General features: G+C 59.6%; 62 protein-coding genes (2 of these 62 running past the window's edge). 22 read left to right on the top strand and 40 right to left on the bottom strand.

Features of this window, described 5'->3' with window-relative positions; all coding sequences use genetic code 11:
- From C1J05_RS01120 to C1J05_RS01105, 4 genes are all read right to left on the bottom strand, one after another.
- On the bottom strand, nucleotides 1-413 hold the 5' portion of the coding sequence (locus tag C1J05_RS01120) for a DUF3299 domain-containing protein (protein WP_114868648.1). The gene continues 88 nt to the left of window position 1, outside the view; the window shows 413 of its 501 coding nt (coding positions 1-413); it begins with the start codon at nucleotides 411-413; the stop codon falls past the left edge of the window.
- Between the two features lie 37 nt (nucleotides 414-450).
- Nucleotides 451-1,608, bottom strand: coding sequence for a hypothetical protein (locus tag C1J05_RS01115; protein ID WP_114868647.1), 1,158 nt, complete (start codon nucleotides 1,606-1,608; stop codon nucleotides 451-453).
- Between the two features lie 96 nt (nucleotides 1,609-1,704).
- Nucleotides 1,705-1,794: a hypothetical protein gene (locus tag C1J05_RS22045; RefSeq protein ID WP_441351680.1), complete on the bottom strand. Its 90-nt coding sequence runs from the start codon at nucleotides 1,792-1,794 to the stop codon at nucleotides 1,705-1,707.
- 175 nt (nucleotides 1,795-1,969) lie between these two features.
- Nucleotides 1,970-2,428, bottom strand: coding sequence for an Lrp/AsnC family transcriptional regulator (locus C1J05_RS01105; protein WP_114868645.1), 459 nt, complete (start codon nucleotides 2,426-2,428; stop codon nucleotides 1,970-1,972).
- Between the two features lie 142 nt (nucleotides 2,429-2,570).
- On the opposite strand from C1J05_RS01105, the gene ald reads away from it, so the two are divergent.
- Nucleotides 2,571-3,683 carry an alanine dehydrogenase gene (gene ald, locus C1J05_RS01100; protein ID WP_114868644.1) on the top strand — a complete coding sequence of 371 codons (1,113 nt, stop codon included), beginning with the start codon at nucleotides 2,571-2,573 and terminating at the stop codon, nucleotides 3,681-3,683.
- A gap of 84 nt (nucleotides 3,684-3,767) precedes the next feature.
- Here the strand turns inward: ald and C1J05_RS01095 are convergent, their stop codons facing one another.
- From C1J05_RS01095 to mscL, 4 genes are all read right to left on the bottom strand, one after another.
- Nucleotides 3,768-3,980: an alpha/beta fold hydrolase gene (locus C1J05_RS01095; protein WP_254684678.1), complete on the bottom strand. Its 213-nt coding sequence runs from the start codon at nucleotides 3,978-3,980 to the stop codon at nucleotides 3,768-3,770.
- A 22-nt stretch (nucleotides 3,981-4,002) separates the two neighbouring features.
- Nucleotides 4,003-4,158, bottom strand: a complete 156-nt coding sequence (locus C1J05_RS21215; protein WP_162797872.1) for a winged helix-turn-helix domain-containing protein — start codon at nucleotides 4,156-4,158, stop codon at nucleotides 4,003-4,005.
- A 527-nt stretch (nucleotides 4,159-4,685) separates the two neighbouring features.
- Entirely contained in the window at nucleotides 4,686-5,480 is a 795-nt protein-coding gene (locus C1J05_RS01085; RefSeq protein WP_441351698.1) for a mechanosensitive ion channel family protein, read from the bottom strand.
- Between the two features lie 196 nt (nucleotides 5,481-5,676).
- Entirely contained in the window at nucleotides 5,677-6,108 is a 432-nt protein-coding gene (mscL, locus tag C1J05_RS01080) for a large conductance mechanosensitive channel protein MscL (RefSeq protein WP_114868641.1), read from the bottom strand.
- Nucleotides 6,109-6,267: 159 nt separating this feature from the next.
- Here mscL and C1J05_RS01075 point away from each other — a divergent pair, with 159 nt between their 5' ends.
- Nucleotides 6,268-6,966, top strand: coding sequence for a glutathione S-transferase family protein (locus C1J05_RS01075; RefSeq protein WP_114868640.1), 699 nt, complete (start codon nucleotides 6,268-6,270; stop codon nucleotides 6,964-6,966).
- 36 nt (nucleotides 6,967-7,002) lie between these two features.
- On the opposite strand, the gene C1J05_RS01070 is transcribed toward C1J05_RS01075, so the two are convergent.
- From C1J05_RS01070 to C1J05_RS01060, 3 genes are all read right to left on the bottom strand, one after another.
- Nucleotides 7,003-7,452, bottom strand: a complete 450-nt coding sequence (locus C1J05_RS01070) for a YtoQ family protein (protein WP_114868639.1) — start codon at nucleotides 7,450-7,452, stop codon at nucleotides 7,003-7,005.
- A 44-nt stretch (nucleotides 7,453-7,496) separates the two neighbouring features.
- On the bottom strand, nucleotides 7,497-9,893 hold the full coding sequence (pheT, locus tag C1J05_RS01065) for a phenylalanine--tRNA ligase subunit beta (protein WP_114868638.1): 2,397 nt from the start codon (nucleotides 9,891-9,893) through the stop codon (nucleotides 7,497-7,499).
- Between the two features lie 75 nt (nucleotides 9,894-9,968).
- Nucleotides 9,969-10,898 (bottom strand): dimethylarginine dimethylaminohydrolase family protein, encoded by a 930-nt coding sequence (locus tag C1J05_RS01060; protein WP_114868637.1) that lies wholly within the window; start codon nucleotides 10,896-10,898, stop codon nucleotides 9,969-9,971.
- Between the two features lie 889 nt (nucleotides 10,899-11,787).
- On the opposite strand from C1J05_RS01060, the gene C1J05_RS01055 reads away from it, so the two are divergent.
- Nucleotides 11,788-12,747 (top strand): IS5 family transposase, encoded by a 960-nt coding sequence (locus C1J05_RS01055; RefSeq protein ID WP_114868636.1) that lies wholly within the window; start codon nucleotides 11,788-11,790, stop codon nucleotides 12,745-12,747.
- 96 nt (nucleotides 12,748-12,843) lie between these two features.
- Here C1J05_RS01055 and C1J05_RS01050 read toward each other — a convergent pair whose 3' ends face one another.
- Together C1J05_RS01050 and pheS are read right to left on the bottom strand one after the other, a co-directional pair.
- Nucleotides 12,844-13,041 (bottom strand): hypothetical protein, encoded by a 198-nt coding sequence (locus C1J05_RS01050; protein WP_114868635.1) that lies wholly within the window; start codon nucleotides 13,039-13,041, stop codon nucleotides 12,844-12,846.
- Nucleotides 13,038-14,111, bottom strand: a complete 1,074-nt coding sequence (pheS, locus tag C1J05_RS01045) for a phenylalanine--tRNA ligase subunit alpha (protein WP_114868634.1) — start codon at nucleotides 14,109-14,111, stop codon at nucleotides 13,038-13,040. Before pheS ends, C1J05_RS01050 begins: the two co-directional genes overlap by 4 nt.
- 126 nt (nucleotides 14,112-14,237) lie before the next feature.
- On the opposite strand from pheS, the gene C1J05_RS01040 reads away from it, so the two are divergent.
- Nucleotides 14,238-14,645, top strand: a complete 408-nt coding sequence (locus tag C1J05_RS01040; protein WP_114868633.1) for a GFA family protein — start codon at nucleotides 14,238-14,240, stop codon at nucleotides 14,643-14,645.
- A gap of 7 nt (nucleotides 14,646-14,652) precedes the next feature.
- Here the strand turns inward: C1J05_RS01040 and C1J05_RS01035 are convergent, their stop codons facing one another.
- The 5 genes from C1J05_RS01035 to pyk all read right to left on the bottom strand — a co-directional run bounded on the left by C1J05_RS01035 (nucleotide 14,653) and on the right by pyk (nucleotide 18,217).
- Entirely contained in the window at nucleotides 14,653-15,654 is a 1,002-nt protein-coding gene (locus C1J05_RS01035) for an NAD(P)H-dependent flavin oxidoreductase (protein ID WP_114872039.1), read from the bottom strand.
- A gap of 143 nt (nucleotides 15,655-15,797) precedes the next feature.
- Nucleotides 15,798-16,163 carry a 50S ribosomal protein L20 gene (gene rplT, locus C1J05_RS01030; RefSeq protein WP_114868632.1) on the bottom strand — a complete coding sequence of 122 codons (366 nt, stop codon included), beginning with the start codon at nucleotides 16,161-16,163 and terminating at the stop codon, nucleotides 15,798-15,800.
- Between the two features lie 12 nt (nucleotides 16,164-16,175).
- Nucleotides 16,176-16,376, bottom strand: a complete 201-nt coding sequence (gene rpmI / locus C1J05_RS01025; protein WP_114868631.1) for a 50S ribosomal protein L35 — start codon at nucleotides 16,374-16,376, stop codon at nucleotides 16,176-16,178.
- A 140-nt stretch (nucleotides 16,377-16,516) separates the two neighbouring features.
- Entirely contained in the window at nucleotides 16,517-16,741 is a 225-nt protein-coding gene (locus C1J05_RS01020; RefSeq protein WP_114868630.1) for a hypothetical protein, read from the bottom strand.
- Nucleotides 16,742-16,771: 30 nt separating this feature from the next.
- Nucleotides 16,772-18,217 carry a pyruvate kinase gene (gene pyk / locus C1J05_RS01015; protein WP_114872038.1) on the bottom strand — a complete coding sequence of 482 codons (1,446 nt, stop codon included), beginning with the start codon at nucleotides 18,215-18,217 and terminating at the stop codon, nucleotides 16,772-16,774.
- Between the two features lie 108 nt (nucleotides 18,218-18,325).
- Between pyk and C1J05_RS01010 the strand changes: the two genes are divergently transcribed.
- Together C1J05_RS01010 and C1J05_RS01005 are read left to right on the top strand one after the other, a co-directional pair.
- The gene (locus C1J05_RS01010; protein ID WP_114868629.1) at nucleotides 18,326-19,063 is read left to right on the top strand and encodes an N-formylglutamate amidohydrolase; all 738 of its coding nucleotides are present in this window, start codon (nucleotides 18,326-18,328) and stop codon (nucleotides 19,061-19,063) included.
- A 22-nt stretch (nucleotides 19,064-19,085) separates the two neighbouring features.
- A complete protein-coding gene (locus C1J05_RS01005) occupies nucleotides 19,086-19,397 on the top strand; it encodes a DUF1244 domain-containing protein (RefSeq protein ID WP_114872037.1) in 312 nt (103 codons plus the stop codon).
- Here the strand turns inward: C1J05_RS01005 and C1J05_RS01000 are convergent, their stop codons facing one another.
- From C1J05_RS01000 to dgcN, 5 genes are all read right to left on the bottom strand, one after another.
- Nucleotides 19,398-21,464 carry a sterol desaturase family protein gene (locus C1J05_RS01000; protein ID WP_114868628.1) on the bottom strand — a complete coding sequence of 689 codons (2,067 nt, stop codon included), beginning with the start codon at nucleotides 21,462-21,464 and terminating at the stop codon, nucleotides 19,398-19,400.
- Nucleotides 21,465-21,654: 190 nt separating this feature from the next.
- On the bottom strand, nucleotides 21,655-22,068 hold the full coding sequence (locus C1J05_RS00995; RefSeq protein ID WP_114868627.1) for a RidA family protein: 414 nt from the start codon (nucleotides 22,066-22,068) through the stop codon (nucleotides 21,655-21,657).
- 102 nt (nucleotides 22,069-22,170) lie between these two features.
- The gene (locus C1J05_RS00990) at nucleotides 22,171-23,028 is read right to left on the bottom strand and encodes a D-amino-acid transaminase (RefSeq protein WP_114872036.1); all 858 of its coding nucleotides are present in this window, start codon (nucleotides 23,026-23,028) and stop codon (nucleotides 22,171-22,173) included.
- Between the two features lie 13 nt (nucleotides 23,029-23,041).
- Nucleotides 23,042-24,007 (bottom strand): N-acetyl-D-Glu racemase DgcA, encoded by a 966-nt coding sequence (gene dgcA, locus C1J05_RS00985; RefSeq protein ID WP_114868626.1) that lies wholly within the window; start codon nucleotides 24,005-24,007, stop codon nucleotides 23,042-23,044.
- A 64-nt stretch (nucleotides 24,008-24,071) separates the two neighbouring features.
- Nucleotides 24,072-25,073, bottom strand: coding sequence for an N-acetyltransferase DgcN (dgcN, locus tag C1J05_RS00980; RefSeq protein ID WP_114868625.1), 1,002 nt, complete (start codon nucleotides 25,071-25,073; stop codon nucleotides 24,072-24,074).
- 303 nt (nucleotides 25,074-25,376) lie between these two features.
- On the opposite strand from dgcN, the gene C1J05_RS00975 reads away from it, so the two are divergent.
- From C1J05_RS00975 to C1J05_RS00950, 6 genes are all read left to right on the top strand, one after another.
- Nucleotides 25,377-26,333, top strand: coding sequence for an L-malyl-CoA/beta-methylmalyl-CoA lyase (locus C1J05_RS00975; protein WP_114868624.1), 957 nt, complete (start codon nucleotides 25,377-25,379; stop codon nucleotides 26,331-26,333).
- Entirely contained in the window at nucleotides 26,330-26,950 is a 621-nt protein-coding gene (locus C1J05_RS00970; protein ID WP_114868623.1) for a hypothetical protein, read from the top strand. Before C1J05_RS00975 ends, C1J05_RS00970 begins: the two co-directional genes overlap by 4 nt.
- Before the next feature lie 50 nt (nucleotides 26,951-27,000).
- Nucleotides 27,001-27,315 carry an ArsR/SmtB family transcription factor gene (locus tag C1J05_RS00965; protein ID WP_114868622.1) on the top strand — a complete coding sequence of 105 codons (315 nt, stop codon included), beginning with the start codon at nucleotides 27,001-27,003 and terminating at the stop codon, nucleotides 27,313-27,315.
- A 54-nt stretch (nucleotides 27,316-27,369) separates the two neighbouring features.
- Nucleotides 27,370-28,422 (top strand): permease, encoded by a 1,053-nt coding sequence (locus C1J05_RS00960; RefSeq protein ID WP_114868621.1) that lies wholly within the window; start codon nucleotides 27,370-27,372, stop codon nucleotides 28,420-28,422.
- Nucleotides 28,423-28,555: 133 nt separating this feature from the next.
- On the top strand, nucleotides 28,556-29,575 hold the full coding sequence (locus C1J05_RS00955) for an AraC family transcriptional regulator (RefSeq protein WP_114872035.1): 1,020 nt from the start codon (nucleotides 28,556-28,558) through the stop codon (nucleotides 29,573-29,575).
- 193 nt (nucleotides 29,576-29,768) lie between these two features.
- Nucleotides 29,769-30,974, top strand: coding sequence for an acyl-CoA dehydrogenase family protein (locus tag C1J05_RS00950; protein WP_114872034.1), 1,206 nt, complete (start codon nucleotides 29,769-29,771; stop codon nucleotides 30,972-30,974).
- A gap of 126 nt (nucleotides 30,975-31,100) precedes the next feature.
- Here C1J05_RS00950 and C1J05_RS00945 read toward each other — a convergent pair whose 3' ends face one another.
- From C1J05_RS00945 to C1J05_RS21630, 4 genes are all read right to left on the bottom strand, one after another.
- Nucleotides 31,101-31,943: a PhzF family phenazine biosynthesis protein gene (locus C1J05_RS00945; protein ID WP_114868620.1), complete on the bottom strand. Its 843-nt coding sequence runs from the start codon at nucleotides 31,941-31,943 to the stop codon at nucleotides 31,101-31,103.
- Nucleotides 31,944-32,036: 93 nt separating this feature from the next.
- Nucleotides 32,037-32,999 (bottom strand): alpha/beta fold hydrolase, encoded by a 963-nt coding sequence (locus tag C1J05_RS00940; RefSeq protein WP_254684677.1) that lies wholly within the window; start codon nucleotides 32,997-32,999, stop codon nucleotides 32,037-32,039.
- A gap of 28 nt (nucleotides 33,000-33,027) precedes the next feature.
- Nucleotides 33,028-33,660: a pyridoxamine 5'-phosphate oxidase family protein gene (locus C1J05_RS00935; RefSeq protein ID WP_114868619.1), complete on the bottom strand. Its 633-nt coding sequence runs from the start codon at nucleotides 33,658-33,660 to the stop codon at nucleotides 33,028-33,030.
- A 56-nt stretch (nucleotides 33,661-33,716) separates the two neighbouring features.
- Nucleotides 33,717-33,878 (bottom strand): hypothetical protein, encoded by a 162-nt coding sequence (locus tag C1J05_RS21630; protein WP_205389025.1) that lies wholly within the window; start codon nucleotides 33,876-33,878, stop codon nucleotides 33,717-33,719.
- 208 nt (nucleotides 33,879-34,086) lie between these two features.
- On the opposite strand from C1J05_RS21630, the gene C1J05_RS00930 reads away from it, so the two are divergent.
- The 3 genes from C1J05_RS00930 to C1J05_RS00920 all read left to right on the top strand — a co-directional run bounded on the left by C1J05_RS00930 (nucleotide 34,087) and on the right by C1J05_RS00920 (nucleotide 36,226).
- Complete coding sequence (locus tag C1J05_RS00930; RefSeq protein WP_114868618.1) at nucleotides 34,087-34,644, top strand: TetR/AcrR family transcriptional regulator; 558 nt, start codon at nucleotides 34,087-34,089, stop codon at nucleotides 34,642-34,644.
- 144 nt (nucleotides 34,645-34,788) lie between these two features.
- Nucleotides 34,789-35,664: a hypothetical protein gene (locus C1J05_RS00925; protein WP_114868617.1), complete on the top strand. Its 876-nt coding sequence runs from the start codon at nucleotides 34,789-34,791 to the stop codon at nucleotides 35,662-35,664.
- A gap of 175 nt (nucleotides 35,665-35,839) precedes the next feature.
- Nucleotides 35,840-36,226 carry an ectoine synthase gene (locus tag C1J05_RS00920; RefSeq protein ID WP_114868616.1) on the top strand — a complete coding sequence of 129 codons (387 nt, stop codon included), beginning with the start codon at nucleotides 35,840-35,842 and terminating at the stop codon, nucleotides 36,224-36,226.
- 109 nt (nucleotides 36,227-36,335) lie between these two features.
- Here C1J05_RS00920 and C1J05_RS00915 read toward each other — a convergent pair whose 3' ends face one another.
- From C1J05_RS00915 to C1J05_RS00905, 3 genes are all read right to left on the bottom strand, one after another.
- A complete protein-coding gene (locus tag C1J05_RS00915; protein WP_114868615.1) occupies nucleotides 36,336-38,243 on the bottom strand; it encodes an acyltransferase family protein in 1,908 nt (635 codons plus the stop codon).
- A 218-nt stretch (nucleotides 38,244-38,461) separates the two neighbouring features.
- Nucleotides 38,462-39,664 carry a hydantoinase/carbamoylase family amidase gene (locus tag C1J05_RS00910; RefSeq protein ID WP_114868614.1) on the bottom strand — a complete coding sequence of 401 codons (1,203 nt, stop codon included), beginning with the start codon at nucleotides 39,662-39,664 and terminating at the stop codon, nucleotides 38,462-38,464.
- Nucleotides 39,661-39,948, bottom strand: coding sequence for a hypothetical protein (locus C1J05_RS00905; RefSeq protein ID WP_114868613.1), 288 nt, complete (start codon nucleotides 39,946-39,948; stop codon nucleotides 39,661-39,663). Before C1J05_RS00905 ends, C1J05_RS00910 begins: the two co-directional genes overlap by 4 nt.
- Nucleotides 39,949-40,109: 161 nt before the next feature.
- On the opposite strand from C1J05_RS00905, the gene C1J05_RS00900 reads away from it, so the two are divergent.
- Genes C1J05_RS00900 through C1J05_RS00890 form a run of 3 tightly spaced genes read left to right on the top strand, consistent with a single transcriptional unit; the run spans nucleotide 40,110 to nucleotide 42,468 of the window.
- Entirely contained in the window at nucleotides 40,110-40,763 is a 654-nt protein-coding gene (locus C1J05_RS00900; RefSeq protein ID WP_114868612.1) for a histidine phosphatase family protein, read from the top strand.
- A 15-nt stretch (nucleotides 40,764-40,778) separates the two neighbouring features.
- A complete protein-coding gene (locus C1J05_RS00895) occupies nucleotides 40,779-41,393 on the top strand; it encodes a glutathione S-transferase family protein (RefSeq protein WP_114872032.1) in 615 nt (204 codons plus the stop codon).
- A gap of 19 nt (nucleotides 41,394-41,412) precedes the next feature.
- Nucleotides 41,413-42,468 (top strand): saccharopine dehydrogenase, encoded by a 1,056-nt coding sequence (locus C1J05_RS00890; protein ID WP_114868611.1) that lies wholly within the window; start codon nucleotides 41,413-41,415, stop codon nucleotides 42,466-42,468.
- A gap of 5 nt (nucleotides 42,469-42,473) precedes the next feature.
- Here C1J05_RS00890 and C1J05_RS00885 read toward each other — a convergent pair whose 3' ends face one another.
- The 6 genes from C1J05_RS00885 to C1J05_RS00860 all read right to left on the bottom strand — a co-directional run bounded on the left by C1J05_RS00885 (nucleotide 42,474) and on the right by C1J05_RS00860 (nucleotide 47,468).
- The gene (locus C1J05_RS00885; protein ID WP_114868610.1) at nucleotides 42,474-42,791 is read right to left on the bottom strand and encodes a DUF3775 domain-containing protein; all 318 of its coding nucleotides are present in this window, start codon (nucleotides 42,789-42,791) and stop codon (nucleotides 42,474-42,476) included.
- A 66-nt stretch (nucleotides 42,792-42,857) separates the two neighbouring features.
- A complete protein-coding gene (locus tag C1J05_RS00880; RefSeq protein ID WP_114868609.1) occupies nucleotides 42,858-43,589 on the bottom strand; it encodes an SDR family NAD(P)-dependent oxidoreductase in 732 nt (243 codons plus the stop codon).
- A complete protein-coding gene (locus C1J05_RS00875) occupies nucleotides 43,586-44,149 on the bottom strand; it encodes a DUF3833 family protein (RefSeq protein WP_114868608.1) in 564 nt (187 codons plus the stop codon). The genes C1J05_RS00880 and C1J05_RS00875 overlap by 4 nt, the downstream gene beginning before the upstream one ends.
- Before the next feature lie 3 nt (nucleotides 44,150-44,152).
- Nucleotides 44,153-45,382, bottom strand: a complete 1,230-nt coding sequence (locus C1J05_RS00870) for an MFS transporter (RefSeq protein ID WP_114868607.1) — start codon at nucleotides 45,380-45,382, stop codon at nucleotides 44,153-44,155.
- A gap of 32 nt (nucleotides 45,383-45,414) precedes the next feature.
- A complete protein-coding gene (locus tag C1J05_RS00865; protein WP_441351697.1) occupies nucleotides 45,415-46,173 on the bottom strand; it encodes a DUF1365 domain-containing protein in 759 nt (252 codons plus the stop codon).
- Complete coding sequence (locus tag C1J05_RS00860; protein ID WP_114868605.1) at nucleotides 46,173-47,468, bottom strand: NAD(P)/FAD-dependent oxidoreductase; 1,296 nt, start codon at nucleotides 47,466-47,468, stop codon at nucleotides 46,173-46,175. Before C1J05_RS00860 ends, C1J05_RS00865 begins: the two co-directional genes overlap by 1 nt.
- Nucleotides 47,469-47,728: 260 nt before the next feature.
- On the opposite strand from C1J05_RS00860, the gene C1J05_RS00855 reads away from it, so the two are divergent.
- Both C1J05_RS00855 and C1J05_RS00850 read left to right on the top strand, forming a co-directional pair.
- Nucleotides 47,729-48,250: a sigma-70 family RNA polymerase sigma factor gene (locus tag C1J05_RS00855; RefSeq protein ID WP_205389232.1), complete on the top strand. Its 522-nt coding sequence runs from the start codon at nucleotides 47,729-47,731 to the stop codon at nucleotides 48,248-48,250.
- A gap of 7 nt (nucleotides 48,251-48,257) precedes the next feature.
- The gene (locus tag C1J05_RS00850; protein WP_114872030.1) at nucleotides 48,258-48,905 is read left to right on the top strand and encodes a ChrR family anti-sigma-E factor; all 648 of its coding nucleotides are present in this window, start codon (nucleotides 48,258-48,260) and stop codon (nucleotides 48,903-48,905) included.
- Nucleotides 48,906-48,918: 13 nt separating this feature from the next.
- On the opposite strand, the gene C1J05_RS00845 is transcribed toward C1J05_RS00850, so the two are convergent.
- On the bottom strand, nucleotides 48,919-49,581 hold the full coding sequence (locus C1J05_RS00845; RefSeq protein WP_114868604.1) for a helix-turn-helix transcriptional regulator: 663 nt from the start codon (nucleotides 49,579-49,581) through the stop codon (nucleotides 48,919-48,921).
- Between the two features lie 110 nt (nucleotides 49,582-49,691).
- Here C1J05_RS00845 and C1J05_RS00840 point away from each other — a divergent pair, with 110 nt between their 5' ends.
- Nucleotides 49,692-50,138: a hypothetical protein gene (locus C1J05_RS00840; protein WP_205389023.1), complete on the top strand. Its 447-nt coding sequence runs from the start codon at nucleotides 49,692-49,694 to the stop codon at nucleotides 50,136-50,138.
- Nucleotides 50,135-50,995: a DMT family transporter gene (locus tag C1J05_RS00835; RefSeq protein WP_114868603.1), complete on the top strand. Its 861-nt coding sequence runs from the start codon at nucleotides 50,135-50,137 to the stop codon at nucleotides 50,993-50,995. The genes C1J05_RS00840 and C1J05_RS00835 overlap by 4 nt, the downstream gene beginning before the upstream one ends.
- On the opposite strand, the gene C1J05_RS00830 is transcribed toward C1J05_RS00835, so the two are convergent.
- From C1J05_RS00830 to C1J05_RS00820, 3 genes are all read right to left on the bottom strand, one after another.
- On the bottom strand, nucleotides 50,996-52,234 hold the full coding sequence (locus C1J05_RS00830; protein WP_114868602.1) for a DNA recombination protein RmuC: 1,239 nt from the start codon (nucleotides 52,232-52,234) through the stop codon (nucleotides 50,996-50,998).
- Entirely contained in the window at nucleotides 52,231-54,054 is a 1,824-nt protein-coding gene (mutL, locus tag C1J05_RS00825; protein ID WP_114868601.1) for a DNA mismatch repair endonuclease MutL, read from the bottom strand. Before mutL ends, C1J05_RS00830 begins: the two co-directional genes overlap by 4 nt.
- Nucleotides 54,055-54,138: 84 nt before the next feature.
- Nucleotides 54,139-54,321 carry the 3' portion of a YgaP family membrane protein gene (locus C1J05_RS00820; RefSeq protein ID WP_114872028.1) on the bottom strand. The gene runs 30 nt beyond the window's last position, so the window shows 183 of its 213 coding nt (coding positions 31-213); its start codon lies beyond the right edge, outside the window; its stop codon occupies nucleotides 54,139-54,141.

Here is a 54,321-nt window from a genome sequence, read left to right as displayed (position 1 = left end):
GTCACATTGACCGCTTCGAAGAGGCCCGAGGACTCGTAAGGCCTGGATGTCGTCACCAGTACAAGCTGGTTTGCGGGCGGTGGCGGTACGTGGATACAGGCGCCGACGAATGGAACCAGAATAAAGGTTGTGACGGCGGTGCCTTGGAAATCGAGAGGAACGATGTATCCGGGAAGTCGGATGATCTTGCCATTCCAATCGGTCCGTAGGGCCGAAGATGCAGGTTGCTGGCTTATCAAGGGTGCGGCTTCGTGTTGAACGATACCGCGCAGTTCTGGTGGCAGCGGGCTTTCTCCTTTGGGAAGAAGGTCTTCCCATTCAAGATCAATAACCTCTGCCGCAAAAGACGCCCTCGGCAGGAAGATCACCGCTGACAGACCCAACAATAATTTGCGCCGGAGCAATGAACTCATCTGTGCAGCCTGCCCTGGTTCGTCACGTGACATGCACTTATCCGTCTGACCGAGAGTATGTCTTGACTGGCAAACTCGCTTCGCGGGCCTGAGCCAGATACACGGACACTGCCAGCAGACCCGTCAAATCCGACAACGACCGTTGGCTCACCAGCGGTTGAAGCGATTGCGCCTGAGACCAGTCGGAAACGGCTGCGAATTGCCGCGCGACGATCGCGCCGGCGTCGGGACGCAGCGCGATGAAATCACTGATCGCAATATCTATAGCCATTTGCACTTCGGGCTCTGCCAATCTGTTTATTGCGGCAAAGGCCATGATCACTTCTTCCAGCTTGTCGAGAGGTTGCCCGGGATCCGAGAGCAGACGCTCCGAAAGCTTCTCTACTCCGCGCGCCCCGTCCAGTTCTATCAGCGCAGCCGAGAATGCTCCGAGGTTGTTCGCCCAGTCCCAATCTTCGACGCGATCGATGAACGCGTTGATCTCGTTACGCGCCGCTTCGTCACCACTTAACCCGAGCAGCAGCACGCGAATTGACTGATACGGGTAGCCTTGCATGCTCCACAGCTCGTTGATCAAATCCTGCGACGGTATGCGAATATCCATTGTTCGCAGCATTTCGTACGGCATCTTGTCGAACTCGGAAATCACCAGAGCCCGTACAGCGGGATCGTTATTGTCCTGAAGGCCGTCCAAGAATTCCTGACGGGTTTCGTCGTATCCGACCTGCCACTGTTTTCTATTCGCAAAAGCGACGTCCATGATCGGCCGGAAAGTATCATCAACCTGACCGACGATCCGCCAACCGCTGCCTACAATGCCATCTTCGCTTCCCGAAACACGGGCGAATAGAACGCCGTCTTCCGGATTGAGTGCAAGTCGGCGTCTGACAGTACTGCTCACCAAGCCCGGAAGCGCAATTTCAGCGCCGGAACCAACCAGCACGCGCCGTACGTCGTACGCGAACGGGTTGTCGGCCATCGGTCGCGCGATAACCAGTTCGTCAGCCTCGACAATCCAGTCGATGGCGGATCGCTCTGGCTTGACCAGATCAAAACCGCATGCCTCCACAGGAGCGGTGGATATGGTCACCGCGACAGTCAAGACGGCCGCCAGCCGCGCAAGGGGACTGACTACATCTGTCACTGTGCCTCTGGCAAAACTCAGAGCTTTCTCGGAATCGGTGCTCGAAAACATTGAATTATCCTCGCTCGGATTACCGCTCAAGAATACCCGGAAGCGTTGTCCGGGTACAGCCAAACCGGCGCGCCTTTTGTTCTTGGACGCAGCAATTCAGCCCGGTGTATACCAGATCGGCGCAGTGTAAGCGCGTTTGACTATCGTCATGCGCGCCCCGTCCAGCGGCTCGACGCCAAAGCGCACCGCGTCGTAAACTGTCCATCTGGGTGTGAGAATCTCAAGTACGCGGGCGCAGTCGCACCATCAGGTGCTGTGGGCAGGTTGCCCGCGATCGGCACACCCTTGGCATAGCCGGTATTGGCCGGGGTCCGTTCTTCACCTGTGCCAAAACTCCCCCGCCTGCCCCAACACCAAGCCGTCACACCGGCAGGGCCGTTGTCTTGAACACGGTGCGCAGCGCGAACGAGCTTTGCATTTGCGCCACGCCGGGCAGGCGGGCCAGATACTGGCGGTGGATGCGGGCAAAATCTTCGGTGTTTTCGGCGACCACTTTCAGCAGGTAATCCGCACTGCCCGCCATCAGGTGACATTCCAGAACATCCGGTATCCGCGCCACCGCCTTTTCGAACGCATCCAGCACCTCATCGGCCTGGCCCATCAGGGTGATTTCCACAAATACGGTGGTCGGTACGTTCATCTTGCGCGCGTCCAGCAGCGCCACGTAATCCTTGATATAGCCATCGGTTTCCAGCCGCTGCACGCGGCGATGGCAGGCGGACGGGGACAGGTTCACCGTTTCCGACAGATCGGAATTGGACATCCGGCCCCGTTTCTGAAGGGCCGCCAGAATACGACGATCAGTTGCGTCAAGGCTCATCCGTGCAAAACTTTCGCGTCAAAGTGTCATTTCTTCGTATCTTATTCGAAAAATACCCTGCTTGACGAGGGCAGATATCACAGCAATTGCGTTATCGATGCCTCATTTTCGGGCAAATTGAAAACAACAGGAGACTCGCGCTATGAAAATCGGCTGCCCCAAAGAGATCAAACCACAGGAATTCCGCGTCGGAATGACCCCCAACGCCGCGCAAGAGGCCGTGAACCGTGGCCACAGCGTGATTGTCGAAACCAATGCCGGCATCGGTGCCGGTTTCGATGACGATGCATATCGCGCTGCCGGTGCCGAAATCATCGGAACCGCAGCCGAGGTGTTCGCCGCCGCCGACATGATCGTCAAGGTCAAGGAACCTCAGGCGGGCGAGCGCAAGATGCTGCGCGACGGCCAGTTGCTGTTCACCTATCTGCACCTTGCGCCCGATCCCGACCAGACGCACGATCTGCTGGCCTCGGGCTGTACCGCGATTGCTTATGAAACCGTGACCGATGCCGCTGGTGGCCTGCCACTGCTGGCGCCGATGTCCGAAGTTGCAGGCCGTCTGGCGCCACAGGTCGGGGCGTGGACCCTGCAAAAAGCCAATGGCGGCCGCGGTGTTCTGATGGGCGGCGTACCCGGCGTTGGCCCTGCGCGTGTGATGGTTATCGGTGGCGGTGTTGTCGGCACCCACGCGGCCCGCATTGCGGCCGGCATGGGCGCGGATGTGACCGTTCTTGACCGGTCCCTGCCGCGGATGCGTTATCTGGATGACGTTTTTGGCGGCCAGTTCAAAACCAGCTATGCCAGCGCGGGCAACACGATCGAACTGGCGCGTCAGGCCGACATGATCATCGGCGCGGTTCTGATCCCCGGTGCCGCTGCGCCGAAACTGATCAGCCGCGCACAATTGTCCGAACTGAAACCCGGTGCCGCCCTTGTGGACGTTGCCATCGATCAGGGCGGATGTTTCGAAACATCCAAGGCAACCACGCATCAGGATCCGATCTATGATGTGGACGGCATCATGCATTACTGCGTGGCCAACATGCCCGGCGCCGTTGCACGCACATCCACCATCGCACTGGGCAATGCCACCATGCCGTTCATGCTGGCACTGGCCGACAAGGGCTGGAAAAAGGCCTGCGCCGATGACCGCCATCTGCTGAACGGTCTGAACGTCCATGCCGGTCAGCTGACCTATGAGGCCGTCGGCGTTGCGCTGGGTCTGGATTTCGTAGACCCGCAATCGCTGGTCTGAACGGTCACAACACGTTGAAAATCGGGCGGCGCAGACCTGTTCTGCGCCGCCTTTTTCGTGGCCTTAACGCTGGCGGGTCCGCGATCAGGTCCCGCTCACATCCTTAAGAAACTGTGCTGCCGCCTGCACCATGCGCGACCAGCCGGCATCCTGTGGCAACGGTATGTGGTTGCGGCTGTCCAGTGTCAGGAAACGCGCATCGGGAATTTCGCTGGCCAGTATCCGCCCCTGTTCCATCGGCTGGATCGCATCGTCCAACGCATGCACCACCAGTGTCGGGGTCGTGACCGATGGCAATTCGGCGCGTATGTCGAAACGATCAACGATCCGGCGCAGTCGTGCGGCGTTGTCCGTTGCTGTCGGCCAGCAGATGCAGCAGATCAAACACCTGCGGCTCTACGTGAACGGGTTTGCCGTAGCGCACAAGCCTGTGCGTGTCCGTATCCAGCCGGCAGGTCGCGAAACGATAAATCATGCGCCATTGAATGACCCTCCGGCCCCGTCACACAAGCGTTTTTCGAAAAATGGCGGCGCAGCAGGTGAAATCACAAGACAATCTAAAGACCGTCTTCAACCGCCGCGGCGCTGAATCTGTCTAACTGGCCCTACCCCACAGAAGGATATGCCAGATGAAACACCCGGACACAGATACCGATGCTAAATGCCGCCCCGACGGTTAGATCGACACCGCGTATTACATGCAGATCGGCCGTCAGAAACGCGCGGAACAGGCGCAAGAGATGATCAGGGGCTTGGCACCAGGCCAAAAAAGCACGCAACCGTCACGATGGGCCTTTCGCGTGCTGCGCTTTCAGTAACACCGGAATGCGATGCCCTGCCCGGTGATACCGGCCGCGTCACAAGGCGCGCCCAGAGCGTCGCGCCCCGAAAACCGAAAAGCGCCGGTACCGGCAATTCTGCGGTCTTCGGGGCACCATCTGCCAAAATGAAAAAGGGGCGGCACCCTTGCAGTGCCGCCCCCCCTTCTTGCCAAAGGACCGTTCAACCCGCTTTCTGAATCTCGACGGAATGCGGATAGGGGATGGAAATCCCCTTGTCGTCAAACGCCTCTTTCACGGCTTTTGTCATGTCGAATTTCAGTGCCCAGTAATCATCGGCCTTGCACCAGATGCGTGTGGTGATGTCGACCGAACTGTCGCCCAGATTGGTGACATGCGCCCATGGCGCGGGATCGTCCAGCACACGTTCATCACCCTTGGCCATGTCCAGAATGATCTTGATCGCCGCATCCGCGCTGTCACCATAATCGATGCCGAACACCAAATCGACGCGCCGTGTATCATGCGCTGAATAGTTGGTGATCACGCTGCCCCACGCCTCGCCGTTGGGGATGATGATCTGTACGTTATCCGGCGTGACCAGTTCGGTTACAAAAAGGTTCAGGTCTTTGACCGTGCCCGACGTGCCGGCGATTTCAACATATTGGCCCAGTTTGTAAGGGCGAAAAAGCACCAGCATGAACCCCGCCGCCAGATGGCTGAGCGTGCCCTGCAAAGCCAGACCGACCGCAAGCGTACCGGCACCCAGAATGGCAACAAGGCTTGTCGCCTCGACCCCGAAAATGTTCAGAACCGCGATACCGACAATCAGCAGAACCAGCCATTTGGCCATGCTGGACAGAAAGTTGGCCAGTGTCGGATCCATTTGCGGCAAGGCGTTCAGACGGCGATTCACTACCGCGCTGATACGACCGGCGATCATCCAGCCGATAATCAGAACCACCAGCGCCTTAAGCGCATTCAGGGCAAGCGGGGCATATTGACCAAGGTATTCCATAATTTCAGACACGTATCCGATCTCCTGCGTAAAATATGACAAACAGCCGGCGGCACGTGCCCCCGCCGGCCATCTGATATTTCCGCACACCCCACAATGTCAATGCAACCGGCAATGGCCTTTCCTGCACCTTCAACTGCAAGGCACAAAAAAGCCCGCACAAGGCGGGCTTTTCCTTTGGTCCTGATACGCCATCTCAGGCCTTTTTCATCGCATCCCGAATTTCCAACAGAACGTCCAGTTCGCTTGGACCTGCAGGCGCTGCATCTGCGGCTTCTTCCTCTTTAGCGGCGGCATCCTTCACGCGGTTAACCATTTTCACCAGCATGAAGACAACCCATGCAATGATCAGGAAATTGATCACTGCCATGATGAAGGCACCATAGGCAAACACCGATGCGCCCGCCTCGCGCGCCGCTTCAAGCGAGGCCCCTTCCGGCACTTCTCCGCCCAACACGGCGTAATTGTTGGTAAAGTCCACACCACCCGACACCAGCCCGATAATCGGGTTGATAAGGTCGCCCACCAGCGATGCCACGATCGCGGTAAAGGCCGCCCCGATGATGATACCCACGGCCATGTCCATGACATTGCCCTTGGCAACAAAGTCCTTGAATTCCTGAATCATTGTCTATCCCTGTTGTCGGAACCTGAAGGGCTTTCCCAAGGTCCGGTTTCGCGCTCTGTTCATAATGACACAGCCGATAGCATATGCGCGCACACTCCCTAAGCTGTTTTTACGGGGAAAAGTACTTAGGTTGGCACCTCAATCACAAAGGATCATACCATGTCCCGCCTTGCCGGTTTTTCCATCTCGCAGAAATGGCCCGCCCAGAACCCCGACATTCTGCAGCTTTATTCCTTTCCCACCCCGAACGGTGTCAAAGTGTCGATCGCGCTCGAGGAAGTGGGCATCCCCTACGAGGCGCACAAGGTGACCCTGTCGGATGCCGACGTCAAAAGCCCTGAATTCCTGTCGCTGAACCCCAACAACAAGATCCCCGCCATCGTCGATCCGAACGGATCTGACGGTGTGGCGATCGGGTTGTTCGAAAGCGGCGCGATCCTGATTTATCTGGCGGAAAAATCTGGCAAGCTGATCGGCAAGACGGCGACCGACAAGGCGAAAATCATCCAGTGGCTGATGTTCCAGATGGGTGGTCTTGGCCCGATGTTCGGACAGCTTGGGTTTTTCTACAAATTCGCCGGCAGCGAAATCAAAGACCCTCGCCCGCGTGACCGATATATCGGCGAAGCCAAACGGCTGCTGTCGGTTCTGGAACAGAAAATGGATGGCAAGGACTGGATCGCGGGGGATTATTCCATCGCCGATATCGCCATCGCGCCGTGGCTGCGCTCGCTTGATTTTTATGGCGCGCGCGATGTTCTGGGCTGGGAAAACCACCCCAACCTCGTGGCCTATCTGGATCGATTTCTGGCCCGCCCCGCAGTTCAGACCGGGCTGGTCACGCCGCCGCGCGACTGATCGCGGTCAGGTCCGGGCGTTCAGGTTGCGCCCGGATCAGCCGGGCAATGCGCCCGTCAGTACATAGCGCAAAATCTCGACCACCTGCCGCGGTTCCTGCGCCACGGCCAGCGCCGCCGCGTCGACCTCTTTCAGCGCATGCGCGTGATCCGGCCCGTGCAGGATGATCAGCGATTTGCCCAACGCGGCGGCATATCCCGCATCAAAGGCCGCGTTCCACTGCTTGTACTGATCACCGAAACGCACCACCACAACATCGGCATCGGCAATTCCCTTGCGGGTGCGGATCGCGTTGACCATCGCGCCCTTGTGGTCATGCCAGTATTTGTCCGCCTCTGCCCCCAGTATCGCAACCCCGCAATCGTCGCTGGCGGCGTGATCGGTCACCGGGCTGTCAAAGGCCAGATCCAGACCCGCCGCCCCGTCAATGATCTGTTCGCGCCAGTCGGTGTGGATTTCTCCGGACAGGTAGACGTTCAATGTCATGACAGTTTCCTTTCTTTTTGCCTTAAATACGGATCTGCGCGCGGCTAGCCGCGCAGAACACCGCCCGTTGCCTTGGCGACCTTGTCCACGATCCTGGCGCTGACCGCTTCGATATCGGCCTCTTTCAATGTAGTCTCGGTCGGTTGCAGACGCACGGTAATGGCCAGCGATTTCTGGCCGTCGCCCAGCGACCCGCCAATGAATTCGTCAAACACGCGCACATCCTCGATCAGTGCCTTGTCGGCGCCGGCGGCAGCGTTCACCAGCACCGCCGCTTCGACATCGGCGGCCACCACAAAGGCGAAATCGCGTTCAACCGCCTGCAGATCGTGCATGTCCAGCGCGGGGCGCGTGGATTTGGTTTTCTTGGGCACCGGCACTTCGTGCGGCCACAGGGTAAACGCCATCGCAGCCCCTTTGATGCCCATCGCGGATACCACTTTGGGGTGCAGTTCGCCGAAAACACCCAGCACCTTTTTGGGGCCAAGACAGATCATGCCGTGCCGCCCCGGATGCCACCAGTCGGCGGCACCGCGCAGAATCTGCACCTTGGCCGGAGCGCCCATCGCCGCCAGCACCGCTTCGGCATCAGCCTTTACGTCAAACACATCCACCGGCCGCGACGTGCCATGCACGTCCTTTGGCCCGGTGCGCCCGACCAGCAGGCCCGACACCAGCAGATGTTGTTCGCCGGGTTCGGCCCCGTGAAAGGCGGGACCGACCTCGAACAGGGCCAGATCGGCGAAACCGCGCGCCTGATTGCGGGCTGCGGCCTGCAACAATCCGGGCAGCAGCGCGGGGCGCATGTGGCTCATCTCGCTTGATATCGGGTTTTCCAGCATCGTCGCATCCGTGCCGCCGCCAAACAGCGCGGCCGATGACTGATCAATGAACGAATAGCTGACGCATTCATTGTACCCCAGTGCCGCGCAGGTGCGCCGCGCTGCCTGTTCGCGACGCTGCATCGGCGACAGGACCGGTTTCGGGATGCCGCTGCTCAGCCGTGGCAGGGGCCGCCCTTCCAGCTTGGTCAGGGACGCGACACGCGCCACCTCTTCCACCAGATCGGCCTCGCCGTCCACATCGGGGCGCCAGCTGGGCACATGCGCCCAGTTGCCTTCCAGCCGGAAGCCCAGCGCCGTCAGCGTCTGGCGCTGTGTGCTTTCGGGAATATCCATGCCAACCAGCGATTGCACGCGCGCGGTATCCAGACGATAGGCGCGCGATGTGTCGGGCACGGCGCCCGCCACCACGACATCCGATGCTTCGCCGCCGCACAGGTCCAGCACCATCTGCGTTGCCATTTCCAGCCCCGGTTCGGTAAAGGCGGGATCAATCCCGCGTTCAAACCGGTAACGCGCGTCCGAATTGATCTTGAGCGCCCGACCGGTCAGCGCAATCTGCACATTGTTCCAATAGGCGCTTTCCAGAAACACATCGGAGGTTTCGGCGCTGACACCAGTCGCCGCACCGCCCATGACGCCGGCAATGCTTTCGGGGCCGGTATCATCGGAAATGACCATCATGCCGGGCTGGAACGTGTATTCCTTGTCATCCAGCGCCATCAGGGTTTCGCCCCCGGCCGCGCGGTGAATGCGCAATCCGCCGGTCATTTTGCCCACGTCGAACACGTGCAGAGGACGGTTCTGGTCATAGGTGAAAAAGTTGGTGATATCGACAAGTGCCGAAATCGGGCGCAGGCCAATGGCGCGCAGCAGATCCTGCAGCCAATCGGGCGACGGCCCGTTCCTGACGCCGCGGATCACCCGCCCGGTGAACAGCGGGCAGCCGTTCAAGGTGTCGTCGTCAATCCGGACAGACACAGGGCACGAAAACGCGCCATCCACAGGCTCGATCGCCTGCGGTTTCAGCGTGCCAAGGCCACGCGCCGCCAGATCGCGGGCAATGCCGCGCACGCCCAGCGCATCGGGGCGGTTGGGGGTTATCGCGATGTCGATCACCGGATCAACCTTGGACGGGAAATGATCGGCCAGCCAATCGGTAAAGCTCTGACCCACTTCGCCGCTTGGCAGTTCGATGATGCCGTCATGTTCTTCGGACAGTTCCAGCTCGCGCTCCGACGCCATCATGCCGTGGCTTTCGATACCGCGGATTTTGCCAACCCCGATGGTGGTATCGATGCCCGGCACGTAAACACCCGGTTTGGCGACCACAACGGTGATCCCCTCGCGCGCGTTCGGAGCACCGCAGATGATCTGCAATTCGCCCGCGTCAGTGTCGACCCGACACACCTGCAACCGGTCCGCTTCGGGGTGTTTTTCCGCGTGCAGCACCTTGCCGATGGTAAAATCACGCAGCTTGTCGGCGGGGTTGATCACCTCTTCCACCTCCAGCCCCAGATCGGTCAGGGCATAAAGGATGTCGTCAAGGCTGGCGGTGGTGTCCAGATGGGTTTTCAACCAGGAAAGGGTGAATTTCATGCGTCAGGGTCCTGCGGCAATTCAAAGTGTTCCCGCCGCATGTACCGGATATCCCCTGCGCGTGAAAGGGGGCGCCTACACCGGATCGCGGATCAGGCTTTGACACATGCAATGCACGCCACCGCCGCCCTGGGTGATCATCGACAGATCGGGGTCGAAAATCGTGAATCCGCGCGCCTTCAACGCCTGTTTCAGCGTTTTCGAGGCCGCAGGCAGCAACACGCGATCCTCGCCCAGCGCCACCACGTTACAGCCCAGCGCAACTGTTTCCTGAAACGGCACGGGAATAATCTCGATCTTTTTGGCGCGCAGCCAGTCCACAATCGCCGGATCGGTGCAATCAAGGCAGACAGCTGCCAGTTTCGGGGCCAGCATCACCACCATCAGATCGATATGCACATAAAACGGGTCGATGTCGGCCAGCATGACCTCCCAGCCTTCGGCCTCCATCCAGCCCTTGATCTGCACCGCCGCCTGTTCCTGGCTGCGGCCCTCGTCGCCTTCCCATCCGATCAGAACGCAGCCCGGTTCGATCACGTTGAAATCACCGCCCTCGAACGTACCGGCGGTGACGTAATCGTAGATCGGGATACCCAGTTTCTGATAGGTTTCGATGGCGCGGTAATTTTCGCCGCGCCGCCACCACTGCGCCATGTTGGTGATGATCGCGCCATAGGGCGTCATCACCGAACTGTCGCGCGCATAGACCTGATAGGGCAATTCGGGATCAGGCGTCAGGATGTGCACATCGACGCCCGCCGACTTGTAGGCCGAAACCATTTCTCGGTGCTGGGCGCGGGCTACATCCATATCAAACGGCACCCCCCGGCGCAGGGTCTTTTTCGATACAGAACTGGTCTGCAACCATCTGTAGTTTTCGATCGGGCCCAGCATGACAGAACGCAAGGTGCCATAATCAGAATTGGCCCCCCAGCTGTTCAGCGTTGCAGTTCCACCCCCCGGTTTGCGGGTGCGCAGCGAAAATTCGGTTCCTGCATCTTTCATCTTTGGCCCTTTCCCAGGTGGATCGGGGCAAGGCTGAACCTGCATGCCGCATCTGTCAAGAAAATGGGCGGTGGTGTTTGGTGTAGGGCAGGGTTAACCGCGTGGCCCTAAACCTTGCCGCGATCGATCCTTCGACAGGCAGACCAGCGCCTGTTGTCGTAGCCACAGGACAACAAGGCACCGGTGACGCGGGGCCGCTTTGGATATATCCGGGCACGGGGAAACCACCCCCGTTTACCTCGTCCACCCCGGCGGCGCCGCCTTTTACTGGCAGACGCGATCAGAGTTTGCAGAAGTGAAAGACATAGGCAGGGACCGCCCCAGTGAAATGCCGGAGGTGGAGGTTTGGTGTGAGGTACGAACTGGGAGTTTGTTCAGCATCTTCAGCTTAGAATTAGGGATAAGCAGAACTTTACAACGAAGGCTATTCCAAAGATCAGTAGGCACCACAGACCCCAAAACACCCAATTGGGGAGTTTTCTGACTGTCCAGAAAGGGACTTCAGTACCAAGACATTCAGCGCATTTTACGGAAGTAACCCATGCCGCCTTTTGGTTGATGTAAGCGCAGTCAATGACGACCAATTCCTTTGGTGCCATTTGAGGAATACTGATTAAGCAATTGCCCTTGGCCACTCTCAAGTATTTTTCGTTGCGCGGCTGAAAGACGGAAATATCGGTAGGGAAACTACTTAAAACAAACTCAACATTTGTGGCTGGTTTCTTACCTGTGTTTTGCAGAAAGTACTTCTCGATATAAATTTCCGTGCTGCTGTGCTTCTCGGGATCTTCCTCATTTGGAACAGTAATGTTGTTAAGGAATCTCTGAAGAACTTCCCCATTTTGGCTTGATTTGGTATGGTTTCTGCGGATGAGAGAGGAGCCCGCCGATGCCCAAACAGCCTGCCATTCCCGGCCTTGGTGATGCGGTGAAGAAGAAGGTGACGCGCCGCGAGAAGTTCCTGTCGGAGATGGATGCGGTGGTGCCTTGGGGTCGTCTGTTGGCGCTGATCGAGCCGCACTATCCGAAGGTTGGGTCAAAGGGTGGTCGGCCACCGATGCCACTGGAGACGATGCTGCGAGTGTATTTCCTTCAGAGCTGGTACGCGCTGAGCGATCCGATGGCCGAAGAGAGCCTGTATGACAGCGAGGCCATGCGCCGGTTTGCCGGTATCGAGCTTGGCGATGACCGCATCCCCGACGAAACAACGATCCTGAACTTCCGGCACCTGCTGGAGAAGCATCAGCTGACCGAGAAGCTGTTTGCCGAGGTGAATGCCTATCTTGCCGACAAGGGCGTCACGCTGCGCTCTGGCACGTTGGTGGATGCGACGATCATCGATGCGCCGTCCTCGACCAAGAATGAAGCCAAGGCCCGCGATCCCGAGATGTCATCCACCAAGAAGGGTAATGACTGGTACTTCGGCATGAAGGCCCATGTTGGCGTCGATGCAGACAGCGGCATCGTCCACAGCCTGGAGACCACCACTGCCAAGACCCACGATAGCCAGGTCTGGGACGAACTGCTGCACGGCAACGAAACATCCGTCTGGGCGGACAAGGGCTACGTGCATTCCGAACGAGAGGCGGCCTTCACCAAGGATGCAGGCCGGTTCTGGGGCGTGATGCGCAAGGCACCCAAAGGTGGCGAACTGGATCCGCTCGACGTGCAGATCAACCGGATCATCGCAAAGGTCCGGGCCAAGGTTGAGCACCCGTTCCGGATCCTGAAGCGCCAGTTCGGCCACGTGAAGACGCGCTACCGTGGGCTGGCCAAGAACCGGGCGCATCTGTTCACGCTCTTCGCCCTCGGCAACCTGTTCATGACCCGGAGAAAGCTGGCAGCATGAGGCAGAGTCTGCCCAAAAACGCCGAAACCGCCACTCAGGCGGCCGAAACAGCGGGAAAATCGCTGGAAATGGGACGTCTGACGCCCCAAACTACCTTCAAGCCGGCACGGCGGCGAAGCCGAAGGCGTTGATCAGACGTTCCTTAAGTGAATTGTTCGCGCGGCCATAAATCAATTTGACCTTTGCCCGAAACAAATAAAACAACAGAGCGCCAACCAAAGTGATGGCAAGACTAATAAGATCTTCCTGAACAAAAACTACAAATTGTTTGATCGCTTCCAGAATTTCACTCACCTACTCAACCCGCCATGCAGGTTCGGCTGATCCAGGCTTGCAAACCCGTAATGGCGCAGCCAACGCAGGTCTGAATCAAAGAATGCGCGCAGGTCGGGGATGCCGTATTTCAGCATCGCAATCCGGTCTATGCCCATGCCAAAGGCAAAGCCCTGCCATTCTTCCGGGTCGATGCCACCGGCGGCCAGCACCTTGGGGTGCACCATGCCGCTGCCCAGCACTTCCATCCAGCCATCGCCTTCGCCGATGCGCAATTGCCCGTCGACCCAGGAACACTGGATATCCACCTCGGCCGAGGGTTCGGTAAACGGAAAATGCGAGGCGCGGAACCGGGTCTTGATGCCTTCGATTTCGAAAAAAGAGCTGAAGAATTCCTCAAGCGTCCATTTCAGGTTGGCCATGCTGATGTTTTTATCAATCGCCAGCCCTTCAACCTGATGGAACATCGGCGTGTGGGTCTGGTCGTAATCGGCGCGGTAGACACCGCCGGGGCAAATGATGCGCAGCGGCGCGCCTTCGGCTTCCATCGTGCGGATCTGCACCGGGCTGGTGTGGGTGCGCAGCACATGCGGTGGGCGGTTGTCACCTTCTGCGCGGTGCATGTAAAACGTATCCATTTCGGCGCGTGCGGGGTGATGTGACGGGATATTCAGCGCGTCGAAATTATACCAGTCGGTGTCGATGCGCGGCCCTTCGGCCACGGAAAACCCCAGTTCCGCAAAGATCGCTGTCAGTTCTTCTGTGACCTGCGACACCGGATGGATGGTGCCTTGTGGGCGCGACCGCCCCGGCAATGTCACGTCCAGCCATTCGGTGCGCAACCGTTCGTTCAGCGCGGCATCGCCCAACGCGGCCTTTTTCGCGGCAAGCGCTGCGTTGATCTCGTCTTTCAGGGCGTTCAGCGCGGGGCCGGCCACCTGCCGTTCCTCGGGCGTCATCTTGCCCAGTTCGCGCATCTTCAGCGCGACCTCGCCCTTTTTGCCCACGGCACCGACGCGGATATCCTCAAGCGCGGATTCATCTGCGGCATTTGCGATCTGATCAAGGTATTTGCGCTTAAGATCGTCCATAACGGACCCCCCGGAAATTCATCCCCGCTCTGCTATCACAAGGGCGCGTGAAAGCAAGTGCGCGCTGGTCTTTGACGCGCCGGCGCGGCAAGCTCCACACACTGATGTGCGAAAAAGGAGAGTGACATGAAACTGACAGGTGGGTGTTACTGCGGCGCTCTGCGGTTCGAAGCCGAGGGGCAGCCAGGATTTTGGGGGCAGTGCCATTGCCGCCCTTGCCAGTATATTTCGGGCGGCGGGCCGAATTTTTTCATGATGATGCCCGCTGACGGGGTGCGTTACGTGCGCGGCACACCGCAAAGCTTTGCGCGCAGCGATCTGGAAAACCCCGTGACGCGCGAATTTTGCGGCACCTGCGGCACGCCGGTTCTGACGCGCATCGCAGGCTATGATCAGGTTGTTCTGAAGGCCGGGGCGCTGGATGATCCGGCCCGGTTTGGCACACCGCAGGCGGCGATCTATACCAAAGACCAGCAACCGTTCCATGTGATTGCGGCAGATGTGCCCAGCTTTGAAAACCTGCCCGACAGGTAGGCGGCACCTATCTGTCGGGCAGGACGGACAGGCCGGACTGAAGCGCTTGTTTGGCGTCGCGATAGATTTCCGCGACGATTTCTTTGGCGGGCATGACCTCGCGCACCAGAGACACGCCCTGACCGGACCACAATGACATATCGGCCACGTCGCCGGTCGTGCCGGGATGTGGGGTATAGCTTTGGTATCGCGTGACCGGCCTGCCGTCAGCGCGGTGGCCGATGATATCACCTTCGCCGGGGCGTTTGCCCGGTTGGGGGTTACCGGCGTCATGCCATTTTGCCGAGGTCGCGTTTGCAAGGGCCCGATGCGGCGCGTCGGGCCAGTCACCATCATACAGGTCTTGATACCATTCGGTCTGGCCCTCCGAGGCGTCCAGAATCTGTTTCCGGTAGGTATCGTGGATGGTGGCTTCGGTGCTGGCCAAAAAGCGGGTGCCGATCCAGACACCCGACGCCCCCAGCATCAGCGCGGCCGCCATACCGCGGCCATCCGCGATTCCACCAGCAGCGATCACTGGCACAGTCACTGCATCCACCACGGCGGGGACCAGCGCCATCGTCGCGACACTGCCCCAGACGTGACCGCCTGCCTCCCAGCCCTGGGCGACGATGATGTCGGCCCCGGCATCGGCCGCGATCCGTGCTTCGTGTGCGTTGCCAACGCTTGCCATGACACTCAGGCCACCGCGACGAGCCATGTCGATTGCGGCCGGGTCCATTCCCCAGAACAGCGACACTGCGGCCACATTTTCAGAAATACAGGCCTGCAACTGGTCTTTGAACGGGAAGGACAGATTCAGATTCACCGCAAAGTTCCGATCGGTCAGTTTGCGCACTTGCGCGATGCCGCTGCGAACCTGTTCCACGGGCATACCCCATAGCGGGATCACCCCGAGCCCCCCTGCATTGCAGACCGCCGCAACCAAATCCGGCCCGGCCGCCCCACCCATCGGTGCGGACAGAATGGGAATTTCGATATCAAACTGGTCACAAAGCACCGTTTTCATGGTGTTTCCCCCTTTGAACAACGTCAGGGTGGGCCATCGCCCAGATCCTAGTCAAATGGTTTCGGTTTTTTCCATCCCCCGCACAGCAAAAAGCCGCCCGAGCAGGGGGCGGCTTTTCTTTTACCAAAGGGGGCGTTTGACGCTTACGCGCTCAGCGCGCCTTTGGCTTGTTCTACGATCGCACCGAATGCGGCAGGCTCGTGTACGGCCAGATCGGCCAGAACCTTGCGGTCCACTTCGATACCGGCCAGCGACAGGCCGTTGATAAAGCGGCTGTATGTCAGCGCTTCGTCGTGGCTGCGCACCGCGGCGTTGATCCGCTGGATCCACAGGGCGCGGAAATTGCGCTTGCGGTTCTTGCGGTCGCGGGTGGCGTACTGGTTGGCCTTGTCCACGGCTTGCGCGGCCACCTTGAAGGTGTTCTTGCGACGACCGTAATAGCCTTTGGCTGCTTTGATTACTTTTTTGTGGCGGGCGTGTGTGACAACGCCGGATTTTACGCGAGACATATCATTCCCTCCTTAGCGTGCGTACGGCATCATCGACTTGATGATTTTCTCATCAGGGGCCGACAGTGTCGTTGTGCCGCGCGCGTTGCGCAGGAATTTGTTGCTGCGTTTGATCATGCCGTGGCGCTTGCCGGCCTGGCCCGTCAGAACGCGGCCCGTGGCCGTCACCTTGAACCGCTTCTTGCAGCTCGATTTCGTCTTCATCTTAGGCATTTCCGTCTCCTATCGTATTTGGGTCGGTTCACGCACGACTCGGCATGCCATATTGGCCGGACGCACGAACAGACGCGCCGTATAGGCGGCAATGCATCATAGGGCAAGAGGGAAAGGGCAATTTCTCGGCGCACAACCGGTCAGCGAAAGAATTGCGACGCTACGTTGACAAAGGCATCGGGGATTTCGGACATGCTGTAGCCGCTGGGCTTTTGATAGACGGCGTAAAAAATCAGGGCAAAAGATATCAGGATCGTCAGGGCAGACGCGCGCGGCGCGCGCCCGTCCGTGACGGCCGACATCATCGACGGGATTGAAAACCCCGCAATCACAAGCCCGATCACAAGCGCCAGATCCGGTTCCATCGCCCTGCCCCTTTTTTCTGTCGGCAAAGTTTACTCTGGATCGGTATTAAAAATCAAACGTTCGTCGCAGGGCGCAACCCGAAGGATATTGGTGCTTCCTGGCACGTTGAACGGTACGCCAGCTGTAACGACGATCTGATCTGTCGGTTCGGCAAACCCACCGGCACGGGCGGCGCGTGCTGCATTAACAACAGCCATCTTGAACCGCTCAAGCTCGCCGGTCATCACGCAGTTCGTGCCCCAGCTTAGCGCCAGACGACGCGCGGTCTGGCGCACCGATGTCATCGCGATGATCGGTACGCGCGGACGTTCGCGCGCGGTCAGCAATGCCGTTGTACCGCTTTGGGTAAAGCAGCAGATCGCCTTGATATTGGTCGTCTCGGCAATTTCGCGGGCAGCCGCCACGATCCCGTCAGCAACGCTGGCGCGGTTGGCGGTGCGCGATGCTTCGATGATCTGGGTATAGGTCGGATCGTCTTCGACCTCGACGGCGACGTTGTTCATTGTTGTCACCGCCTCCACCGGGTATTGCCCGGCGGCGGATTCCGCGGACAGCATGACGGCATCCGCCCCTTCGTAGATCGCTGTCGCCACATCGGACACTTCGGCGCGGGTCGGCATCGGACTTTCGATCATGCTTTCCAGCATCTGGGTGGCCACGATCACCGGCTTGGCGGCACTGCGGCAGCGGCGGACAAGCCGTTTCTGGATGGGCGGCACGTTCTGCACCGGCAGTTCCACACCCAGATCGCCACGCGCGACCATAATGCCGTCGCTGACAGCCAGAATATCATCGAACCGCTCAACTGCTGACGGTTTTTCGATTTTGGACAGGATCGCGGCACGGCCTTTGGCCAGCGCACGTGCATCAACAACATCTTCGGGGCGCTGGACGAACGACAGGGCAAGCCAGTCAATGCCCAGTTCGCAGACGAATTCCAGATCGGCGCGGTCCTTGGCCGACAGCGCCGCCAGCGGCAACACGACATCCGGCACGTTCACGCCCTTGCGGTCCGAGATGGTGCCGCCCGCAATCACCGTGCAATCGGCAAAATCGGTCCCGCAGGATTTGACCTGCAAGCGGATCTTGCCGTCATTCACCAAAAGACTGGCACCGGATTGCAGAACAGCAAAAATTTCCGGATGCGGCAGGCACACCCGGGTTGCATCTCCGTCTGCCTCGTTCAGATCCAGCCGGAACGCAGCGCCCTGTTCCAGTTCCTCTTCGCCATTGGCAAAGGTACCGACGCGCAGTTTGGGCCCCTGAAGATCGGCCAGAATCGCGATTGTGCTGTCCAGATCCTGTTCGACCTGACGGATAATCGCGTGTTTCTTGGCGATCTCTTCATGGCTGCCGTGGGACATGTTCAGGCGAAACACATCTGCGCCTGCCTCGTGCAGGGCCCGGATCATTTCATAATTGTCCGAGGCCGGGCCAAGTGTGGCAACAATCTTTACGTTCCGCAGTCGTCTCATCAGGTATTCCTTGTCGTCTTTGTTAACGCTAACCGCGCAACCTGTTATCACCCAATTCCATTCCGCGGGCAACTGGCCTAAACCTGCGGGAAAACAGGTGACAGCAATATGACGTATACCCCATTTTCCATCCATGGCGAAAACCGGCCCGGCCGCTGGCTGATCACGTGCGATCATGCGGCCAACACGATCCCAGCAGCCGTCAACGGTGGCACATTGGGGTTGTCGGATGCGGATATGAACCGCCACATCGCCTATGATGTGGGGGCGGCGGGGCTGACACTTGAACTGGCCAAAGCACTGAACAGTACCGCGATCCTGTCAAATTTTTCGCGGCTGGTGATTGATCCCAACCGCGGAGAGGACGACCCGACACTGGTGATGAAGCTGTATGACGGGACGATCATTTCCGGCAACCGCCATGTCGACGCATCCGAGATCGAGGCACGGCTTGATCTGTGTTACCGCCCCTATCACCGGGCGCTGGCCGAACTGGCGGCGCGCCCTGATACCGTTCTTCTGTCGATCCACAGCTTTACCCGCCAGCTTGAGGGGCGCCCGGTGCGGCCCTGGGAAATCGGCGTGCTGCATGCAGATGACCAGCGGCTTTCCAAACCGCTGATTGCCGCATTGGCCGAACAGGGCGGCCCGCCAGTCGGCGACAACGAACCTTACGGTGGCCACCTGCCCGGCGATGCGGTTGAACGCCACGCACTGCAACATGGCCGACCCAACGTGCTGATCGAATTGCGCAACGATCTGATCCGCACGGCGCAGGATCAGGCGAAATGGGCCACCCGACTGGCCCCCGTTCTTGAAGACGTGCTGGCCAGCACCAATTTATAGATAACAGGAAAAGGGGAATATGATGGACGACCAGACCGAAATCGAACTACAGGCCGCCGCCTTCCGCCGGTTGCAGAAACACCTGATGCAGGATCGCAACGATGTGCAGAACATCGACATGATGAACCTGACAGGGTTCTGCCGCAACTGCCTGTCGCGCTGGTATCAGGAGGCCGCCGCCGAACGCGGCATTGAAATGTCAAAAGACGAAGCACGCGAACATTACTACGGGATGAGCATGGATGAATGGAAATCCAGGCATCAGACCGAGGCCACCGACGACCAGCAGACAGCCTTTAAAAAGGCGTTTGCGGAAAACGTTGGCAAAGGCTGATCACGGCGTAGACGAGCGCGGGGCCACAAACGGGGCCCCCGCCATTTTCCACATCGGTTCCACCAGTGCGCGAAACCGTTTCAGCGGGCGTTCGAACAGGCTGGCAAATCCGAAACAAACCAGCAGTGTCAGCGTCAGCAGCCACAGATCATAGGCGGGCAGATTTTCCGGCAAAGTGGCGTCCAGCAGATGCAGCGTTGGATAGTGCATCACGTAGATGGAAAAGCTTGCTCCGGCGACCCAGCGGATGGCGCCTGTTGCGCGGCCTTCCGGGCGGGGAGCGCGACGGTCGGCGATGTTTTTGACACCTGCCAGATGCAAGGCAACACCCACTGCGATGACCGTGTTCCACAACACTTCGTCGGAATATGCCAGAACGGCATGATGGCTGTAAGGCGCAAACGCCTGCGCCGTTATTTCGCTCAGCGCCGCAGGCAGGCCTGCCAATTTCAGCACCACCAGCATGGCAATACCCAGGATCGCGCGCGCCCAGTCTTTGCCGGAATGTGTGGGCGCATCCGGTGACAGGCGCACCGTGTGCCAGACCAGAACCCCCATCAGCCATGCCGGCAGCAGCGCCAGTATCGGCACACCGACCAGCAGCGCCAGCAACACCCAGCGCAGCGCCCCCCTAAGGAACAACGCAACGCCGAAAAGCATGTAAAACCCGACTTCGTAACTCAGCGACCAGAGCGGGCCGTTTGTGCCCAGCCGTACCCGATCCCAGATCCCCTGCCATTCGCTGGTAAATGTCAGCCCGCGCAGCACCATTTCGGACAGGGAAACAGGGTTATAGAACGTCTCCGGATAGGCTTCGGGGTTTATCCGCGTGCCAATGGCATCAAAGATCAGCGTCAGTGCAAGCGCCGGGACCACGACCGACCACAGCCGCGTCATACGATTGAACGCAAACCGTTCCAGCGTGGCGTCGCGCGTGGCTGCATAAGCGATCACCACACCGGACAGCACGAAGAAAACGATCACCGCATCGCTGGCGACGTTCAGTTCGCGCAGCACAAAATAATCCCCGCGGGTGAATCGGATATGGGCCATGTGGCCGAAAAGCACGGTCAGCGCAGCCCCGGCGCGCAGGGCATCCAACCAGATGGAAAACCCCTGTGACATGACCGCCGGCGGCAATTTCGCACGCGCCCGCGCGCGCGCCGCGCGCTGTTTGTCAATCGCCTCCCAGCTTTCGCGAAACGGTTTCAACAGCGCCTCGCGCAGGGTGGTATAGGGCTGTGCGATCGGGTTGCCCTTACCGTCGGACACGCCATAGGTGATCTCCTCGACCTTTTCGGGCACATAAAGCGTGCCGAACATCCAGTCCCAGATCGCGAATATAGACCCGTAGTTCTTGTCGATGTGTTCCACCGCGACCGAATGGTGCACCTGATGTTGCGCCGGCGAAATAAAGATATGTTCCATCACCCGCCCGTAGCTCAGCCAGATATGGCTGTGGCGCAGGTTGGCCCCCAGCATATTAAACAGCACATACATCGCATTGGCGCCACCCAGCGTTACGATGTCGATCTGTCCGATCAGCGCAAACAGCATCACGCCCTGCACGATCCCGACGATGACTGTGATCAGCAGGTTGCGGATGACCGGTTCAATCGGATGGGTTCGGTGAACCGTCAGCGGGGTCAGCACATCGGCCGAATGATGCACCGCATGGAACGGCCAAAGCACCTTCCATTCATGGTGCAGCCGGTGCGCCCAGTATTTGCAGAAATCCGAGGCGACAACGATGATCAGTGTCGCCAGCAGGCTGCGCGTCCAACCTGTGGGCGGGGCCAAAAAGCCATCGGCGGACGGGCCGGAAAGCCATGACAGAACGTAAAACGCAACCGTTGCCGGAAAGAATACCTTGCTCATCAATCCGAAGAAGCCGATCGCGCGAAAGGTGAAAAACAGCTTTATGTCCAGCAGGTTTGACCGGTGCAGATACACCCGCGCCGGCAACAGAAAGCTTATGAAAGACCCCCGTCTGCCGCGGTACCACCACACGGCCAGCGCCAGAAACAGGGTACAGCCTAGATATAAGAGCGCGACGCGCTCGTTCATATTGAAAAAGGTTTGTAACTAATACTGGAAGTAACCGAGTAACGTATCCATGCGCGGCGCCTTTGTCTTGCGTGCGCATTCGATAGCGGCCCAATCTGGCAACAATGGGGCCGCTCAAGGGCAAAAGATGCGCCGCATGAACCAATCAGGTGCCAATCGGGTGACGGAGCAGGCGCGCTGGGGGGCCGGATCAGCCGGCCGGCCCCTGCCAGTTGCCAATCACCGCATCCACCTCAAGCTCGACCAGCCATTCGGGGTTCACAAACCGCGTGACGGCCATGATCGTATCCACGGGGCGGATGTCGCGAAAATAGGTCTTGCGCACATCAATGGCGGCTTTCCAGTCATCTATATCCGTCAGGATCACCCGCGTGCGCACCACATCATGCAAGCCCGAACCGGCCTGTTCCAGCGCGGCCTTGATCACCTCGATACACTGGCGGGTCTGGGCGGCCACGTCACCGACGCCCACGGTTTTTCCATCCGGTCCGACAGGGGCTGTGCCACCCACGGAGATATACGGCCCGACGCGCACTGCACGGCTGAACCCGACAATCGCCTCCATCGGGTTGCCGTTGGAAATCAGTTCCCGATCATATGTCATAATGCGCGCCTTTCTGTATGTCCTGTTGCATTTTCAGGGCAGGCTAGCACATCAGCCCGGTCGCGGCGCTCAAAAATCCTCAGACGGGCAGCGCAGAAAGTGTCAGACCGCCTTTTTCAGGCTTTCTTCCAGATAGATCTCGCGCAGGCGCCGCGCCACGCGACCTGGTGTGCCGTCGCCCAGCGCGATGCCGTCGATTTCGACAACCGGCATCACAAAGGCGCTGGCCGATGTGGTAAACGCTTCGTCCGCGGCGCGGGCCTCTTCGATGGTGAAATTGCGCTCTTCCACTTCCATCTGCGCCTCGCGGGCAAGGCGCAGCACGGCGGCGCGGGTGATGCCATGCAGAATGTCATTGCTCAGCGCGCGGGTGATGATCCTGTTACCCTTGACGATATAGGCGTTGTTCGATGTGCCTTCGGTCACGAACCCGTCCTCGATCATCCAGGCATCATCAGCGCCGGCCTTTTTCGCCATCATCTTGCCCATCGACGGGTACAGCAGCTGCACGGTCTTGATGTCGCGCCGCCCCCAGCGGATATCTTCGATGCTGATGATTTTCGCGCCTTTTTTCGCGGCCGGATTGTCAGCCAGCCCGGGCTTGTTCTGGGTGAACATCACGATGGTGGGTTCCGTATCTTCCGGCGGAAAAACGAAATCACGGTCGCCATCCGATCCACGGGTGATCTGCAGATAGATCAATCCTTCGTCGATGTCGTTCAGGCGGACCAGTTCGCGGTGAATGGCCAGCAGATCATCCTTGTCCACCGGCGCGCGCATGTCCAGTTCTTTCAGGGATCGCGCCAGCCTTACCGCGTGGCCCTCGAAATCGATCAGCTTGCCGCCCAGCACCGACGTGACCTCGTAAACCCCGTCCGCCATCAGAAAGCCGCGATCAAAGATTGAAACTGTGGCTTCGGTTTCGGGCAGGTAGTTTCCGTTTACGTAAACCGTACGCATTTCTGTGATCCTTTTATCCCCACAGGGCGGCATCGGGGGGATGCACGCCGTTTTCGTCGAATGTCAAAGCGTGTTCGCGGTCTTCGGCCAGAAGCAAAGGCCCGTCAAGATCGACCACCGCAGCGCCCTGAGCCACCAGAACGGCAGGGGCCATCGCAAGCGAACTGCCCACCATGCAGCCAACCATCACGCCATAGCCCTGCGCCAGCGCGGCGTCTTTCAGCGCCAGTGCCTCGGTCAGCCCGCCGGTCTTGTCCAGTTTGATGTTGACCACATCGTATTTGCCCTTCAGCGCGGCCAGACTGGCGCGGTCATGGCAACTTTCGTCAGCGCAGACCGGCACCGGACGCGCCATGCCGATCAGGGCATCATCCTCTCCGGCGGGCAGCGGTTGTTCCACCAGATCAACCCCCAGCCGCACCAGATGCGGCGCCAGATCGGTATAAACATCGGCCGACCAGCCCTCGTTTGCATCCACGATGATACGGGCCGCGGGCGCGCCTTTGCGCACCGCCTCAAGACGGGGCATGTCATCCGGCGTGCCCAGCTTGATCTTGAGCAACGGGCGATGCGCGTTTTTGGCAGCCTGCGCCTGCATCACCTCGGGCGTTTCCAGCGACAGGGTATAGGCTGTGATCTGTGGCCTGGGTGGTTCCAGCCCGGCCAGATCCCATACCCGTTTGCCCGCCTGTTTCGCCGCCAGATCCCACATTGCGCAATCCACCGCATTGCGCGCGGCCCCTGCGGGCAGCAGATCATACAGGCCCGCACGGTCAAACATCGCAGGCAGGCCCGCAATCTGGTCACTGACCGAGTCCAGCGTTTCACCGTAGCGGGCATAGGGCACACATTCGCCCCACCCCTTGTGACCGCCATCGGTCACGGTGACGGTCAGAACATGCGCTTCACTGCGCGATCCACGGCTGATGGTGAACACCTGCGCCAGCCTGAACACGTCGCGCGTGATTTCGATGTCCATCGGACCGTCCCTTCTTTTTGCCTCAAATACGGAAACTGCACCGCACCAGCGGCGCGTGCAATGTCTAAAGGGCCGCCAGCGCGTCGGCCAGACGATCGGCACTGTGGCGGAACGGATCGACCGTGGGCAGGCCCATACGGGCCTCGACCTCGGCCAGATAGGCCTGTGCTTCGTCTTCTGACATGTGTTGCGTGTTGACCGTGATGCCCACGACCTGGCAGTCGGGGTTGGCGACGCGGGCCAGCGGCAGGGCCATGTCGCGCAGCGCCTCGAGGCTGGGTGGCGTGTAACCGGGCAGACCGCGCATATGGCTGCGGGTTGGCTCATGGCTCAGGATCAGGGCGTCGGGCTGGCCGCCGTGGATCAGGGCCAGTGTCACGCCGGAATAGGAAACGTGGAACAGGCTGCCCTGACCTTCGATGATATCCCAGTGATCGGCGTCATTGTCGGGCGTCAGATACTCGATGGAACCGGCCATGAAATCGGCGATCACCGCATCCAGCGGCACGCCGTGACCGGTGATCAGGATACCCGTCTGGCCGGTGGCGCGGAACGTGCTTTTCATGCCTTTTGCGCGCATCGATGCGTCCAGCGCCAGCGCGGTATACATCTTGCCGACCGAACAATCGGTGCCCACCGCCAGAACTCGTTTGCCGCTGCGTTTTTCGCCATTGGCAATCGGATAGCCCACGGTGGGAACGCGCACATCGTGCAGGGTGCCGCCATGGGTTTGCGCGGCCGCCACCAGATCGCCTTCGTCGCGCAGCAGGTTGTGCAGCCCGCTGGCCAGATCATAGCCCATCTCCAGCGCTTCGATCAGCACCTTTTTCCACGCTGCACTGATCACGCCGCCACGGTTGGCCACCCCGATCACAAGGGTTTTGGCCCCTGCTTCCTGTGCCTGCTTCAAACCCATATCGGTCAGGCCCACATCGGCCCCGCAACCGGGCAGGCGCAACTGGCCGATTGCGTTTTCGGGGCGCCAGTCCTTGATGCCTTGCGCGACCTTGGCCGCCAGTTGATCGGGCGCGTCGCCCAGAAACAGAAGGTATGGTGTTTCGATCATGGTAAAGTGCCCCCGTCAGAAAGTGCAGATATCGCGCGCAGATTGCCCCAACACGGTAGAAAGGGTATTGCGAATTGTGTGCTCAGGGCAATCCGCACGCAGATTTTGGCTCGAATTTCGGAAAAATGCTGAATATTTTTGCACCTGTTGCAGGCAAGATGATGATTTCTTCGATCGCCCCACCGGTTCGGTGCGGGCCGCCACGACGTCGCAGGCGGGGTTATTCGCTTGCGCGACCTGCGCCGGTTGACTACGTCCAACGCGCAGAATTTCCGTTTCACCGACCCGAAAGGCCGCCCAGATATGAGTTTCCGTTTACAACCCGCCGCCCCCGCCCGTCCCAACCGCTGTCAGCTGTTCGGCCCCGGATCGCGCCCGGCCCTGTTCGAAAAAATGGCCGCCAGTGCAGCGGATGTGATCAACCTTGATCTGGAAGATTCCGTTGCCCCCACCGACAAGGACGCGGCACGCGCCAACGTGATTGCCGCCATTTCGGATGTGGACTGGGGCAATAAGTATCTAAGCGTTCGTATCAACGGTCTGGACAGCCCGTGGTGGTATCGCGACGTCGTGGACCTGCTGGAACAGGCCGGCGACCGGCTGGACCAGATCATGATCCCCAAGGTCGGATGCGCGGCGGATGTTTATGCGGTTGATGCGCTGGTGACGTCGATCGAAGCGGCCAAGGGCCGAAGCAAACCGATTTCGTTCGAAGTGATCATCGAAAGTGCTGCCGGCATCGCCCATGTCGAAGAAATTGCTGCCGCTAGTCCGCGGCTGCAGGCCATGTCTTTGGGCGCGGCGGATTTTGCCGCATCAATGGGGATGCAGACCACCGGCATCGGTGGCACGCAGGAAAACTATTACATGATCCGCGACGGGCAAAAGCACTGGTCCGATCCGTGGCACTGGGCACAGGCGGCGATTGTTGCGGCCTGCCGCACCCACGGATTGTTGCCGGTCGATGGCCCGTTCGGTGATTTTTCCGATGATGAAGGGTTTATCGCGCAGGCCCGCCGGTCGGCGACGCTGGGCATGGTCGGCAAATGGGCAATTCACCCCAAACAGATCGCGCTGGCCAACGATGTGTTCACACCGTCCCCCGAGGCTGTGGCCGAAGCGCGCGAGATTCTGGCGGCGATGGAAACGGCCAAGGCCAACGGCGAAGGCGCAACCGTCTACAAGGGACGTCTGGTTGATATCGCGTCGATCAAACAGGCCGAGGTGATTGTGCGCCAGTCGGAAATGATCGCGGGGTGATCACCCTTTTGCACACGGCGCAGGCCCATGCGGACACGTTTGATGCGCTGCGCGACCGGATCGCGCCGGATGCAAAGCTTGTGCATCTGGTGCGCCCCGGTTTTCTGGATCGCGCACAGGGCGGCATAGACACAGCGCTTGCGGGTGACATCGGCGCACTGGTTCGCGCGGCGGCGGGGCCGGTTTTGTGCACCTGCACGACAATTGGCGCGGTGGCGGGGGATGCGGGCGCGATCCGCATCGACGCACCGATGATGCAGGCGGCAGCGCAGACGGCGGCACAGACGGGCGGGCCGGTTCTGCTGGTCTATTGTCTGGACAGCAGCGCCGCACCTTCGGGCGATCTGCTGCAATCCGCGCTGGATGTCGCTGGCGTGATAGCCCCGTTTCAAACCCTGCATCTGGGCCGGTTCTGGGCCCTGTTTCAGGCGGGTGAACACGATGCGTTTCGCGCCGTGATCGCCGCCGCTGTGAAGGCATATGTGAAAGACCACCCAGATATCAGCGCTGTGGTTCTGGCGCAGGCATCCATGGCGGGCGCAGCCACCATGCTGGATGATCTGTCAATGCCGGTGTTTGCGTCACCCGAATTGGCCCTGCGCGCCGTGCTGGGCTGACGCGGGCGAAGATTGCTTGACAAAACTACATTTATAGTTTTATTGGAGTCATGATGAACATGGCTTCCACCGCGCTTTCGCTTGCCGCCCTCGGCCACGAGACCCGTCTGACAATCTTTCGGTTGCTGGTACGGGCCGGAAACGATGGCCTCAATATAGGCGAAATCGGCGATCACCTGGGCATGGCGGCCTCGACCCTTGCGTATCACCTCAAGACACTGGTCGATGCAGGGCTTGTGACGCAGGAACGTCAGGGACGTCAGATCATGAACCGGGTTGATTTTGATGTGATGCATCAGACCCTGTCCTTTCTGACTGCGGAATGCTGCACGGGCGTAACACTGACACAGGAAGATGCTGCATGAGTGAAGCGGGCGTTTTTCTTGGCTTTAAACAACTATATAATTAGGGATTTCGAAATGACCGAACTTGCTCTTGGCGTCAGATCATGGACGATTGATGCAGCAAACCGGATCTGGACCAAGGAAAAGGTCTGGCTTTTGTCGGCAGCTATTCTTGCGGCGCTGATGGTTCTGGCCCCGGCGCTGGGTGTGTCCACCGCACAGTTTGCCGCGCAGAACCTTGCGAATGTGGCGCCCTTCCTTGTTCTGTCTGTCGTGGTCGCGGCCTATGCCGGGGCGACGGGTGCAGACGGGCTGATTGCGCGCGCCTTTACCGGATCGCCGGCAGTGATGATCCTGTTGGCCGCGGCGGTGGGCGGGCTATCGCCGTTCTGTTCCTGTGGCGTCATTCCGTTGATCGCCGCGCTTCTGGCTATGGGTGTGCCCCTGTCGGCGGTGATGGCCTTCTGGCTGGCATCACCGGTCATGGATCCGTCCATGTTCGCGCTGACCACCGGGGTGCTGGGCCTTGAGTTTGCCGTTGCCAAGACGATCACAGCCATCAGTCTGGGCGTGTTTGGCGGGTTTGTCGTTCACACAGTTTCGCGCGCGGGCGGACTGGGCGATCCGTTGCGGGACGGTGTCGGCAATGGCGGGTGCGGCGGATCAAAAGTCCGCTCGGCGCAGCCGGTTGTCTGGGCGTTCTGGAGCGACGATGCGCGCGTCAGGAAATTCTGGCAGGAAGGCATCAAGACCACGTTGTTTCTGGCCAAATGGCTGACCCTCGCGTTCATTCTGGAAAGTCTGATGCTGGCCTGGGTGCCTGCCGATCTGGTGGCGCAGGCGTTGGGCGGCACCGGGATCGCTCCAATCGGGATCGCAACTCTTGTCGGCGTACCGGCCTATCTGAACGGGTATGCGGCCCTGCCGCTGGTCGGCGGCCTGATGGAGCAGGGCATGGCGCCCGGTGCAGGTCTGGCGTTTCTTGTTGCCGGCGGGGTCAGTTCCCTGCCAGCCGCCATAGCGGTCTGGGCGCTGGTCAAACGGCAGGTCTTTTTCCTCTATCTTGGCATCGCCCTGACAGGGTCTTTTGCCAGCGGCCTTTTGTTCCAGCTGTGGACCACGCTTTGAACCGGAATACGGCCTGATATTCGGCGGGGCAGTCCTGTGAAACGGACCTGCCCCACTGCTTGCGCGAACATGGCAGTTTCACGGACCAGCGCGCTTTGACAAGATCGCGCGCGGTGATAACCACATGCGCACCATGACCCCTGTTGCACCCAGCATCCTTTCAACGGTTTCCAGCACGTTTATCGACGACTGGCTGACGGCTTTACGGTCCTTGTACACGGATGCGCAGATGGCATCCCTTTTGCAGAAATCCGGCATGGTTGCAGATCAGAGCCAGCCCAACGGTCGGGTGACGCTGGATCAGATTGTGCGCCTCTACCAGTCGGCTGCTGTCGAAACCGGCGACGAGATGATGGGATTGTGGAGCCGACCGATCCGCCCGCGTGCGCTGCAACACCTGCTGACATCGGTGCGCGAGGCGACGTTGCTGTCATCGGCGCTGTACCGGTTTTCGACATTCTGGAACCTGCTACTGGACGATTACCAGTTCGAGTTGACCGATATGGACGACCGATTGGAACTGACGCTGAAACAGATTGGGCCTGCACCGGTTCAGCGGTTCGGGCACATGTTGATCCTGAAGCTGGCCCATGGTCTTTTGTCCTGGCTTGCGGGCTACGAGGTGCCGGTGAAAGCCGTCGCCTTTGCGTTCGAGCGGCCGGATTTTGCGCCGGACTATGCCATCATTTTCCCCTCACCTGTCCGGTATGGCGCAGCGGCGACATCAATCTCGTTTGATCCCGCACGATTTGGCCCGGTGCAGGCGCGCAGTGCGGCGGATCTGGATGAGTTTCTGAAGAACGCGCCCCGAGACTGGATCTTCACCAGTTCGCGCGAACACACGCAATCCCTGCGGGTGCGCACCTACCTGTCGCAGGCGGACTGGACCAATTGTACGCTGGCCGACGCGGCAAGGGCCATGCACCTGACGTCACGCACACTGATGCGCCGGCTGGATGCGGATGGCACATCCTTTCAGGCAATCAAAGACGGGTTGCGCCGTGACATCGCGATCCGCGATCTGCAAGCCGGGCGAAAAAGCATTGAGGAAATCGCGCAGGATGTCGGGTTTTCATCCGCAGCAAACTTTCACCGTGCGTTCCACCGGTGGACTGGCGGCACACCCAGATCGTACCGGCAGACACAAGGCTAGATCGCTTTATTTTGTCACTTTCGGACAATAATCTGTCAGCCTATGAGATTTCGCATTCGGCGTAGACTGACTAAAATCTTCTCATAATTTGAAATTCAACGCACTTTCCAATGAAACCGCGCGCCGCGACAGTAATCCTGCTGCCATGCGTTTCGGCAGTATTGGACAATGCACTTCGGATAAAGGGCACCCCATGACAACCAGACTGGACAGCATTCTACAGGCCGCACGCGAACATGCAGAGCAGGTGATCAAACCCAATATCGACCAGTGGAACGCCGCGAGAAAATGGCCCCGCGATGCATCGGACAAGGCCGGGGCCGCCGGTCTGACCGGGCTTTATGCCCCTGAGGAGTTCGGCGGTCAGGGCCTGCCGCTGTCGCAAGGCATTCAGGTGTACGAACAGCTGGGTCTGGGCGATGGCGCTTATGCCTTTGCGCTGTCGATGCATAATATCTGCACCTTTGCCGGCTGCGGCTATGGTACCGACGCGTTCAAGGAAAAATGGGCGCGTGATCTGACATCGGGGCGCAAGCTGGCCAATTTCGCGCTGACCGAACCGCAGTCGGGATCGGACCCGATGCAGATGTACACCCGCGCCACGATCAACGGCGATGGAACGTGGACCATCAGCGGATCGAAGGCGTGGGTCAGCCTTGCCACCGAGGCCGATGTTTATTTTACCGTGGTCAAGACCAGCAATGCGCCCGGACACAAGGATATGGCGATGATCGCCATTCCCGCCGATGCCGAGGGGCTGAGCTTTGGCCCGATGTATGACACGCCGTCTTACAACTTTCTGCCGATGTCCGAAATGTACATGAACAAGGTTGTTGTCAGCGAAGACAATATCATCCTGCCGGTCGGTCAGGGCCTGCAAGGATCGCTGATGGCGATTGATATCGCAAGGGTGTCGATCGCGTCAGGCTGTTGCGGGCTGATGCAGGCAGCGCTTGATACGGCGTTGTCGTATGCAAAGAACCGCAAGATGTTCGGGGGCAAGAACCTAGACCTTGACGGCATCCAGTGGATGCTGGGCGAAGTTGCGACCGATCTGGAAGTGTCACGCCTGCTCTATCGCAGGGCGGCAGAGGCACTGGGCACGCCCGAGGGGCCGCTGATGGCCGCCCACGCCAAACGGTTTGTGCCGGATGCCGCCGTGAAAGCCGCGAACACCTGCACGCAGGTCTTGGGCGGAATGGGCCTGTTGCAGCCTTATGGTCTGGACCGTTTGTCGCGCCTTGCGCAGATGTTGCGGATCGTGGACGGCACAACCGAGATCAGCCGCGTTGTGATCGGACGCGCATTGCAAAAACGCGCCGCCACATTGCCCGACCTGCCGGTGCCAAAGGGGTTTGGCGAAACCGACGCACCAAAGGCGCACCAAAACGCAGCCTGAGCCGGAAACGCCTGCCGCCGGCGGTCCTGCGCGCGCCCTTTGCAACAGAGCGCGCGCGGTTCAAATCACCCAACCGCATGCGACTTGGCGCTGTTTGCGGTGGGGTGGCCGGACAGGGGAATACCCTTAGGCGTCAATCAGGCGGGTGGTTCCCGAAACCCGGATACCCGCACCCGCCTGCGGGCCGATTTCAGCGTGCAAGAGCGAACGCGCGCCCATATCTTCGCCCTGAACAATGTCAATCGATCCCCCATGAGGCCACCCCAGATCGCGCAGATAGCCCGACAGGGCCGCTGCGGCGGCACCGGTCGCCGGATCTTCCAGAACGCCGCCGATGGCAAAGGCATTGCGGCTGTGAAACAGGCGGGGCGTTTCAGCCCAAAGCAGGCTGATCGTGGTCAGGCCATGCTGCGTCATCAAATCCGCCCCTTCTGCCAGATCATAGCGCATCCGCGACAGGGTCTGGCGGTCTTTCAAAAGCAGGATCAGGTGATCGTTTCCCGCATTGGCAAGACCGGCGGGAATGAAAGGATCAAGATCGCCGGGCGAGAGCGAGAATAGATCAAGCGCCTGTGTAACAAGCCGGGGGTCGGCCCTGCCACTTTTTGTCGGGGGCGACGTCAGGATGGCAGACATGCCGTCCTTGTCGCGCTTCGCCTCAACCGTGATCTGCCCTGTGCCGAGCGTTAAAGGAAAAACCCCGGCACCTATTTGATCGGCAAGGACATTTCCAAGGGCGATGGTTGCATGCCCGCAAAAGGCAACTTCGGCCGAGGGGGAAAAGTAGCGCACGTGCCAGCCGTCCCTGTTGGGCGCAGCGAATACGGTTTCGGAATAGCCAACTTCGGCGGCAATGCGCTGCATCTGTTCGGCATCCGGCATGGTGTCAGCAACGACAACTCCGGCGGGGTTTCCGCCCCTTGTCCCGTCCGAGAAAGCGGCAATGCGGTGGATATCTGGTTCAAACATAACGGGTCCTTTCGACGCGCCGGCCTGATCCGGCTTTTACATGAGGCGGGGATTGCCACGCCCGAAGCAGGACGGCGCGGCAATCCGGTCTGATCAGTCGTGGATACGGTCCAGAAAATCGGTCATCTCGTCCGCGATCACTTCGCCGTATTCCTCCAGCGCAAAGTGACCGGTATCCAGCAGGTGAAATTCCACATCGGTCAGGTCCTGCTTGTAGGGATGGGCGCCTTGTGCCGGAAAGATATGATCGTTCTGACCCCAGACAATCAATGCAGGCGGCTGGTGTTCCCGAAACAGCGCCTGCCATTTCGGATATTCGGAAACATTGGTACCGTAATCAAGAAACATCTCAAGCTGCACTTCCTGATTTCCCGGACGGTCCAATAGGTACTGCACGTGCCAGTAATTGTCGGGGTTGACCTTGGACACATCCCCGACACCGTGCGTGAACTGCCAGATCGTGGCATCAAGGGTCAGGAATGCGCGCAGGGCATCACCGTTTTCGGCGCTGGGTTCTGCCCAATAGGTTTTGATCGGATCCCAGAATTCGCGCAAACCTTCTTCGTAGGCATTTCCGTTCTGGATGATAAACCCGGTGACCCGCGCAGGATCTGCGGCGAACATCCGGTATCCCACCGGCGCGCCGTAATCCATCAGGTAGACCGCGTAATCTGTGACCCCCCTGGCTTCGATCAGCTTGGTAACCACATCGGCGGCATTTGCGAAACTGTAGTCATAGTCTTTCACGTCCGGCATATCAGAAGCACCAAAGCCAGGATAATCCGGCGCGATGACATGGTATTTCCCGGCCAATTCAGGGATCAGTTCGCGAAACATATGCGACGATGTCGGGAAACCGTGCAGCAACAGGACAGTCGGGTTCGATGGATCGCCCGCTTCGCGATAGGCGATGGTCAGCCCGTCGATTTCCATTGTGTTCATGCGAACCGCAAAGGGGCTTTCAGCTGCGGCTGCCAGATTTGGCAGGGTGACCGGCAAAAATGAAGCGCCGGCAAGAAACGCGGCAAGCGTGGTGTGGATCATCTGGTTTTTCATGGGTTCAATCCTTGTCATGGGCCGCGGTTCAGCGGCTTTTGGGCAGCGGGGACTCTGACCGCAGAACAGAGCGGCGCAGAGCACTGGTTTCGGCCCTGAGGGCCTCGTTTTCGCGGCGCAATGCCGCGATCTCGTCGCCTGCCTCTTCGCTTGTGAAGCGGCGGGGGATGTGTTGGGGGCAGTTCCAGTCAAACGCCTTGACGCTGATCTTAACCAGCCGTTCGGCGGGCGTGCCGGCGGGTGCGAGATCAAAGGCGTCTGCGTCCATGTTGGTGATTTCCGCCCGCCCCCAAATCTTGAGCCGCCGGGCGTTCGGGTAATCCATCAGGATCAGGGAAACACGATCGTTGTCAGACAGGTTTCCTGTCGAAATATACTGACGGTTCCCGCGCAGGTCCGCATAGGCAATCGTCTGGTCATCAAGAACCCTGACAAACCCCGCCGGTCCGCCGCGGAACTGGACATAAGGCCAGCCGGTCGAGGAAGCAGTGGCCTGATAAAAGCCGTCGCGCGCCTCGATAAAGGCGCGTTCGCCTTCGCCCAACCGGTCGCCGCCACTGCGTGTTTCGGACAGGAACCCGGCATAGCGACCAGATCCGTTCTGTTCCTGAGTGCGCAGGACGGATGGGGTGAACGCGATGTCTGCAAATGCAATAGCCATGGTTTATTCCTTCAAAGGTTCAGGTCTTTCAGACCCGGATGTTCGGTGGGGCGGGGTCAGCGCGCCTCCAGCAGGGCGATGTTGCCAAGGGTCATGTCAAAACCGGGATCGGGCGCACCGCCCAGCGCCAGTGCGGCAGAGGCCAGACTGAGGGCCATGGATGCGGCCAGAGCAAGGAAGGACAAGCGTGTCTTAAAATGTGGGGACAAGACGTTCATAGGTTTCTCCACTAAGGTTTACAGATCGGTTAATGTTTCATCAACATGTACTGGTCGGTTAATGTTTTCAAGGAAAAGCTTTTGATAACCGACATCACGCCTCCTTATACGCGGCGAAAACTCGGCCTAAACCATCGGTAAAACGTGATTCTTCTTGAGACTGTGAAGGGAAATGTTATGTACAGATCAGTAAGCCAAAGGTGCCTGAATGAGCCAAAGCAAACGCGCAGACCTGATTCGCGGAGCGTTGACCCTGTTTTACCGGAACGGGTTCAACGCAACCGGCATGGATCTGGTCGCGAAGGAAACCGGCGTGTCGAAAACGTCGATCTACAAACACTTTCGCACCAAGGAAGAACTGATCCTTGCGGTGCTGCGCCTGCGGGATGAAAACTTTCGAAACTGGTACTTCCGCCGCATGGAAGACCTTGCCGATACGCCCGAGGGCCAGTTGCTGGCCATGTTTGACGTTCTGGGCGAATGGTTTGTCGCTGACGGGTTTCAGGGCTGCATGTTCATCAAGGCCAGCGCCGAGTACCAGAACAAGGACGATGCCATCAACAAACAGTCATATGCCCACAAGGAACTTCTTGTCGATCATTTCGCGGCACTGGCAAAATCCGCTGGTCTGCCAAACCCGCGGGCAATCGCGCGCCAACTGCTGATACTCAAGGAAGGTGCGATCGTGATCGCCGCCATGTCCCATGATCCGGCCCCTGCCCAAGAAGCCAAAGAAATCGCCGCAAGGATCATCAAGGCGCATTGAGGCTGCACGCCGCGATACGCAAATGCCCATCACTCGCCCGTTTTCGTCGCGCATCGGCAACCCGTCCATCAGCCGGGACACGGAATTTGATATTGTCCGGTTTCGCGTATAGGAAAAACCCGTTCGAAACCGGGGGCCCAGAACATGAATGCGACCGTCGAAAAAGCCTTGTCCGAGTTCGGCAGCAACACCTATTCGCAATATGGTGAAGACGGGATACTCGAAGAGTGCCTGTCGCGGATTTCACGATCAACCGCGCTTAATAAATGGTGCGTCGAGTTTGGCGCGTGGGATGGCGTTTATCTTTCCAACACCTGCAAACTGATCCGTGAAAACGGCTATTCCGCAGTCCTTGTCGAAGGAGACGCGGACCGTTTCAAGGAACTGCAGCGCAATTTACCCGAGGACCGTGTGCTCAAGTTCTGCCGCTGGGTGTCGCTGTCCGGCGAAGGACGGCTGGAAACCATTCTGGCGGAAACACCGATCCCGCAGGATTTTGACGTACTTTCGATCGACATCGACAGCTGTGACTGGCACGTCTGGAATTCAATCGAAACCTATCGGCCCAAGATCGTCTGTATCGAGTTCAACCCCACGATTCCGAACTGCGTTTCTTATGTACAGCCCGCCGATTTCTCGATCCGTCATGGCAACAGCGCACGCGCCCTTTGCGATCTTGCCGGGCAGAAGGGTTATGACCTGGTCGCTGCGACAGACGTGAACCTGATCTTCGTCGAATCCGCCCTGTCCGACGCCGTGATTGGCAACGACAAACCGACACTTGAACAGCTTCGTTCAGAAGACAAACACGTCAGCTATGTCTTTGCAGGATACAACGGAGAGATTCTTTCAACCGGCCCCGTCAAGGCGCTGTGGCACGGCATGCAACATGGTCCGAAAAGTTTGCAGCTTCTGCCCGCAAACCTTCACCGGTTTCCCGACGAATACACCCCGTGGCAGCGGCTGCGCTTTCGGCTGCGGCGCAGGTTGCGGCGCGCGCGGTACGGAAAAGACGGGTAAACACCCTTTCGCAGCCGGTCGGATTTGATCGGTACTTCCTTGTGTGACCTGCGCGCATGTCCCGACATGTGGGGTTTTCAATTGGCGGTTTACTCGCGCTGGGCCTAGACTGCGCATGGCGCGGTTTTATGCGTCCCGTGCACCCTGACCGCACCATTTTAGCCGGAGAACCGACATGATTATCGCTGATAGAAATGCCCTGCTATCCACCCCGCGCGATGCGCGCGGACCGGGGTGGGAAAGTTTGCGGCTGCTGGTGAAATCCGACGGCATGGGGTTTTCCATGACCGATACCAAAATCCTGCCCGGCGCGGTGCTGAAACTTCATTATAAGAACCACATCGAAGCCTGCTACTGCCTGTCGGGCGAAGCGGAAGTGACCGAAACAGACAGCGGCGTAACGCATCGCATCAGGCCCGGTGTGCTTTATGCGCCGAACGCCCACGACAAACACGAGGTTCGCGTGATCGGTGACGAAACGGTACGCCTGATCTGCGTATTTTCCCCGGCCCTGCAAGGCGATGAAGTCCATCAGCCGGACGGGAGTTATGCAGCGGGCTGACGGGGTGGATGCGATCAACGCCCGTGTGTGAGAAACGATGCTAGGGGCTGGTGAGTTGCCGGAACACATCCGGCGCAACAGCACGCGCGGCTTCCAGCGACGGATGGGATCATTCATCGCGATAAAGAACGATGGTATCGCGACTGCCATAGGTACAAATCTGTCCCGGGCAGAAGAAATCAAACAAGTCCACAAGGATTATGCCGCTGTCCTGCGCCAGTTCGCGCTGTGCCTGTTGCAGCGGGGCAAGACGGTCCAGCGTGGCCTGTCTTGAATAATAATGGCAGGGGCCGCCCTGTGGGGCGAACCACTGGCTGACGGCGGTATCGGGGGTGCAGTTTGCTTCGCGAGCCAGCGGCATCGGGCCGAGTATCGCCAGACCTATTCCGCGTGCATTCAGATCGGCGGACAGGTGGCTCACTCCGGCGATGTAATCGTTCAGCGCATCCTGCGGCAGCGCGCCATTGACGGAAAAAATATAGGCCAGATCACTGGCCAGAAACACGATGTCACCGGCACGCAGGGTGCCGACAAGATCGGGCACAACATCTGTCCAGTAATACCGGTTTTCGTTTATCCATGGCCCGTCATACTCATCATCAAGGGGCGCAACAGCGGGCGAGCCCCAGGACGACGTGAGCGTGATCGCCATATCCTCGGCCTCCGCGATCCTTTGAAACGTGCCCGAAAAGGCGGCAGTGAACGAATTTCCCAGCACCAGCACCCGGCGCTGTGCTGTCGGGAACGCACCGAACGTACAATCTTCGATCCGGATCGGCTGGCCAACGCGGCTTTCCGTATCAATAACGCAGGGCGCGCCTTGCCAGGTGTTTCCGTTCCCGTCCGCCAGCGGGATCAGCAGACTTTCCGAGCCGCGATGCTCCAGCGGGGCGGGATCGCCGATGTAAAGCCGCTCTTTCAGAACGCCTTCGAAAGCTGACAGGATGACCAGACCGGCAACAAATCCCGCCAATCCCTTGAGCGCGGCTGTGCGGCGCCGGGCGCCCCAATCCGCATGGCGCAGCGGCTGTTCGACAAAGCGGTAAGACGCCGATGCCAGCGCCAGCATGATGACGATCAGAACCGGCGCAGTGATAAGGGTGATCCCGACAGACCATTTCGCGAAAACAACCACAGGCCAGTGCCACAGGTACAGCGAATACGAGATGCGCCCGAAATAGCGGATCGGACGGTTTGCCAGAAGCAGCGTGATGCCACCACCGGGTCGAGTATCCCACAGCAACAGGGCGGTAAAACCGACCGCCAAAGCGGTCAGCACTGACCGGTCCGTTTCAGCCGGCAGCGCCAGACCGGCGACCAGCGCCAGCAGTATCGCAACTGACGGCATCCACGACGGGGCGGTTCGGCCAAAACGCGCGTTCAGAATGAAAACACCGGCCCCGATGGCCAGTTCCCACGCCCGAAAGGGAAGCAGATAGAATGCAGCATTAGGTGCGTAATGCGTGCCCCAGACAAAAGCCGCCAGCGAACAGACCGTCAGAAGAATTGCGCCCGGCAACAGAACCGCGTGCAGCCTTGCGCCGAAACGCGGCGACAGCGCAAGCCATGCCAGCACGGGAAACAACAGATAAAACTGTTCTTCCACGCCCAATGACCATGTGTGGGTAAACGGGTTCAGTTCTACCGACGCTCCGAAATAGTCGGCCTGTTGCAGATAAAGGAAAATGTTCGATGCACCGAACGCGGCCCAATAGCCGGTTTCGATGTAGCTGCCCATATCCTGAATAACGAGAGAGTTGAGCGCCGTGGTGACACCAAGGCAAACGACAAGGGCAGGCGCAAGCCGCTTGAAACGGCGGCCGAAAAAGCGGGCCGCAGATGCCCCGAAATCTGTCCACGGCCATGACGCGATGGATGCGGTGATCACGTAGCCCGAAATCACAAAGAAGATATCGACGCCCAGATAGCCATGTGGCAGCGCAGATGCGTTCATGTGGTGTACCACAACCGCAAGAACCGCGACGCCGCGAAGACCTTCGATATCCGTTCTGAACACTCGGCTTGTCCCTGTTCACCGGATCCGGGCGCACCCGCTACCGATACCTGTCATTTGTGCGCGCGCTGCCCCGCCCGAACCCTTCTGAAAACGCAACTGCGGGGTTCTTCGGTCTTGCGCTGTCTGGATTGACCTTATTGTGTTTTTGCACCCATGACACAAGCCACCGAAGTCTTATGTGCAATGGTGCGGGGCGCGGATGTCCGGCATCACCGAATTCACAACCTTGCGCCCAGTGCCTGTACCGCATGATCCAGAACTTGCAGACCGGCGATCAGATCGGCTTCGTGCGTGTCTTCTTCGAACGCGTGGCTGATGCCGTTGATAGACGGAACAAACAGCATAGCGGCGGGCAGCACAGAGGACACGTTGGTCGCGTCATGCAGCGCGCCCGACGGCATGGTGCGCCAGCGCCCCGGTGCGATCGCGATGGCGCCGTTTTCCAGCGCGGTACGCAGGGTCTTGTCCATCGCGACAGGCACCATGGCGGGACGCGGCACATTGGTCATTGCCATGCCGAAATCTGATGCGATCTGCGTTGCAACGTCGTTGATCACCTCTTCCATCCGGTCCAGCCGATCCAGATCGCCATCGCGCCACTGCATGGAAAACACCGCCTTGCCCGGCACGATGGACGGGGCATTGGGCGTCAGGCTGACATGGCCGATCGTCCAGACGGTTTGAGGGGTGACGATATTGCGCAAACGGTCGTTCAGCAGGGTGTTGAACGCAGACACCGCCTGAAACGCATCGCGCCGCGCCGCCATTGGCGTGGTGCCGGCGTGGTTCTGCTGGCCTTCAAAGGTGATATGGTTTTGCCGGATGCCGACAATGTCGGTGACAACGCCAATCTGTTCGCCAGCGGCATCCAGCGTCGGGCCCTGTTCGATATGCAGTTCGACAAAGCCGGAAAACCGGTCGGGTGCGATGAACGTATCGGCCTTGCCCTGCATCGCGGCGCGGGCCTGTGCAAAGGATATGCCGTCACGATCAGTGACAGTGTCGGCCTCGTGCAGGGGCATCGCGCCCGCCCACACCATGCTGCCGGTGCAGGTGCCAAAGCGCCCTTCTTCATCCTGAAAACTGACAGCCGATACCGGCGGGCCACCCTGTTCCTGCGCAGCGCGCGCAATCTCAAGCGCAGCGATCACTCCCAGCGCGCCATCCAGCCAGCCGCCGGTCGGCTGGCTGTCGGAATGCGAGCCCATCAGCAGGGATTTTTCTTCGGCCAGCCCGAACACATTGCCTGCCGGATCGATATGCGCCTGCAACCCCGCATCCTGCATCCGCTGCGCCAGCCAGTGGCGCGCAGCGATGTCAGGTGCGCTGAAGGCCGGGCGGATCACCCCGTTTCCAACCCCGGCCGCACCAAAACTGCGCAGGTGATGAAGGTCTGCCAAAAAACGGTCTGGGTTGATCATGGGGTCTGTTCCAGTTCGGTGGCTTGGTTCCCAACTAGGTTCAACTTGGCGTCGCGGATGGAAAATAGCGATTTGCTGATGTCAGTCAAAACACCTACCAGAATACCAAAAATGATTGTGTACAAACCTTGGTCGATCACTTGACCGGTGGTTTTGGTACCCAGATATCTTACGGTCGCCCAAGAAGGGTCATCGGACATCAGGACGGCAACTGCCATTGCAATTCGCATAACGCCCCAAAGAACGGCCATTACAGCCAGAATGCGGCCCAACTTCGTAAACATTATGCAAGCGACTCCATCGCGGTTTCACGTTAGCCCACTTCGTTAGCGCGGTACTACGCGGGTTTCAATGTATCCTGCGAGTTTGCACCGCCTGCCGGCCCAGTTGGGTCTTTCCCCTGCCCCGTGCCTGTCCTAAGACAGAGCAACAGGAGAAACGCCTTATGTCCCACATCACGCTGATCCGGCATGGTCAGGCCAATTCCGCCGCCCGCGACGAGTTAAGTTATGACCGGTTAAGCCCGCTGGGCCACGAACAGGCGGCGTGGCTGGGCGCACATCTGAAGGACACGCACCAGCACCATACGCGGCTCTATACCGGCACGCTGACGCGCCATATCGAAACGGCGGATGCAATGCAGACCGGATTGAAACCGATCCGCGATGCGCGGCTGAACGAGTTGGAATATTTCACGCTGGCCAAACTGATGGAAGCCCAGCACGGTGTGCCCTTTCCAGCCGAAGCCGGTACATTCACCAACCATTTGCCGGATTTGTTCGGACGCTGGAAAGACGGCCATATCGGCGATGCACCCGAAACCTTTCAGGCGTTCGAAGAGCGTGTGCAAGCGGCCCTGCTGGATATCAGCGAAGGTGACGGGCCAGCGTTGGTTGTTACATCGGGCGGCTTGATCTCGATGGCAATGCGGCAGGCGATGGGGCTGGATATTCCGGCGATGTCACGCATGGCACTGGCGATCATGCACACCTCGATGCACCGGCTGTTCCCGATTGGCGGCCACTGGTCGCCGGTGCTGTTCAATGCGGTGCCGCATCTGGATCGTGCCGACCGGCGCGCGGCCCAGACCCATATCTGACAAAGGTGCTTTATGCTGACGCTTTATTACGCCCCCAGAACCGTATCTGCCGCCGTGGCAATTGCCCTGAACGAGGTGGGCGCGCCCTATGAAACGGTCAAGATAGATTTCGCCAGCAGCGACCAGACCAAACCGGATTATCACAAGGTCAATCCCAAGGGTCGTGTGCCCGCCCTGATCACGGACCGGGGTGTACTGACGGAAACCAGCGCCTTGCTGGACTATGTCGCAGCGCTCTACCCCAAAGCGCGGCTGGTGCCCGATGATCCGTTTCAGGCCGCGCAGATGCGCAGCGTGATGACCTATCTGGCCAGCACATGGCACATCAATCATGCGATGGGCGGGCGCGGCGCACGCTGGGCGTATCAGCAAAGCAGCTTTGACGATCTGAAATCGAAGGTCACGGAAAACATCACCGCCAACTGCCGCTATTTCGAAGACGAGGTGGTGCAGGGCCCGTTTGTTCTGGGCAATCAGTTCACGCTGGCGGACGCGTATTTCTATACCGTGACCACATGGTTGCCTTCGGACGGGGTGGATATCGCCGATTTTCCGCACCTGCATGCCTATCAGCAGCGAATGCAGGCCCGTGCATCGGTGCAAAAGGCGCAAAGCGACGGGTTTTTCTGAACATGGCAAGGGCAGACACATGACGCATCTTTGGGTACGGGCCGAACAGCGCGCCAACGAACAACGGGTCGGGTTGACGCTGGACGGGGCCGCGCAATTGCAGGCCGCAGGCATCACGGTGACGATCGAAGACAGCACCGACCGCGCGATCGGAATTGAGGGCTACCGCGCCGCCGGATGCACCATTGCGCCGCAGAACAGCTGGCCTGACGCGCCGCGCGATGCGATCATTTTCGGGCTGAAGGAATTGCCCGAAGATGGCACGCCGCTGGTGCACCGGCATATCCTGTTCGGGCATGCCTACAAGGGCCAGCCTGCGGGGCAGGTACTGCTGAAACGGTTCAAGGCGGGCGGCGGTACATTGTATGACCTTGAATATCTGGTTGATCCCGACGGTCGGCGCGTTGCGGCGTTTGGTTATTGGGCGGGGTATGCAGGGGCAGCCGTGGCGCTGAAATGCTGGGCCGCACAGCAGCGCGGCGGTATTGCAGGACCGGTCGGGGTTTATGAAAGCGCGCAGGCCTTGCGCACCGATCTGGCGCGCGATCTGGACAGTACGGGACAGGCGCGGCCCGATGCGCTGATCATCGGGGCGCTGGGGCGCGTTGGCACGGGCGTGTTTGATCTGTGCGAAGCGGTGGGCGTGGCGGCGACAAAATGGGATATGGCCGAAACCGCACATGGCGGACCATTCCCCGAGGTGTTGCAACACGATCTGTTTTTCAACTGTATTCTGGCCCGGCCCGGCACGCCGGTTTTCGTGCCCGCCGATACGGGTGCTGCGGCGCGACGTTTGCGCGTGATCGGCGATATTGCCTGTGATCCGGACAGCGATTTTTCACCGATCAAGGTTTATGACCGCATCACCACATGGGCCGCGCCGGCGTTGCGGGTGCATGACGATCCGCCGCTCGATGTCACGGCGATCGACAATCTGCCGTCGATGCTGCCGGTGGAAAGTTCGCAGGATTACGCCGCGCAACTGCTGCCGTCCTTGTTAACGCTGAATGATCTGGACGCAGGCGTCTGGGGCCGCGCCAACGCAACCTTTCTGGCGCAGACCAAAGCCGTCTGAAACCTCTACATCAGATCGTCTTCGGCATCGGTGGCGGAAATGCCCAGCGCATCCAGCCCGTTTTCCAGATGTTCGGACAGGTGCGGTGTGCCGATCAGGTAATCAGCGGTCGGGGTTGTCGCCTCCTGGCGGGCGGTGTTGATGGCTTCGGGCAGGTCTTCGGGTTCAAAGCTGCCACGCCCGATCCACATGAGCGCTACAAGCTCGGCCTGCGCGTCTTCGCTCAGCCTGTCGATCAGACCCCGCAATTCACCTTCGGCGCGACCCAGTTCTCGCCCCATCAGGATGACCTGCGCCACCTGTCGTGTGGAAATTTCCAGCATGCCTGACCCTCCTGTTCGCACGTGTCGGATCAGTTGACACCGGATTGGGCAGGGCCGTCTTTGATCTCACGCAAATAGGCGGTAGTACATCCAGTCGGGCATGAACTGGCTTAGCCGGAACAGCCAGGAAAACACGCGCGGAAAGCTTTTCTTGAAATGATCGGCATTCATATGGTCGAACATTTCCTGCGCGGCGGCGTCCGGTTCCATGATGAACGGCATGGTGAAATCGTTTTTTTCGGTCAGGCGGGTCTTGATGAAACCGGGGTTGGCCACCTGCACCCTAACGCCGGTCTTGCGCAGATCGGCATACATGCTTTCGGCCAGGGCCATGGTGCCCGCCTTGGACGCAGCATATCCGATTGCGCCGGGCAGGCCACGGAACCCCGACAGGCTTCCGGTGATCACGATATGGCCGGCATTGCGCGCCACCATGTCGGGCACCACGGCCCCCATCACCCGCACCAGACCGGTGAAATTGACATCGGCCATTGCCGTGGCCTGTTCGGCATCCCATTCCGTTGCCTTCATCGGCCAGTAGACACCGGCCAGAAACACCACGCCATCAACCGGCCCGATGGCCTGCGCGGCGGCGGTGACGCTGCCGGTGTCAGACACATCTACCGTCTGATAGGAAGCGGGGCCGGGCAGGTCGGCCACCAGTTCCTTTAACCGGTCTTCGGATCGGGCGGATACAATCACCTCGACCCCAGATTTGCTAAGCACATGGGCAAGGGCTGCGCCCAGACCATCGCTGGCCCCCACCAGCCAGTAGCGTTTTCCGTTCCAGTCCGTCATGCGGCCTCCTTTTGGCGCATGGTGGCCACCAGTTCGGCCACCTTGATCCCGTATTTACGAAACTGACTACGGTTCACGATGGTTCCATTGGGGGCCAGATACATCCAGTCGACCGTGTCCAGAACGTGGCCGCCGGCGCTTTCCGGCAGGCGGATGCGGTATTTCAACTGCACGGATGATCCGCTTTGCCAGCCGGTGCCTTCGCCCACCACATCCGGTGCCGTGGCCTTGATGCGCCCGTCATTGCCAATCTGCAAATGCCATTCGCGATCCTGATGGGTGCCGCTGTCATAGGCGAAATGTTCTTTCATCACGCCGGTGTTGCCATTCCACTTGGCATCAAAGTCGCCGACGAACCGCGACGTGACACGCCCGGTCGGGCCAAAAATGACACCTTCGCAGACAATCGGGCCATTCAGGTGGTGGCGGATATCGAACTGGGGCTGGCCCGTTGCGTAATCAGCGGGTTGTTGGGCAGTAAAGCCCATATACCTGCGCTGAAGCAGGATCAGGCCCAGAACCAGTACAACACCCAGCATCACAAAGAAAAACGGTTCCATAGTTCAACTCTCCTTTAGTCGGCTGGCCATCAGCAACGTGATGGCCAGCACCTTGAGCGCACAGGGAACGGCGGCGTAAAGCAGCCCCAGAGTTCCAAGTGCAGTTTGCGTATTGTCGGCCCCTGCCTGAAATCCGGCGGCGTCCAGCAGGGGCAGCAGGGTGACAGCGGCAAAGGCCAGCGTGAATTTCGAAACGAACGACCAGAGGCCAAAACCTTCGGCGGCGGTGGGGGAAATACGCGCCATGTGATTTGCAAAAATGGCGGGCAGCAATGTCATGTCCGCACCCAGAGCGGCACCGGAAGCGATGCAGATCAGCGCGAACAGCGGCCAGTCGCCCGCCCCCAGCGTGATGGCAAAGCCAAAAGCGATGATCGAAAGCACCATGCCAAGGATCAGCGCACGTTTTGCGCCCCAGCGTTCGGCCAGCATGCCCCAGAACGGGGCGGCCAGCGCGGCAGACAGGAAAAACAGCAGCAGCAGCGGCCCCTCCATTCCCGGCGCGGCAAGACGGCTTTCGACGAAGAACAGGAACAGCGTTGAACTGACAGCCACAGGGGCGGCATTTATCAACGCGATCAGCAACAAGCGCCGCGCGACAGGGTCGCGCAGGATCGGGCCAAATCCGGTAGATGGCAGGGCCGCAGACACGCCCCATTCGCCGCGCATGGCCAGCACCGATGCACCCGCCAAGACCGCAAAGCCGACGGCAAAACCTGAAAATGGCGCGCCCATCCACGCGCCCATCACGACCGGCGCAATGGCAGCAACACAAACGCCCAGCAACGCGCCGGTTTCGCGCCAGCGGGCCAACCGCAGGTGCCCCTGCGCGCCCAGCGTTTCAGCCTTGGTCACGCCCTGGGCGTAAAAATTGATGGTCAGGAAGCTGAAAGCAGAAAATACCAGCGTCAGCATCAACCCGAACCACAGCAGCGGCGGCATTGGCGGCGTCACGGCAAACAGGCCCGCCATTGACAGCGCAATAACCAACGCGGCGACCGCAACGGCCTGCGCGCGGTAATGGCGCAGCTTTTCCGAAAGACGGCCCAACAGCGGATCCTGTATCACATCCAGCAGACGCAGACCGAACAGCACCGCCCCGAGCGCCGCCAGCGACACGCCATATTCATCGACATAGAATTTCGGCGCGTGGATATAGATCGGCAGGCCCGCCGCCGCCAGCAATGCGGCAAACAGGGCGAAAGACGGCAGGCGCGCGGACATCGCAGACATGGTCTGCGGCGCAGAAGAAAGCGCGGCGGCGGTCACTGGCCGGACACTTCTTGGGACGGGGGCGCGGGACGCGGACGGTACGAGACCTTTTTGGTCCACAATTTCAGCGCCTGCCAGTGGATCAGGCCCAGCACACGGCGTGACCCCAGCGGCCGGCGCAGGGCCGAGCGCAGTATCGCCCGATTGGTCAAAGGTTTGCGCGGGCCGGTCAGGGTGGCCAGAAGCCCGCCTTTGGGCCGGTTGTAGTCGATCCAGATGCCGATACGATCATCGTTTATGTCGAAGCGGAACACATAACCGCCTTCGACCGGCTGAAACGGTGAAACGTGGAATATCTTTTTCGCGCAAAGCCGGTGATCGGGCAGGATTGGCGACAGATCGGCGTGGTGGCACAGATAGGAATGGCGATCACCGAAGGTGTTGCTGACCTCGGCGATCACACAGATCAGATCCTTCGACCCATTGTAGCACAGCCAGAAACTGACCGGATTGAACACATGGCCAAACGTGCGCGGCTGCGCCAGCAAAAGGATGCGATCGACATTGTCGATATCGTGCTGGGCCAGCACCTCGCGCACCCAGACGGCCCCGCGCCCCGCCTTGGGTGCGCCGCCGTGATCCACATCATCCAGCGCTGTCAGATTGAGCCCGTTGCGCGAAAACAGCGCGGGTGTGCGCACCTCGCGTTCGGCATCCAGCAGAACGTAATCCACCGAATAGCGAAATGCGTTTTGCACATCGCCCTTGCGCCCGTGAAAGGTTTGGCCTGCGATATGATCGACACGGTCCATCACGCGGCCAGCACCTGCATCGTACGTTCGCGCATCGCCTGCACCACATCCACCGCGCTGGCCAACCCGTCCTCGTGAAATCCGTTGCGCATCCATGCGCCGCAGAACCATGTGCGGTTCGTGCCATTGAAGCCGTGCACCGTCTTTTGCGCCTCGAGCGCGGCCAGATCATAGACCGGATGGCGCAGCGTGACCTGATCATAAATCAGATCGTCGCGGATGGTGCGTTTTGTGTTCAGGGTCACGAAATGCGGATCATCCATCGGGATCGGCTGCAGCGAATTCATCCAATAGGTCAGATCGATCTTGTCCTCGCGCGGGCCCGCATCTTCGGTGTAAACCCAGCTTGACCATGTGGCACGGCGTTTGGGCATCAGCGTTTCATCGCGGTGCAGCACGATATCGTTGGGCTGGTAAGCAATCGCGCCCAGCGCGCTGCGCTCGGTCAGAGATGCATCGGACAACAGCGCAAGGCTGTCATCGGAATGCGTGGCAAACACGACCTCGTCAAAGCGGTCTTCGTCTGCGCCGTGCGCCTTGATCCAGACGCCGGTTGCATCGCGCCGCGCCGATTGCACGGGGCAGCCCAAACGCAAGGTGACGCCCTGTTTTTCCATCGCGGCGCCCAGACGGCGCACGTACTGGTCAGAACCGCCCTGCACCGTATACCACTGGTGCTGGCCATAAACGTTCAGCAACGCATGGTTTTCAAAGAAACGCATCATGGCATAGGCCGGAAAATCCATGATCTTTTGCGTCGGCGTCGACCAGATCGCGCCGGACAGCGGCAGCAGATAATAATCGCGGAACCACGGACCGGTTTTCAGCTTTTCAAGCAATCCGCCCACAGTCAGCGCCGGATCCTGCGACATATCCAGCCCGTGTTTGTTGAACCGCGCGATATCGCGCACCATTGCCAGAAAGCGCGGGTTCAACGCGTTGGCTTTCTGTGCAAACAATGCGGACAGGCTGGCCAGACCGTATTCGATCCGCCCGCCGTCGATTGAGGCACCAAAGCTCATGTTGCTTTTTACCACAGGCACGTCGAGGCGGGCAAACAGATCGGCCAGATGCGGATAGCACGCATAGTTGAAGACGATGAAACCGGTATCAACCGGCTGATCCCCGTTCTTGCCAGCCATTACGGTACGCGCGTGACCGCCCAGACGGTTTTCGTATTCAAACAAGGTGACATTATGTTCATCGGCCAGCATGTGCGCCGCCCCCATGCCGGATATCCCGGCGCCGATGACGGCTATTTTTTTGGGTGCAACTGCACCGGCTTCGAAAGGCATTCGTGTCCCGCTCCGACAATTCTGGTTCGTATCTGGTAGTTGTTACGCCCTGTCGGCGGAAACGGATGTAAAACAAATAAAACAATTTTGGTGATCCAACCCGATCTGCGGCACGTATGCCACATATGATCACCGAGTTGGACAGATTGCCGGACTTTAAAGTCCCCCCTTTGGCGGCTATGTTTTCCGAAACCGGGAAACCAAAAAGACGCGTAACAGGACAGACGTTAGTGATCAGCAAAGAACCCGACGCAAGATTGATGTGGGCCGATCATGTCGCGCGCATCCGCGATTCACAGGATCAGGCGGCTTTTGCCGAAGTGTTTGCCCATTTTGCCCCACGCGTGAAGGCATTTCTGATGAAATCCGGTGCCGATCACGCTTTGGCCGAAGAATGCGCGCAGGATGTGATGGCAACGCTGTGGCGCAAGGCGCATCTGTTCGATCCGACGCGGGCGTCAGTTGCGACCTGGATCTTCACGATCGCGCGAAACCGTCGGATCGATGTGCTTCGCAAACAACGCCGCCCCGAACCCGAAGGTCTGACATGGGGCCCCGAACACGAACCCGATCAGGAAGACGTGCTGACCCTGCAACAGGAAAGCGAACATCTGGCGCAGGCCATTGCGGAATTGCCGCAGGCGCAGCGCGAATTGATCCAGCAGGCCTATTTTGGCGACCTGTCGCACAGCGAAATTGCAGAAAAAACCGGTTTGCCTCTGGGCACCATCAAATCGCGAATTAGATTGGCGCTTGACCGCTTGCGCCACGCAATGAAGTGAAATGACCATGACACAAGATATCAAACACCACCTGAACGAAGATGTGCTGATGGCCTATGCCGCCGGTACCCTTCCGGAGGCGTTCAACCTGATTGTAGCGGCCCACGTATCGCTGTGTGACACGTGCCGTGCGGTTGCGGAAAGCTATGACGCCGTGGGCGGCGCGTTGCTGGAAACCGACGACAGTGTGGAACTGAGCACCGGAAGCCTTGAGGCAACGCTGTCGCTGATCGCCAATGGCGCACCCGAGCAGATCAAACATGCGCGCAAACCGGGTGTATTGCCCGGACCTGTGCAGGATTATGTCGGCGGCGATCTTGACGCGATCAAGTGGCGCCCTGTCGGGATGGGTGTGAAGCAGGCGATCTTGCCGACCACATCGGATGCCACGGCGCGGTTGCTGTACATTCCCGCCGGCTGCGCGATGCCTGATCATGGCCACAAGGGCATGGAACTGACGCTGGTGCTGCAAGGCGCGTTTCAGGACGAGGATGATTATTTCGCGCGCGGCGATGTGGAAACCGCAGACGAACATCTGCACCACACGCCGGTTGCGGCCCAGGGTGAACCCTGTATCTGTCTGGCCGTGACCGATGCTCCGCTGACATTCAAGGGTTTGATCCCGCGGATTGCGCAGCCGTTCCTGCGTATCTGACGCCTTTCACCTTTTACAAATCAGCCGCGTGCTGCGCCGCCCATTCGCGGCGCAGCCCCTGCCCTTTTCCGGTGAATCTGTCTGACAGGATTGTGCACGCGACCATTCTGTCAGGTCTGAAATGGCGGAAATCGCCGCGCATTTCGCACCATGCAGCAACCACCACAGCCTCGGAATAATAGATCAGGGCGACGGGCAGGATGGTGCGTTCGGTCAGACCGCCGTTCACATCACAATAGAACAATTCGATCTTGGCTTCTTGCCGTATGGCATCGCGGATCGCAGACAGATCAATATTGCCGGGGGCCTTGGCACCCCAGCTTGAGGAAAAAAGCGTTTCGCTCAGTTGTGTGGCGTCAGACAACTTGCGCGCGGCGCGGGCGGCGGCGCGCTCCAACCCCTTGTCGCCGGTGCGTGCGATCATGCTGAGCCCGACAGTGATCGCCTCGGCTTCTTCCACATCGAAATTGATCGGCGGCAGATCGAACCCGGGGCGCAGGATATAGCCGATACCGGCCTCGCCCTCGATCGGCACGCGCGTCGATTGCAGGGCAGCGATATCGCGGTAGATCGTGCGCTTTGTCACTTCAAGCGTGTCGGCCATCTGTTGCGCTGTCAGTGGCCGCGTCGCCTTGCGCAATAGTTGAATGATATCGAACATCCGGATGGATCGCATGGCACCTGCCTTTTTTCACACCTGACCCTGATATAGCAGATCACTGCTGACAGGCCCATGTCAGCAGGCGTGCGATAGCACAGGCGCACAACCCAAAACGGAGTGCGCCGATGACCACCGATATCCTGCAATCAGGGTTTGAAACCAGCCCGATCACGATGCAGCCCATGTGGCTGATCACCTATCAGGCCCCTGTCGAGGATATTGACCGAATCTTTGATGAAATCCGCAAGAGCGAACCGCTGGTGCATGGCAAAACCGACTGCAACGGCTATCGCGCATCCGGCGGAACCGAATATTACCGCCCGCGCGCCGGCACCCCGACCGGCGCGGAACCCGATGTGCGGCAGCGGCCCGACGTGGATGAAATGCGATTTTTTCTGCCGCGTGACACCGATGCCCTGACCCGCGTGATCGAAGCGATCTATGCGGTTCACAGCTATTACGAACCGGTCATCATCGTACAGGACGTATTGCGCAGCAGCGGCAACGGGCTGGACGACAGCGACAATCCGCATCGCTGGTGGAATACAACCGGCGACTGGAAAACCGGATGATCGCCAGCTACCGGCTGGGCCTTGTCCTGATCATCGCCGCCACGTTGGCCTGGAGCGTTGCGGGCCTGTTCACCCGCTGGATCAGCACAGACACCGGAACGATGCTGGTCTGGCGCGGTCTGTTCGGGGCGTTGGGCATTTTCGCGGTGATCTGCGCCCTTCAGGGGCGCAACGGGATCACCGCATTTGCGCGTCTGGGCCACATTGGATGGGCCTATGCGCTGGTGTCCGGTGTGGGCATGATCTGTTTCATCACGGCGCTGAGGCTGACCACGGTTGCGCATGTGTCGATCATTTACGCAACCGTGCCGCTGGTTGCGGCGGGTCTGGGCTGGATGATCCTGCGGGAACGTCCCGGGCGCAGTGCGCTGGTGGCCAGCCTATTTGCCCTGCTGGGTGTGACGATCATGGTCGGTCTGGGCACAGACGGCACGCTGTCGGGCGATCTGCTTGCCTTCGGGATGACAATGGCGCTGGCCGTGATGATGGTAATCTCGCGCCGGTATCAGGGTTTACTGACGTTACAGGCCGCGTGTCTGTCCGCTTTGCTCAGCGCGATTATCGCGCTGCCCATGGCGCATGATCTGGCTGTGCCGGCGGATCAACTTGGCCTGCTGGCCCTGTTCGGTCTGGTCAATTCCGCGCTGGGTCTGGCGCTGTTTGCACTTGGGTCGCGCATGCTTCCGCCTATTGAAACCGCGCTGATCACCGCCCTTGATGCGCCGCTGGCCCCGGTGTGGGTCTGGCTGATCTTTGGCGAAGTGATCCGTCGCGAAACGCTGCTGGGCGGCGGGATCGTCTTTGCGGCCGTGCTGGTGCATCTGGTGCAGCACAACCGGCGGGCAGTGGCGCGCTGATCAGCTATCCGGTTTGGACAGCGGCACGACGTTGGCCACATCATCAGGCGCGAGGTCTTCGAAATCGAAATTGTCCAGACGCGCGGCGCGTTTGCCGGCGCGTTCGGCGGCGGTATTGATGCTGTCCAGATCGGCGCGGGCCTGATTGAAATGGGTATCCAGTTTGCCCACCCGTTCCACCACCAGTTCCACGTCGCGGTGCAGATGTTTCAGCGTGGTGCGGATCGCGCCTGCCTGTTCACGCATCCGCGCATCTTTCAGAATGGCGCGCATCGTGTTCAGCGTCGCCATGCAAGTGGTGGGCGATACGATCCAGACCCGCGCCGCGAACCCTTCGCGCACCAGTTCGGGGAAATTGGCGTGCAGTTCGGCATAAACCGCTTCGGATGGCAGGAACATCAGCGCGCCATCGGCAGTTTCACCTTCTAGAATGTATTTTTCGGAAATCGCCTTGATATGCGCCTTGACGGCGACACGCATTGCCTTGGCGGCTTCGTTCACTTCCCAATCTGTGTTGGCCTTGCGCAAAGCTTCGTACGCTTCCAGCGGGAATTTGCTGTCGATCACAATGGGACCGGGCGGATTGGGCAGATGGATCAGGCAATCGGCGCGTTTGCCGTTGGACAGGGTCGCCTGCAAGGCATAGCTGTCCTTGGGCAGCGCCTTGGACACGATATCGTGCAGCTGGATTTCCCCGAACGCGCCGCGTGTCTGCTTGTTGCTCAGGATGTCCTGAAGCGACAGGACATCGCCGCTAAGTTTGGTGATATTTTCCTGTGCCTTGTCGATGGTGGCCAGACGTTCCTGCAACTGGGTCAGCGATGTGGTCGTCTGTTTTGAATTGCCGTGCAGCGTTTCTCGCATCCGTTCCTGCATGTCGTTCAACGCGCGCGCTGATTTGGCCGCGTTGTCGGCCAGACGGTCGTTCATCTGCTGTTGCACGGCAGACAGGCGCAATTCCATCGTCTGGATCACCTGTGACTGGGCGTTGGCCTGCGTGTCGGATACGGTTTGCAACCCGCCGCGCAACTGTTCCTGCCCCATGCCCAGTTGCTGCACGTGTTGGCCCAGTACGCCCATCTGTTGCGACAGCGGTGCCGCCAGTCTGGCAGAATCCCTGGCGGCACGCACCGCCATGACCAGAAGGATCAGAATGAACACAAGCACCCCCGCCCCGCACAGGGCGGCGATGACAACGGGATCGCTGAATTCATATGATGTGCCGGCGATTTCGATCATGTGCGGCCAAACAGACGTTCGATATCAGAGAGCTTCAGTTCCACATAGGTGGGCCGCCCGTGGTTGCACTGGCCAGAATGGGGGGTCGCCTCCATTTCGCGCAAAAGAGCGTTCATTTCTTCGCCCCGCATCCGCCGCCCCGACCGGATTGATCCGTGGCAGGCGATCCGACTCAGGATAGCTTCGATACGGGCCTGTACCATCAGGCTGTCGCCCTGATCCGACAGTTCGTCAAGGATATCAAGGATCATCGCGCGGGCATTGATTTCACCCAGAATCGCGGGTGTTTCACGCACGGCAATGGCATCACCGCCAAATGGTTCAATGGTTAAACCAAATTTTTGCAAGCTGTCCGCCACCTCAAGCAGACGGGCGCAATCGCCCGAAGAAAGGGCAACGATTTCAGGAATAAGAAGCGCCTGCGCCGCCACGCCATTGTCAGCCATCTGGCGCTTGAGCCGTTCATATACCAGACGTTCGTGCGCTGCGTGCTGATCAACGATGACCATTCCGGTAGCGGTTTGCGCGATGATGTAGTTTTCGTGCACCTGGGCACGGGCCGCGCCCAGCGGATAGTCTGTCGGTGCTTCCTCGGCTTCGGGCCGGATGTGTTCCTCGGTCACTTCGACACGTCCGTAGACGGGTGCGGCCTCGTGAAAGGCGGGTTGCAGGACACCGACAGACGGTCGATCCATTTGATAGACGCGCGCACCGGCGGGTTCAGGGGTCATTGCGCCCAAAGTGGCCTGTGACACGGTTGATGATGCACGATGCCCGGCATCCGCCAGAGCATGGCGCAGCGCCGACACGATCAGCCCCCGCGCCAGACCTGGATCGCGAAACCGGACCTCGGATTTGGCGGGGTGTACGTTCACATCGACAAGGTGGGGATCACAGTCAAGAAACAAGGCCGCCGCCGGATGGCGATCGCGGCTGAGGAAATCGAAATAAGCCGCGCGCAGCGCCCCGATCAACAGTTTGTCACGCACGGGACGGCCATTGACGAACAGGTATTGCGCCACGGCGGACCCGCGCGAATAGGTCGGCAGCGCAGCATAGCCTGTCAGGTGCAGCCCGTCGCGTTGCGCATCTATCTGCAATGCGTTGTCGGAAAACTCGCGCCCGATCACCGTGGAAAGCCGCCCGTGCAGCGCATCGAACAGATCACCGGTCTGGGCATCGGCGCGGAACACCGTGCGCCCTGCCCCGCCGCCCGACACATCCTGAAGCGCAAAGCTGACGAAGGGTTCGGCCATCGCCAGACGTTTGACCACATCGGTGATGGCCTGCGCCTCGGCACGGTCGGTGCGCATGAATTTCAGCCGTGCCGGCGTGGCAAAGAACAGATCGCGCAGTTCGACGATGGTGCCCGCCCCAAGCGCGGCAGGTTTTGTCGTGCCCGGATGCCCGCCTTGCACAGTGATGGTGGCCGCATCCTGCCCCGGTGCGCGCGATGTGATGGTCAGCCGCCCGACCGCACCCAGCGATGGCAATGCCTCGCCCCGGAAACCGAATGTGTTGATATTCAGAAGATCGGTGCCGTCGATTTTGGATGTGGCATGGCGCGACAGGGCCAGCGGAAGATCATGGGCCGCGATGCCGCACCCGTCATCAGTGACGCGGATCAGCGTCTTGCCGCCATCGGCAATCGCAATGTCGATACGCGTCGCGCCGGCATCCAGCGCGTTTTCAACCAGTTCCTTGACCGCCGAAGCAGAACGTTCCACCACCTCACCAGCTGCAATCCGGTTGATGGCAGCATCGTCAAGTTGCCGAATGACGGGGCGGTTTTCGCCGATATTGCGGTTGGGATGGGCCATACCGCAATACCTAGCATAGCCCGTGCCGATTCTGCCACCGGAATGATGCGATGGCGCGGGTCTATGGGCACAGGGTGGCGCGCGCTACCTTGGGCAGGTGCTGACACCCAAAATCCGGTACATCGGGCAGAATTTCATGCTTGCCGTGACAATCAGAACCGCCCCGACAATGACCGTACCCCACATTATGAACGCATTGTCCCACATCGGGGCCTGCCCGACAAAGGCCCAGACCACCAGAGCAAGACCCAGTAGGGTGCGCACAGC

Origin of the sequence: Sulfitobacter sp. JL08 (assembly GCF_003352045.1) — a bacterium.
Classification (GTDB): domain Bacteria; phylum Pseudomonadota; class Alphaproteobacteria; order Rhodobacterales; family Rhodobacteraceae; genus JL08.
Note: the sequence above shows the minus strand (reverse complement) of the source record. Positions and strands in the feature narration are given on the sequence as shown.

Bases quoted from the DNA above. Each gene is read 5' to 3' on its own strand.
- C1J05_RS01010 (WP_114868629.1), top strand. From the start codon at position 18,326: ATGACGTATACCCCATTTTCCATCCATGGCGAAAACCGGCCCGGCCGC.
- C1J05_RS00890 (WP_114868611.1), top strand. From the start codon at position 41,413: ATGACGCATCTTTGGGTACGGGCCGAACAGCGCGCCAACGAACAACGG.
- C1J05_RS00885 (WP_114868610.1), bottom strand. From the start codon at position 42,791: ATGCTGGAAATTTCCACACGACAGGTGGCGCAGGTCATCCTGATGGGG.
- C1J05_RS01070 (WP_114868639.1), bottom strand. From the start codon at position 7,452: ATGACATTGAACGTCTACCTGTCCGGAGAAATCCACACCGACTGGCGC.
- C1J05_RS00935 (WP_114868619.1), bottom strand. From the start codon at position 33,660: ATGGCTATTGCATTTGCAGACATCGCGTTCACCCCATCCGTCCTGCGC.
- C1J05_RS00875 (WP_114868608.1), bottom strand. From the start codon at position 44,149: ATGGAACCGTTTTTCTTTGTGATGCTGGGTGTTGTACTGGTTCTGGGC.
- pyk (WP_114872038.1), bottom strand. From the start codon at position 18,217: ATGAGACGACTGCGGAACGTAAAGATTGTTGCCACACTTGGCCCGGCC.
- C1J05_RS00860 (WP_114868605.1), bottom strand. From the start codon at position 47,468: ATGCCTTTCGAAGCCGGTGCAGTTGCACCCAAAAAAATAGCCGTCATC.
- C1J05_RS00910 (WP_114868614.1), bottom strand. From the start codon at position 39,664: ATGATCAACCCAGACCGTTTTTTGGCAGACCTTCATCACCTGCGCAGT.
- C1J05_RS00990 (WP_114872036.1), bottom strand. From the start codon at position 23,028: ATGCGTACGGTTTACGTAAACGGAAACTACCTGCCCGAAACCGAAGCC.
- C1J05_RS00950 (WP_114872034.1), top strand. From the start codon at position 29,769: ATGACAACCAGACTGGACAGCATTCTACAGGCCGCACGCGAACATGCA.
- mutL (WP_114868601.1), bottom strand. From the start codon at position 54,054: ATGGCCCATCCCAACCGCAATATCGGCGAAAACCGCCCCGTCATTCGG.
- C1J05_RS00920 (WP_114868616.1), top strand. From the start codon at position 35,840: ATGATTATCGCTGATAGAAATGCCCTGCTATCCACCCCGCGCGATGCG.
- C1J05_RS00850 (WP_114872030.1), top strand. From the start codon at position 48,258: ATGACACAAGATATCAAACACCACCTGAACGAAGATGTGCTGATGGCC.
- C1J05_RS00960 (WP_114868621.1), top strand. From the start codon at position 27,370: ATGACCGAACTTGCTCTTGGCGTCAGATCATGGACGATTGATGCAGCA.
- C1J05_RS00940 (WP_254684677.1), bottom strand. From the start codon at position 32,999: ATGAAAAACCAGATGATCCACACCACGCTTGCCGCGTTTCTTGCCGGC.
- C1J05_RS00835 (WP_114868603.1), top strand. From the start codon at position 50,135: ATGATCGCCAGCTACCGGCTGGGCCTTGTCCTGATCATCGCCGCCACG.
- C1J05_RS00870 (WP_114868607.1), bottom strand. From the start codon at position 45,382: ATGTCTGCGATGTCCGCGCGCCTGCCGTCTTTCGCCCTGTTTGCCGCA.
- C1J05_RS01005 (WP_114872037.1), top strand. From the start codon at position 19,086: ATGGACGACCAGACCGAAATCGAACTACAGGCCGCCGCCTTCCGCCGG.
- dgcN (WP_114868625.1), bottom strand. From the start codon at position 25,073: ATGATCGAAACACCATACCTTCTGTTTCTGGGCGACGCGCCCGATCAA.
- C1J05_RS00995 (WP_114868627.1), bottom strand. From the start codon at position 22,068: ATGACATATGATCGGGAACTGATTTCCAACGGCAACCCGATGGAGGCG.
- C1J05_RS00855 (WP_205389232.1), top strand. From the start codon at position 47,729: ATGTGGGCCGATCATGTCGCGCGCATCCGCGATTCACAGGATCAGGCG.
- C1J05_RS01055 (WP_114868636.1), top strand. From the start codon at position 11,788: ATGCCCAAACAGCCTGCCATTCCCGGCCTTGGTGATGCGGTGAAGAAG.
- C1J05_RS00930 (WP_114868618.1), top strand. From the start codon at position 34,087: ATGAGCCAAAGCAAACGCGCAGACCTGATTCGCGGAGCGTTGACCCTG.
- C1J05_RS01075 (WP_114868640.1), top strand. From the start codon at position 6,268: ATGTCCCGCCTTGCCGGTTTTTCCATCTCGCAGAAATGGCCCGCCCAG.
- C1J05_RS01115 (WP_114868647.1), bottom strand. From the start codon at position 1,608: ATGTTTTCGAGCACCGATTCCGAGAAAGCTCTGAGTTTTGCCAGAGGC.
- C1J05_RS01000 (WP_114868628.1), bottom strand. From the start codon at position 21,464: ATGAACGAGCGCGTCGCGCTCTTATATCTAGGCTGTACCCTGTTTCTG.
- C1J05_RS01035 (WP_114872039.1), bottom strand. From the start codon at position 15,654: ATGAAAACGGTGCTTTGTGACCAGTTTGATATCGAAATTCCCATTCTG.
- mscL (WP_114868641.1), bottom strand. From the start codon at position 6,108: ATGATTCAGGAATTCAAGGACTTTGTTGCCAAGGGCAATGTCATGGAC.
- C1J05_RS00975 (WP_114868624.1), top strand. From the start codon at position 25,377: ATGAGTTTCCGTTTACAACCCGCCGCCCCCGCCCGTCCCAACCGCTGT.
- ald (WP_114868644.1), top strand. From the start codon at position 2,571: ATGAAAATCGGCTGCCCCAAAGAGATCAAACCACAGGAATTCCGCGTC.
- pheT (WP_114868638.1), bottom strand. From the start codon at position 9,893: ATGAAATTCACCCTTTCCTGGTTGAAAACCCATCTGGACACCACCGCC.
- C1J05_RS00830 (WP_114868602.1), bottom strand. From the start codon at position 52,234: ATGATCGAAATCGCCGGCACATCATATGAATTCAGCGATCCCGTTGTC.
- C1J05_RS00900 (WP_114868612.1), top strand. From the start codon at position 40,110: ATGTCCCACATCACGCTGATCCGGCATGGTCAGGCCAATTCCGCCGCC.
- C1J05_RS21215 (WP_162797872.1), bottom strand. From the start codon at position 4,158: ATGATTTATCGTTTCGCGACCTGCCGGCTGGATACGGACACGCACAGG.
- C1J05_RS01085 (WP_441351698.1), bottom strand. From the start codon at position 5,480: ATGGAATACCTTGGTCAATATGCCCCGCTTGCCCTGAATGCGCTTAAG.
- C1J05_RS00925 (WP_114868617.1), top strand. From the start codon at position 34,789: ATGAATGCGACCGTCGAAAAAGCCTTGTCCGAGTTCGGCAGCAACACC.
- C1J05_RS00845 (WP_114868604.1), bottom strand. From the start codon at position 49,581: ATGCGATCCATCCGGATGTTCGATATCATTCAACTATTGCGCAAGGCG.
- C1J05_RS00865 (WP_441351697.1), bottom strand. From the start codon at position 46,173: ATGGACCGTGTCGATCATATCGCAGGCCAAACCTTTCACGGGCGCAAG.
- C1J05_RS00840 (WP_205389023.1), top strand. From the start codon at position 49,692: ATGACCACCGATATCCTGCAATCAGGGTTTGAAACCAGCCCGATCACG.
- C1J05_RS00955 (WP_114872035.1), top strand. From the start codon at position 28,556: ATGACCCCTGTTGCACCCAGCATCCTTTCAACGGTTTCCAGCACGTTT.
- C1J05_RS00965 (WP_114868622.1), top strand. From the start codon at position 27,001: ATGATGAACATGGCTTCCACCGCGCTTTCGCTTGCCGCCCTCGGCCAC.
- rplT (WP_114868632.1), bottom strand. From the start codon at position 16,163: ATGTCTCGCGTAAAATCCGGCGTTGTCACACACGCCCGCCACAAAAAA.
- rpmI (WP_114868631.1), bottom strand. From the start codon at position 16,376: ATGCCTAAGATGAAGACGAAATCGAGCTGCAAGAAGCGGTTCAAGGTG.
- C1J05_RS01105 (WP_114868645.1), bottom strand. From the start codon at position 2,428: ATGAGCCTTGACGCAACTGATCGTCGTATTCTGGCGGCCCTTCAGAAA.
- dgcA (WP_114868626.1), bottom strand. From the start codon at position 24,007: ATGGACATCGAAATCACGCGCGACGTGTTCAGGCTGGCGCAGGTGTTC.
- C1J05_RS01020 (WP_114868630.1), bottom strand. From the start codon at position 16,741: ATGGAACCGGATCTGGCGCTTGTGATCGGGCTTGTGATTGCGGGGTTT.
- C1J05_RS01040 (WP_114868633.1), top strand. From the start codon at position 14,238: ATGAAACTGACAGGTGGGTGTTACTGCGGCGCTCTGCGGTTCGAAGCC.
- C1J05_RS00905 (WP_114868613.1), bottom strand. From the start codon at position 39,948: ATGTTTACGAAGTTGGGCCGCATTCTGGCTGTAATGGCCGTTCTTTGG.
- C1J05_RS21630 (WP_205389025.1), bottom strand. From the start codon at position 33,878: ATGAACGTCTTGTCCCCACATTTTAAGACACGCTTGTCCTTCCTTGCT.
- C1J05_RS00880 (WP_114868609.1), bottom strand. From the start codon at position 43,589: ATGACGGACTGGAACGGAAAACGCTACTGGCTGGTGGGGGCCAGCGAT.
- C1J05_RS01060 (WP_114868637.1), bottom strand. From the start codon at position 10,898: ATGAAAGATGCAGGAACCGAATTTTCGCTGCGCACCCGCAAACCGGGG.
- pheS (WP_114868634.1), bottom strand. From the start codon at position 14,111: ATGGACGATCTTAAGCGCAAATACCTTGATCAGATCGCAAATGCCGCA.
- C1J05_RS00945 (WP_114868620.1), bottom strand. From the start codon at position 31,943: ATGTTTGAACCAGATATCCACCGCATTGCCGCTTTCTCGGACGGGACA.